We start from the raw sequence: 57,671 nt of genomic DNA, 5'->3' as shown, positions 1-57,671 counted from the left end.
TACTCGACAACTGCAGGCCGGGCTTGCGCACTGTTCGCCGACCGCTCGCAATGAGCGGCGACGACGCCAACGTTTGCGCGGATCAACGGTCATCCACAGAGTGACCAACGGGTCACTCCAGTGACCATTCGTCCCCTACACTGCAGATTCGGCCCGTGTCTTGCTCCGCAATCGAGTGACGAAAATAAGTCGAACTTTCCAAAACACGGGCAGGTCAGCAAGTAAGTAGGCCACGCAACGGGACTTCCTCACGCGTCAGCCGCACACCCCACACTGTCCAGGCGCCTGTCGGCCGGAACGCCGCTCGTGCTGTGCCTGCGCGCACGAATCAGGGGCAAGGACCGCATCACCAGCATGCAGAACGTCAAGGCGAGAACCTACACCGGATAAACACCACGGGTGCCTGCACCCGCCAGTACAAGGGACGGAGAGAAGTATGATCAGTGCCGCTGTCGAGCCTCACGCAGAATCATTCAACCCGGATAACCGCGAGCCCGTGACCCCAGGCTTCGCCACGACAGGCAAGGCACCCGGTACTCAGCGCCGTCACAACCCGCACAAGCGCAAGGTGCTGTTCGTCACCTCGGAAATCGCCGACCTGGTCAAGACCGGCGGCCTGGGCGACGTCTCCTCCGCTCTGCCACGGGCACTTGCCCACCTGCACGATGTGCGGGTGCTGATTCCCGGCTATCCACAGGTGGTCGACAGCGACAATCCGATCCATATCGTCGGCGAACTGGGCGGCCACGCCGCGCTGCCGCCGTGCAAGATCGGACGCATGGACCTGGCCGACGGTCTGGTCATCTATGTGGTGATCTGCCCCGAACTGTACCAGCGCGAGGGCACCCCCTACGGTGCCAACAACGGCCGCGACTGGCCGGACAACCACATCCGCTTCGCCCGCCTGGGCCTGGCTGCCGCAGAGATCGCCGCAGGCGACGCAATGGCGCACTGGCGCCCCGATCTGGTGCACGCCCATGACTGGCCTGCAGGTCTTGCCCCCGCCTACATGCACTGGCGCGGGCTGAACACCCCGACCCTGTTCACCATTCACAACCTGGCCTACCAGGGTGTGTACAGCCGTGGCTGCAGCCCGGAGCTGGCGATTCCCGACCACGCCATGCAGCAGGAAGGCATGGAGTTCTACGGCAAGCTGTCGTTCCTCAAGGCCGGGCTCGCCTATTCCAGCCACATCACCACGGTCAGCGCCACCTACGCCCGGGAAATCACCACCCCCGAGTTCGGCTGCGGCCTGGATGGATTTCTGGCCAGCAAGGCCCAGCTAGGCCTGCTCGGCGGCATCCCCAACGGCATCGACGAAAGCTGGGATTCGGCCACCGACTCGCACCTGCTGCACAATTTCAGCATCAACGACTGGGACGGCAAGGCGCGCAACGCCGAGCAGGTGCGCGAGCTGTTCGGCCTCGAGCCGTCGCACGGCCCGCTGTTCGCCGTGGTGTCGCGACTGGTCTACCAGAAAGGCCTGGACCTGACCCTGGGTGTGGCCGACGACATCGTCCGCCAGGGCGGGCAGATCGCGATCATCGGCCGTGGCGAGCCCGAGGAAGAACAGGCCATGCGTGAGCTGGCGCTGCGCCACCCGGGCCGCATCGGCGTGCGCATCGGGTTCAACGAAACCGACGCCCGGCGCATGTTCGCCGGCAGTGATTTCCTGCTGATGCCGTCGCGCTACGAGCCCTGCGGCCTCAGCCAGATGTACGCCCAGCGCTTCGGCTCGCTGCCGGTGGCGCGCAATACCGGCGGGCTGGCCGACACCATCGAGGATGGCGTCACCGGCTTCCTGTTCGACGAATCGACCGTGGAAAGCTACCGCGAGGCCCTGGCCCGCGCCTTCTACGTGCACGGCAAGAAGGGCCTGCTCAACGCCATGCGCTGCCTGTCCATGACCCAACCGTTCAACTGGTGCCAGGCGGTGGAGCCCTATGCCCGCCTGTACGAGGAACTGGTCTGCCAGGCACACAGCGGTCACTATTGAGCGAGGGCTTCGAAGATGCACAGGCATGGCGCACAGTTACTGGACGCCACGTCGGCGCGCTTCGCCCTCTGGGCGCCGGATGCGCGCAACGTGAGCGTGGAAATCGAGCGGCAGCCGTCCGTCGAGCTGCTGCCCGAAGGAGACGGCTGGTTCATCGGCATCGCCCCCTGCCAGGCGGGCGATCGCTACCATTTCAGGATCGACGACCATCTGCAGGTGGCCGACCCGGCGTCGCGCTACCAGCCTGACGGCGTGCAGGGCCCCAGCCAGATCGTCGATACCCGCAGCCATACCTGGCAGCACCCATGGCAGGGCCGCCCCTGGCACGAAGCCGTGATCCAGGAGGTGCACACAGGCCTGCTCGGCGGCTACCCAGGTGTCGCCCGCGAGCTGCCACGCCTGGCCGAGCTGGGCATCACCGCCATCGAGCTGATGCCGCTCAACCAGTTCCCCGGCGAGCGCAACTGGGGCTACGACGGCGCCCTGCCCTTCGCCCCGCACAACAGCTACGGCAGCCCGGAGCAACTGCGCGAACTGATCGACCAGGCCCATGGCCACCGGCTCATGGTGATGCTCGACGTGGTCTACAACCACTTCGGCCCGGACGGCAACTACCTGCCCCGCTACGCCAGCCGCTTTTTCCGCGAGGACCGCCAGACGCCCTGGGGCGCGGCCATCGATTTCCGCCGCGCCGAGGTGCGCGAGTTCTTCATCCAGAACGCCCTGATGTGGCTGTGCGACTACCGTTTCGACGGCCTGCGCCTGGACGCCGTGCACGCCATCGACCAGCCGGACTTTCTCGTCGAGCTGGCCCGCCGCGTGCGCGCCGCCGTGGAACCTGGCCGCCAGGTGTGGCTGGTGCTGGAGAACGAACACAACCAGGCGACGCTGCTCGAGCAGGGCTTCGACGCCCAGTGGAACGACGATGGCCACAACGCCCTGCACGTGCTGCTGACCGGCGAGACCGAAGGCTATTACCAGGACTACAAGGATCGCCCCATCGCCAAGCTGGCCCGCTGCCTGGGCGAAGGCTTCGTGTTCCAGGGCGAACCGAACCGTCATGGCGAGCCGCGCGGCGAACCCAGCGCGCACCTGCCACCCAGCGCCTTCGTGCTGTTCCTGCAGAACCACGACCAGATCGGCAACCGCGCCCTGGGCGAGCGCCTCAGCCGCCTGTGCCCGCCGCAGGCGCTGCGCGCGGCCACCGGGCTGTTGCTGCTGGCACCGATGATCCCGCTGCTGTTCATGGGCGACGAAGAAGGCAGCTGCCGGCCATTCCTGTTCTTCACCGACTTCCATGACGAACTGGCCGATGCGGTGCGCGAGGGCCGGCGCGGCGAGTTCGCCCACTTCGCCGCCTTCGCCGACCCGCAACAGCGCGCGCTCATTCCCGACCCCAACGCCCCGGACACCTTCGAGGCCTCGCGACCTGCCTGCAAGGAAGTGCTCGCCGGCTGGCACGGCCTGTACCACCAGCTACTCGACATCCGCCACCGCGAGATCGTCCCGCGCCTGCCCGGCAGCCGCGCACTCGGCGCGCAGGTGCTGGGCGACAAGGCGCTCAGTGCGCGCTGGCGAATGGGCGATGGCCGCGAGCTGCGAATCGATCTGAACCTTGGCGCCGTTGCGCAGCCCATAACTCTGCCGGGCGCCGAAACGCGCCTGTTCGACAGCAGCGACAACGCCCACCCGGACTCGACCCTGGCAGCGTTCAGCTGTGTGGTCAGCCTGCTTCCCTCTAGCCTGGAGACGCCATGAGCGAACTGCCCCTGCACCGCCTGGCCGCCCGCGTCGGCCTGGCCCGCGACTGGACGGACGCCAATGACCGGCCCCAGCAGGTGACCGATGATGCCCTGCGCCGGGTCCTGCAAGGGCTTGGCCATGCGGCCGAGGATGACGCGGCCGTCGCCCGCAGCCTTGCCGCCCTCGAAGAGGGCGAAGAGGGCCAGCACCTGCCACCGCTGCTGACTGCCGACCTCGGCCAGCCGCTGCAGCTGTTGCCCTGGTTCGCCCCAGGCAGCACGGTGGCCTGCACCCTGGAAGACGGCAGCCTGCAGCGCCTGACCCTAGACGCCGACGCTCACCTGCCCGGCGAACTGCCGGTCGGCTACCACCGCCTGCACATCGATGATCGCGCGTTCACCGTCGCCGTCGCTCCGCCACGCTGCTACAGCCTTGCCGACATCGCCGACCCGGCGCCTGCGCGCAGCTGGGGCCTGGCGGTGCAGCTGTACAGCCTGCGCCGCCCGGGCGACGGCGGCTACGGCGACTGCCTGGCCCTGGAGCAACTGGCGCGCAACGCCGCCGAGCGGGGTGCCGATGCCCTGGCGATCAGCCCTATCCACGCGCTGTCGATGTACGACCAGCAGCATTTCAGCCCCTACTCGCCGTCCAGCCGCCTGTTGCTCAACACCCTCTATGCCAGCCCGTCCGTGCTGCTGGGTGAGCGCGAAGTGCGCATGGCGGCGGAGGCGGCGGGCCTGACCCAGAGCCTGGAAGACCTCGAGCAGCAGTCGCTGGTCGACTGGCCGCGCGCCGCCGACGTGCGGCACAAGCTGCTCAGGGCGCTGTACGAGGACTTCAGCCAGCGCGAGCATCCGCTGCGCCAGGACTTCGACAGCTTTCGCGATAGCGCCGGAGAAGCCCTGGAGCATCATTGCCGCTTCGAGGTGCTGCAGGCCGAGGCCGTCGAGCAAGGTCTGGGCGCCGACTGGCGCAAATGGCCAGATGCCTGGCGCAGCCCGGACGCCGTGGAAGTGCAGGCCATGGCGGCGGCGTACCCGGCGCGCGTCGAATTCCACGCGTTCTGCCAATGGCTCACCGAGCGCAGCCTGCAACGCGCCCAGGATGCGGCGCGCAGCAATGGCATGGGCATCGGCCTGATCGCTGACCTGGCGGTGGGCGCCGACGGTGCCGGCAGCCAGGCCTGGAGCCGCCAGGACGAACTGCTGGCCGACCTCAAGGTTGGCGCGCCGCCCGACATCCTCAACCGCTCGGGCCAGGACTGGGGCATCTGCGCCTTCTCGCCCGAGGGCCTCAAGCGCAACGGCTACCGCGCCTTCATCGAAATGCTGCGGGCCAACCTGGCCCATGCCGGCGGCCTGCGCATCGACCATATCATGGGCTTGCGCCGCCTGTGGCTGATCCCGCGCGGATCCCGCCCGAGCGAAGGCGCTTACCTGAACTACCCCATCGAAGACTTGCTGCGCCTCTTGGCCCTGGAGTCGGCACGTCATCGTGCGGTGATCCTCGGCGAAGACCTCGGCACCGTGCCGGCCGGGCTGCGCGAGCAGTTGGCCGAAAAAGCCGTGCTGGGCATGCGCGTGCTGCCGTTCGAGCAGACCTCGCCCGGACGTTTCAAGCCGATTCTCGACTGGCCCGACAGCGCTCTGGCCACCACCGGCACCCACGACCTGGCGCCCCTGGCCGGCTGGCTGCGTGCCCGCGACATCGACTGGAACCACCGTCTGCAACTGATCGACGCGGCCACCGAACTGCACTGGCGCCATGAACGCGAACAGGAAATCCATGGCCTGCGCCGCAGCCTGGAAGCCAACTACGGACCCTTGAAGGACAACGACGCCTTGATCGATGCCGCCATCCGCTATGTCGGCCACACCCGCGCTCCGCTGGTGCTGGTGCCGCTGGAAGACCTGCTCGGCCGCGACGAGCAACCCAATCTGCCCGGCACCACCGACGGCCACCCCAACTGGCGACGGCGCTTCGCCCTGCCGGTGCGCGACCTGCTCGACGACGAAGACGCCGCGCGCCGCCTGGAGCTGCTGGCGCAAGCCCGCGAGCAAGCCTGGGAGCGCGACCGATGAAGCCCGTCACCGCCACCCAGCGCCTGCAGTTGCACAGCGACTTCACCCTCGACGATGCCGTGCCGCTGGTGCCCTACTTCGCCCGTCTGGGCATCAGCCACCTGTATGCCTCGCCGATCCTCAAGGCGCGTGCCGGCTCGCGGCACGGCTACGATGTGGTAGACCCGACCCGAATCAACCCCGAACTGGGCGGTGAAGCCGCCCTCGAACGGCTGGTGGCCGCCCTGCGCCAGCATGGCATGGGGCTGATCCTCGACACCGTGTCCAACCACATGGCCGTCGGCGGCGCCGACAACCCCTGGTGGCAGAACCTGCTGGCCTGGGGGCGACGCAGCCCCTATGCCGAATTCTTCGACATCCAGTGGCACTCCAGCGACCCGCTGCTGGCCGGCCAGCTGCTGCTGCCGTTCCTGGGCAACGACTACGGCATCGCCCTGCGCGACGGCGAGATCCCGCTGACCTTCGATGCCGACCAGGGGCTGCTGCAGATCGAGCACTACGAGCACCGCTTCCCGATCTGCCCGCTGGATTACGCACGGGTGCTCGGGCAGAGCGACGAGCCTTCGCTGCAAGCGCTGGGCACGCGCTTCAGTGCACTGGGCGAGGCGGCCGACCCGCTGGCCGAGAGCCTGGTGCTGCAGGCCGAACTGGCGCGCCTGGTACGTGGCGGCGCGCGTCTGGAACAGGCGCTGGCGGCCTTCGACAGCCGCAGCGAGGCTGGCTTCAAGCGCCTGCACCTGCTGCTCGAACGCCAGACCTACCGCCTGGCCAGCTGGCGCACCGCCGCCGATGACATCAACTGGCGACGCTTCTTCGACATCAACGAACTGGGCGGCCTGCGCGTGGAGCGCGCCACGGTATTCGAGGCGACCCACGCCAAGCTGTTCGAGCTGATCGGCCGCGGCCTGGTCGACGGCCTGCGCATCGACCACATCGACGGCCTGGCCGACCCGCGCCGCTACTGCCGCAACCTGCGCCGCCGGGTCGATCACCTGTTGGCGCAGCGCCCGTTGGAGGCAGCACTGGAGCACTTCCCGATCTACGTGGAAAAGATCCTCGGCAGCGGCGAGCACCTGCACCAGGACTGGCTGACCGATGGCACCACCGGCTACGAATTCATGAACCAGGTTTCGCTGCTGCAGCACGATCCGGCTGGCGAGGCGCCGTTGACCGAGCTCTGGCACAGCGTCAGCGAGCGGCCCGACTTCGACGAGGAAGTGCGCAGCGCGCGGCATCTGGTACTCAACGCCAGCCTGGCCGGCGATTGCGAATCGGTGGCCCAGGCGCTGCTGCAGGTCGCCCGCGACGACCTGATGACCCGCGACCTGACCCTCGGCGCCATCCGTCGTGCGCTGCAGGCGCTGGTCGCGCATTACCCGGTGTACCGCACCTACATCAATGCCTGTGGCCGCCCGCAGCAGGACGAGGCGTTCTTCCAGCAGGCGCTGGAAGGCGCCCGGCAGTCCCTTGGCGAGGCCGACTGGCCGCTGCTCGAGCACTTCGAGCGCTGGCTCGGTGGCCAGGCCCTGCGCGAGCTGCCCGTGGGCCGCGCGCGCAAGCGCCTGCGCCATGCCTGCGTGCGCTTCCAGCAGCTGACCGCACCCAGCGCTGCCAAGGCCGTCGAGGATACCGCCTTCTACCGCAGTGCGCGCCTGCTCTCGCGCAACGATGTGGGGTTCGAGGCCGAGCGCTTCAGCGCCTCGCCCGCCGAGTTCCACAACGAAGCCCAGCGCCGCCTGCGCGACTTCCCCGACAACCTGCTGGCCACCGCCACCCACGACCACAAGCGCGGCGAAGACTGCCGCGCACGCCTGGCGGTGCTCAGCGAACACGGGCCGTGGCTGGCCAGCCGTGTCGAACACTGGCGCGAACTGGCCCAGCCGCTGCTCGACGGGCTCGAAGACGGCCCGGCACCCAGCCCTGGCGATGAACTGCTGCTGTTCCAGACCCTGCTCGCCAGCTGGCCGCTGGAGCTGCAGCGCGACGACAGCCACGGCCTGAAAGCCTTTGCCGAACGCGTTGCCCAGTGGCAGCGCAAGGCGCTGCGCGAAGCCAAGCTGCGCAGCAGCTGGGCCGCGCCGAACGAAGGCTACGAACAGGCCTGTGCGCGCTACCTGGACGGCGTGCTGCTCGACCCGCAGAACCAGCAACTGCGCCACTCGCTGGCCGATGCCGCCGAGCGTATCGCCTGCCCTGGCGCGCTCAACGGCCTGGTCCAGTGCCTGCTGCGCATGACCACTCCGGGCGTACCCGACCTGTACCAGGGCAACGAATACTGGGACCTGAGCCTGGTCGATCCGGACAATCGCCGCCCGGTCGACTACCCCGCCCGCCGGGCCAGCCTCGACGACAGCCTGGGCGCCGCCGAGCTGCTCGAACACTGGCGCGACGGACGCATCAAGCAGGCCCTGATCGCCCGGGTGCTGGACCTGCGCCAGGCACACCCGCAGCTGTTCCTGCGCGGCGCCTACCTGCCGCTCAACGTCCAGGGCCGCCATGCCGACAAGGTGCTGGCATTCGCCCGTCTGGGCGAGGGTGAGCGCGCCATCGTCGTGGTGCCGCGCCTGGCCAGCACCCTGCTGGGCGCCTCCTCCATACCCCTGATCCCGGCGCAGAACTGGGACGATACCCGGCTGGTCCTGCCGTTTGCCTTGTCGCCTGCCACTTGCTCGGGACTTTTCCCACACAACGCTGTCAGCCCTTCTAGGGAGCTGATGCTGAGCGATGTGCTGTCGGAATTTCCGCTCAACCTGTTGCTTGAACCTGCATGAAACTTCAGGAGCGTCGAAATGAGTGTCGATGAAAAGCGTATCCGCGAATTCGCGTACCAGATCTGGGAGTCCGAAGGTAAACCGGTAGGCGAGGAAGAGCGCCACTGGGAGATGGCCCGCAAGCTTGCCGAAGCCGAGGCCCTGGCGCCCAAGGCCGCCCCGCGCAAGAAGGCTGTGGCCAAACCGAAGGCGCCCGCCGAGCCCAAGGCTGCGGCACTGCCGGCCGGCAAGCCGGTGGCCGAGAAAAAGCCCCGGGCGCCGCGCAAGCCTGCCGCCGGCTGATCACCACCTGCCGCGCAACCCATGACCTGTAGGAGCGGGCTTGCCCCGCGGCGAAGGCACCTCGGCGCATGGCACGGGCCTGGCCCGTGATCGCCAGGCAAGCCCGCTCCGACAGCGCACTGCTGAACCCAATCCACCTGGCCAGACGAGAACTGCCATGACCCCACGCACCCCGAAGAAAACCCGTTCCGTCGCGCCAACCCGGATTCGCGAGGGCCTGCCCTTCCCGCTCGGCGCCACCTGGGACGGCCTCGGCGTCAACTTCGCGCTGTTTTCCGCCAACGCCACCAAGGTCGAACTGTGCATCTTCGACGCCAGCGGCGAGCAGGAACTCGAGCGCATCGAGCTGCCCGAATACACCGACGAGATCTACCACGGCTACCTGCCCGATGCGCACCCGGGGCTGGTCTATGGCTACCGCGTGCACGGACCGTACGAACCGCAGAACGGTCACCGCTTCAATGCCAACAAGCTGCTGATCGACCCCTACGCCAAGCAGCTGGTGGGCGAGCTGAAATGGTCCGAAGCGCTGTTCGGCTACACCCTCGGCCACCCCGACGACGACCTGTCGTTCGATGAGCGCGACAGCGCGCCCTTCGTACCCAAATGCAAGGTGGTCGATCCGGCCTTCACCTGGGGCCGCGACCAGCGCGTGCAGATCCCCTGGGAGCAGACCGTGATCTACGAAGCCCACGCCCGCGGCATCAGCATGCGCCACCCGGCGGTGCCCGAGCACCTGCGCGGGACATTCGCCGGCCTTGCCAACGACGAGCTGCTGGGGCACATCAAGGACCTGGGCGTATCGAGCATCGAGCTGCTGCCGATCCATGCGTTCGTCAACGACCAGCACCTGCTCGACAAGGGCCTGAACAATTACTGGGGCTACAACACCCTGGCCTTCTTCGCCCCGCACCCCAAGTACCTGGCCAGCGGCAAGATCGCCGAGTTCAAGGAGATGGTCGCGCACGTTCACGAGAAGGGCCTGGAAGTGATCCTCGACGTGGTCTACAACCACACCGCCGAAGGCAACGAGCGCGGCCCGACCCTGTCGATGCGGGGCATCGACAACGCCTCGTACTACCGCCTGATGCCCGACGACAAGCGTTACTACATCAACGATTCCGGCACCGGCAACACCCTCGACCTGAGCCACCCCTGCGTCCTGCAACTGGTCACCGACTCGCTGCGCTACTGGGCCGGCGAGATGCACGTCGATGGCTTCCGTTTCGACCTGGCCACCATCCTGGGGCGCTATCACGACGGCTACAGCGAGCGCCACAGCTTCCTCGTCGCCTGCCGCCAGGATCCGCTGCTGCGCAGCGTCAAGCTGATCGCCGAGCCCTGGGACTGCGGCCCCGGCGGCTACCAGGTGGGCAACTTCGCCCCCGGCTGGGCGGAATGGAACGACCGCTTCCGCGATACCGCGCGGGCGTTCTGGAAAGGCGACGAGGGGCAACTGGCCGACTTCGCCGCGCGCCTGACCGCCTCCGGCGACATGTTCAACAACCGTGGTCGACGTCCCTACGCCTCGGTCAACTTCATCACTGCGCACGACGGCTTCACCCTGCGCGACCTGGTGTCGTACAACGACAAGCACAATGAGGACAACGACGAGAACAACCAGGACGGCACCAGCAACAACCTGTCGTGGAACTGCGGCGCCGAAGGCCCGACCGACGACCCTGAAATCAAGGCCCTGCGCCTGCGCCAGATGCGCAATTTCTTCGCCACCCTGCTGCTGTCGCAGGGTACGCCGATGATCGTCGCCGGTGACGAGTTCAGCCGCACCCAGCATGGCAACAACAATGCCTACTGCCAGGACAGCGAGATCGGCTGGGTCAACTGGGACCTGGACTATGAAGGCCAGGCACTGCTGAAGTTCGTCAAGCGCCTGACCCGACTCAGGCTGCAATACCCGGTGCTGCGCCGCTCCAGCTTCCTGGTCGGCGACTACAACGAAGCGATCGGGGTCAAGGACGTCACCTGGCTAGCCCCTGACGGCAACGAAATGAGCGTCGAGCAGTGGGAAGACCCACACGGGCGTTGCCTGGGCATGCTGATCGACGGCCGCGCGCAGGTCAGCGGCATTGCCCGGCCAGGGGCGGAGGCGACCGTGTTGCTGATCGTCAACGCGCACCATGACGTGGTGCCGTTCAAGCTGCCGAGCGTCCCGGAAGGCGAGCACTGGAGCTGCCTGGTCGACACCGACCGGCCGGAACTGCGCAAGGCCCAGCACCTTGCGTTCGACAGCACCTTCGACGTGGCCGGCAGGTCACTGCTGCTGATGGTGTTGCAGCGCGAAGAAGACTGATTGCCTGGCGAGGGCGCCGCTAGCAATGTTTCGGCATAGCGGCGCCCGGCGAAAGAACCAGACTGGCTATGGCCGGACACATGCTCCGAAAATTCAATGAATTAGCGCCACCAATGACGCTTTCACACCGCGCTCACCTTTTCTTGACGCAACTGCCGACCTCTCCTTAGCTGAACATATCGCCCACTGCGAAAACTTCGCGCCGAGCTCTCTGGCCCGCGCCCTTGTGCGTGCCGGCAAGCTTCGCGTGCTGGTTTGTGTCGCCCCCTGTTTCGTGTCGTACAGCTCGTGACAACAGGCCAGGTCCTTGGCTGTTACCCACACAACAGGAGATCCGCCATGAAACGAGCATCGAACCCCCGGCGCCTCGACCGGCTGTTCTGCGCGGTTTCCACCTCGCTGCTGCTGGCAACCCCGGTGGAAAGCTTCGCCTTCGGGATCAACGACGAAGAGCCCTTCGCCCAGCTGCTGCAGCAGCCGATGATGCCGCAGCTGTCGCTGGACCCGATCAGCGCCAGCGGCCTGGGCATGGGTACCCTGCAAGCCTTCTCGCAGCAGATGAATGCGCGCCACGGGCAGCTGTCGGCGGACATGGCCGCCAGCCCGTGGGCGCAGTTCTTCCCCGGCGCTGGCCGACCGATCGGCGAAGCACCGGCGCGCCTGGAGGCACCCAGCCAGCAATTGCTGATCGGCCCGGACCTGTTCGTACGCGAGACCGCAGACGGCAACGTCCACCGCGCCGGGGTGTTCGTCGGCCACAACAACCTGCAGAGCAGCTTCAACGGCATGCGCCCGCTGCTCGGCGACAAGCAGCGCAACGCGGTCAACCTCAGCGGCGAGAGCCTGGGCGTTTACTGGAGCATGACTCACGACCAGGGCTGGCACGTGGACGCGGTGGCCATGGGCACGCGCATCGAGGTCAACGGCCGCAGCCAGAGTGGCCAGCGTCTGGATGACAGCGGCCACGCGATGACCTTCTCGGTCGAGGGCGGCTTCCCCATCGGCCTGGGCAAGAACTGGGTGATCGAACCGCAGGCGCAGTTGATCAACCAGCAGTTCTTCCCCGGCAACCAGGCCCAGGCCGACACCTTGCAGGCATTCGACAGCCAGCCCAGCTGGAGCGGCCGGGTCGGTGCAAGATTGTCGGGGCGCTACGAAGTGCGCGGCATGCCGATCGAGCCCTATGTACGCACCAACGTCTGGTACGACTTCAGCAACAGCGATGCAGTACGGCTCGATCAGGTCGACAAGATCTCCAGCTCACGCAGCGCCGCAACCGTGGAGCTGGGCCTGGGGCTGGTGGCGCGGGTAACGCCCACCGTCGCGCTGTTCGTCAGCGCCGACTACAGCAGCGATGTGGACGACAACGACCTGAACGGACTGATCGGCAGCCTTGGGGTACGGATGCGCTGGTGATGCGCCGCGACATCAGGCGGGTTTCATGACCAGAACTCCCAACGGCGGCAGGTTCAAGGCCAGCGACATCGGCTGCCCATGGCTGGCCACCGCTTCCCCGGCGACCGCCCCAAGGTTGCCGACGTTGCTCCCGGCATACAGCTCGGCATCGCTGTTGAGCAGTTCGACCCAACGTTCGCCGAACGGCACGCCGATGCGGTAGCCCTCGCGCGGCACCGGGGTGAAGTTGGCCACCACCAGCAGGGGTTCGCCGGCGCTGCTCCAGCGCAGCCAGGCATACACGCTGTTGGCGGCATCGTCGCCGATCAGCCATTGGAAGCCCTGGGGCTGGCAGTCCTGCTGGTGCAGTGCCGGCAGCTCGCGGTACAGCCGGTTGAGATCGCCCACCAGCTTCTGCACGCCCTGGTGCTCGGAATACTGCAGCAGGTACCAGTCCAGCTGCTGGTCGTGGTTCCATTCACGCCACTGGCCGAACTCGCAGCCCATGAACAGCAGCTTCTTGCCCGGGTGCATCCACATGAAGGCCAGGTAGGCGCGCAGGTTGGCGAACTTCTGCCAGCGATCGCCGGGCATCTTGTCGATCAGCGAGTGCTTGCCATGCACCACCTCGTCATGGGAGATGGGCAGGATGAAGTGCTCGGAATAGGCGTAGATCAGCCCGAAGCTCATCTCGTTGTGGTGGTGGGCGCGGTGCACCGGGTCGTTCTGGATGTAATGCAGGGTGTCGTGCATCCAGCCCATGTTCCACTTGTAGGCAAAGCCCAAGCCGCCTTGCTGGGTGGGTTGGCTGACCCCGGGCCAGGCGGTGGATTCCTCGGCGATGATCAGGGCGCCGGGCGCTTCGTGCAGGGCGATGTCGTTGAGCTGGCGAATGAAGTCGATGGCCTCGAGGTTCTCGCGCCCGCCATGGCGGTTGGGCACCCACTCGCCGGCCTTGCGCGAATAGTCGCGGTACAGCATCGAGGCCACGGCATCGACGCGCAGGCCGTCGATATGGAAGTGCTTGAGCCAGTGCAGCGCCGAGGCCAGCATGAACCCGCGCACTTCATTGCGCCCGAGGTTGTAGATCAGCGTGTTCCAGTCCTGGTGGAAGCCTTCGAGCGGGTTGTCGTACTCGTACAGGGCAGTGCCATCGAAGCGCGCCAGGCCGTGTTCGTCGGTGGGAAAGTGCGCCGGCACCCAGTCGAGGATCACGCCGATGCCCCCCTGGTGGCAGGCATCGATGAAGGCGGCGAAATCTTCGGCGCTGCCATAGCGCGAAGTCGGTGCGAACAGCGACAGCGGCTGGTAGCCCCAGGAACCGCCGAACGGGTGCTCCATGATCGGCAGCAGTTCGATGTGGGTGAAGCCCAGTTCCTGCACATAGGGCACCAGGCGTTCGGCCAGCTCGCGCCAGTTGTAGTAGCGCGCCACCTCACCGGCCTCGTCCAGCTCGCAGCGCCAGGAGCCGGCGTGCAGCTCGTAGATCGACAGCGGCGCGCTGTAGGCATGGCGCTGGGCCCGCTGCTCCATCCACGGCTGGTCGCGCCAGTCGTGGCTCAGGGCACCCGCCACCTTCGAAGCGGTGCTCGGCGGCAACTCGGTGGCGCGGGCCAGGGGGTCGGCCTTGAGCGGCAGCACACCGTCCTGGGCGAGCACCTCGAACTTGTAGGTCTCACCGACCGCCAGGCGCGGAATGAACAGCTCCCACACCCCGGCGTTATGGCGCAGGCGCATGGGGTGGCGACGCCCGTCCCAGTTGTTGAAGTCGCCGACCACCGACACCCGGCGAGCGTTGGGCGCCCAGACCGAGAAGCACACTCCGTCGATGCCGTCGACCTGGATCGGCTGTGCACCGAAGCGCCCGGACAGGTCGCGGTGATTGCCTTCGGCGAACAGGTACAGGTCCATCTCGCCCAACTGCGGACCGAAGCTGTAGGGATCCTCGGTGACCTGTTCACCACCGGCCCAGCCGATCTGCAGGCGGTACGGCTGCCGCTCGCCCAGATGAGCGGTGAACAGGCCCGGCAGGCTGCCCTGCTCCATCTCGGCCAGCAGGCGCCCGTCCTGTCGCGCCAGCACCCGCACGTTCAGGGCTCCGGGCAGGAAGGCACGGATGACCTCGCCGCCAGCGCCGTCGGCGTGCGGGCCGAGCACCGCGAACGGGTCGGCGTGCTCGGCACTGGCCAGGGCGTCAAGGTCACGCTGGCGGAGGCCGCCGTTACTGCGCGTGGTTACATTCATCTCACTGCCCCTTTCCATATATTTGTCAAAGTGACGCAGTGCCTGGCACGGGCTGCGCCGGTGCCAGGCAACGCTGGCGCCGCTACTGGGTTCATGATTCGCCCCAGGTACTGATCAGCCCATGCAGGCCATGCAAGGGCACGGCCAGCCAGCTCGGGCGGTTCTCGGCTTCGTAGATGATCTCGTAGGCGGCCTTCTCCAGGCAGAACAGCTCCAGCGCGGCGCGCTCGCCCTCGGCCCGTGCCCAGGCATGGGGCATGGCGGCGGTGGCCAGGCCGTAGGCTTCGACGAAGGCGTGACGCGACTGGTGCAGGTAATGCCTGGCGACCCGTTGACGGGCCTGGCGCGCGGCATCGGACAGGTCGACCGCCGAGGCACTGCGCAGGATCATCGCTGCAGCATAGTCGAAGGACCGCAGCACACCGCTGACGTCCTTGTAGGGGCTGTGCTTGGCCCGGCGCTCGTCCAGCGCACGGGCTGGCTCACCTTCGAAGTCGATGAGGTAGGCATCGCCCTGCACCACCAGTACCTGGCCCAGGTGCAGGTCGCCGTGCACGCGCATCAGCAGGCCGCCCTGGGCCTGCCGGGCGAGGGTCTCGATGTGCTGCGCCAGGCCGTCGCGCTGTTGTTGCAGGTCGTCGACCAGTGCCTGGCTGTCGCTGTCCAGCTGCTGGCGATGCTGGGCCAGCAGGTCGAGCGCGCGACTCAGTTCGGCCTGGATCTGCCGGCTCCAGCGCTGGCTGTCCCGGGCATCGCTGGGGCGTGGGGCAAAGGCCTGGTCAGCGGTCGGTGCGGCCAGCAGCAGGTGCATTTCACCCAGGCGCTGGCCGAGCAAGGTGGCAAAACCTGCCAGTTCTGCCAGAGCATCGGTGTGCGCCTCGGTACTGGCCTGGGCAGGTTCCATCTCGTCACGGATGGCTCGCTCCAGGGTGTTCTGGGTCCAGGACCAGGCATCGCCCTGATTGCTCAGGTAGCCCTGGGCGATCATCAGCAGATGGTCCTGCCGTTGCTCATCCACCCGGCTGACCCAGGCCAGCAGCGGCGAGATATTGGCAAAGCCGACGGCAGTCAGATAGGCGCTCATTTCCAGTTCCGGGTGAATGCCCGGGTTGACCCGGCGAATCAGCTTGAGCACCACCCGCTCGCCGATCACCACCGAGCTGTTGGACTGCTCGGCACTGAGGTAACGCACCTCGCTGTCGTCGCCCAGCTCGAGCCCGGCCAGTTGTGCGGTGCACTGGAAGCGCAACTCGCCAGCGTCGGTCGCCAGGTGCGTGCCATCGGCGCAGGCCTGCATGACCGCGCGCACGAACGACTCCTGGACGAAGGCATCGGTGATCAGCCCGACCTGGCGCCCCCGGCGCACTCGCGACAGCGCCAGTTGCTGGGGCAAGGCCGTGTTGATCTGCTCTTCCGGCAGCAGGCCGAACGGCAACTGGTAATGGCTGGTCACGCCGTCGCTGAGCACCTCCAGCTCGCTGAGCAGCACTGGCGAACCGGCGGTGCCCAAGCGCACACCATAGCGGATGCGCACTGCGTCGATCGGCCCTTCCTTGCCGGCGAACCAGCGGCGCTTGGGCAAGTATTGCGGCAGGATCGCCCCCTGCAGGGTGTCCACCGAGGGCGCTTCGAGCAACTCCTCCAGACGCTTGCGCAGCACCAGCGTGGTCAGTTCCGGCAAGCCTTCGGTGGCCTGCACGTGCCAGCTCGGCATACGGTCGTGGGAGGCCAGCAGGAACCAGTAGAAGGCATACGGCGGCAGGGTCAGCAGGAACGGCAGCTGGCCGATGGGCGGGAAGGCACTGCCGCCGAGCATCTCCACCGGCACCCGCTCGGCATACTGCGACAGGTCCAGTTCGGCGGCCTGTGCGGCGCGCGAGACGTTGGCCACGCAGAGGATGGTCTCGCTGTTGCCGTCGGCGTCGGTGTATTCGCGCACGTAGGCGAGGATCCGCCGGTTGCTGGGGGTGAGCATCTTCAAAGTACCGCGACCGAAGGCCTTCTGCTGCTTGCGCACCGCCAGCAGGCGCCGGTTCCAGTTGAGCAGCGAGTGCGGATCGTGGCTCTGGGCCTCGACGTTGACCGTCTGGTAGCCATACAGCGGATCCATGACCGGCGGCAGCACCAGGCGCTGGGGGTCGGCCTTGGAGAACCCGCCATTGCGGTCGGGCGACCACTGCATCGGCGTGCGCACGCCGTCGCGGTCGCCCAGGTAGATATTGTCGCCCATGCCCAGCTCATCGCCGTAGTACAGGGTCGGGGTGCCAGGCATCGACAGCAGCAGGCTGGTCAGCAGCTCGATGCGACGACGGTCGCGCTGCAGCAACGGGGCCAGGCGCCGACGAATGCCGAGGTTGATGCGCGCACGGCGGTCTTCGGCGTAGTGGTTCCACAGGTAGTCGCGCTCGCGGTCGGTGACCATCTCCAGGGTCAGCTCGTCGTGGTTGCGCAGGAAGATCGCCCACTGGCAGTTGGCGGGAATCTCCGGGGTCTGGCGCAGGATATCGGTGATCGGGAAGCGGTCTTCCATGGCCAGGGCCATGTACATGCGCGGCATCAAGGGAAAGTGGAAGGCCATGTGGCATTCGTCGCCATCGCCTTCGCCGAAGTACGGGCGGGTGTCTTCCGGCCACTGGTTGGCCTCGGCCAGGAGCATGCGATCAGGGTAGTTGGCGTCGATCTCGGCGCGGATCGCCTTGAGCACGGCGTGGGTCTCGGGCAGGTTCTCGTTGTTGGTGCCGTCGCGCTCGATCAGGTACGGAATGGCATCCAGGCGCAGGCCGTCGACGCCGATATCGAGCCAGAAGCGCATGACCCCGATCACCGCCTTCATCACCTGCGGGTTGTCGAAGTTGAGGTCTGGCTGGTGTGAATAGAAGCGGTGCCAGAAGTACTGGCCGGCGACCGGGTCCCAGGTCCAGTTGGACTTCTCGGTGTCGAGGAAGATGATCCGCGTACCGTCGTACTTCTGGTCGTCGTCCGACCACACGTAGAAGTTGCGCGCCTGGCTGCCGCGCTTGGCATGACGGGCGCGCTGGAACCAGGGGTGCTGGTCGCTGGTGTGGTTGATGACCAGCTCGGTGATGACCCGCAGCCCGCGCTTGTGCGCTTCGCCGATGAAACGCCTGGCGTCGGCCATGCTGCCGTAGTCGGGGTGCACGGCCTTGTACTCGCCGATGTCGTAGCCATCGTCGCGCCGCGGCGAGGGGTAGAACGGCAGCAGCCAGAGGGTGTTGACCCCCAGTTCGGCAATGTAGTCGAGCTTGCTGATCAGGCCCGCGAAGTCGCCGATCCCATCGTTGTTGGCATCGAAGAACGACTTGATGTGCAACTGGTAGATCACCGCATCCTTGTACCACAGCGGATCGTCGATGAAGGCTGCCGGGCGCGAACGCTTGGCCATGTGCGACTCCTTTCAGTTCCTGGTTTGTGGGGGAGCGGATCGGCTCCGGCACAACGATCAGTGAAGCTTGCTGATGCGCCAGATCCCGAACGGCTGGTGCCAGGGTTCGATACGCATCCACTGGGTCTTGCCATGCCAGGTCCAGCGGTGCCCGGTCATCAGGTCCTCGCCTTGTGTATCGGCGTTGTCGTCGAGCCCCAGCTCCCACAGCGGCAGTTCGAAATGCGCTTCCTGGGCGTTGTGCGGATCGAGGCTGATGGCAACCAGGATGAAGTTGTCGCGCTCGGGCGTGCGCTTGGCGAAATACAGGATCTGCTCGTTCCAGCAATTGAAGAAGGCCACGCCCAGGTGGGTCTGCAGCGCTCGGTTCTGGCGGCGGATGCGGTTGAGCTGGGCGATCTCGGCAACGATGTTGCCGGGTGCGGTGAAGTCGCGCGGGCGGATCTGGTACTTCTCCGAATCCAGGTACTCCTCCTTGCCCGGCAACGGCGTGCCTTCGCACAGCTCGAAGCCCGAGTACATGCCCCACAGCCCCGAACCCATGGTCGCCAGCGCCGCACGGATGAGGAAGCCCGGGCGGCCGCTAGCCTGCAGAAAATAGGGGTTGATGTCGGGAGTGTTGACGAAGAAGTTCGGCCGGTAGCACAGGCTCCACGGCGGCTGGTTGAGCTGCTCGAAATATTCGCGCAACTCCTGCTTGGTATTGCGCCAGGTGAAATAGGTGTAGCTCTGCGCGTAGCCGACCTTGCCCAGGCGCGCCATCATTGCCGGGCGGGTGAACGCCTCGGCGAGGAACAGCACATCGGGGTACTGGCTGCGTACATTGGCGATCAGCCATTGCCAGAACGGCAAGGGCTTGGTGTGCGGATTGTCGACACGGAAAGTGCGCACGCCCTCCTCGACCCAGCCGATCACCACATCGCGCAGCGCCAGCCACAGCGAGGGCACGGCGTCAGGTGCGTAGAAATCGACGTTGACGATGTCCTGGTACTTTTTCGGCGGGTTCTCGGCGTAGCGGATGGTGCCGTCCGGGCGCCAACTGAACCAGCCTGGGTGCTCGCTAAGCCAGGGGTGATCCTGGGAGCACTGGATGGCGAAGTCGAGGGCGATTTCCAGGCCATGCTCGGCGGCGGCGGCGACCAGCCGACGGAAGTCTTCGCGGCTGCCCAGTTGCGGGTGAATGGCATCGTGGCCGCCCTCGGGGCTGCCGATCGCGTAAGGGCTGCCCGGATCGTCAGGGGCGGCTTGCAGAGCGTTGTTGCGGCCCTTGCGGTGCTGCTTGCCGATGGGGTGGATCGGCGGGAAATACAGCACGTCGAAACCCATGTCGCGGATCATCGGCAGGCGCTGGTGCACATCGTCGAAGGTGCCATGGCGTTCGGGGTCGTCGGTGATCGAGCGTGGGAACAGCTCGTACCAGCTGGCGAACAGCGCCCGCTCGCGATCCACGTCCAGCGGTAGTTCGGGGCTGCGGGTCAGGTAGCTGCGGTGTTCGGCCTGGCTCATCAGGCTGGCGCTTTCAGGGCTCAGCAGCAGCGCCACCTGATCGTCCGCCGTCAGCGTCGGCAGGCGCTGCTGCAGCGCTTCGAGCTGCGCACGCAAGGGACCGTCGCTGCGCTCGATGCCCTTGCCCAGCAGCAACCTGCCCTCCTCCAGCTCCAGCGTGACCTCGACACCGGCGTGGTACTTCTTCTCGAGGTCGTGGCAATACGTGGCGTAGGGATCGATCCAGGCTTCGATGCCGAACAGGTGCAGGCCCGGCTCCACTGGCGTGAACTCGGCAAGCCACAGGTCGTTGCCTGCCGAAGTCATCGGCACACCATGCGAGTGCCGGCTATGGGCCTGGCGCCAGTGCAGCGTCACGGCCAGACGGTCATGGCCGTCGCTGTAGACCTTGCTGGTCACCTGCACCGCCTGCCCGCTCACCGCCTTGGCGGCAAAGGCACCGGCATCGAGCACGGGAGTGGTGTCCTCGATGACGATGCGCGGCGCCAACAGCGCCTGGGACAGGCTGATGGCCTGGTCCGGGTGATCGTTGGCCTTGGGCACTTGCTCGAAAGGCACGCTTGCGAAGGGCTCATTACCAGACATCGGACCTTGCTCCCCTGAGCTGGTGGGCGGTAAGGGTTCAGAGCCATGCCTGCACGGTGGGTTCAAAAAAATTGAGCGAATGGCGGCTGCAGTCGGTCGAAGCCTGCAGAACCTCTTCATCCACCCCGCGAGGTCAGGCCATGAACATTCCCATTCCACCGGAGACGCCCGATCCGAACATCGACGACCCGGCACTGCCGCCGCCGGTACCCGAGGAAGATCCGGACGAACTGCCGATCAAGCCGACGATGCCGCCGACAGTGGGCGACCCGCCGAGCCAGGAGCCGCCGGTGAAAGCTTGAGGATAGCTGCAGGTGGCGAGTTGCAAGCGGCAAGTTGCGCCGGCCGCTTGAGCCTCACAGCTGCAGTTCTTCGACGCTGATCTCGCGCATCCGAAACTTCTGCACCTTGCCGGTGACCGTCATCGGGAACTCGTCGACCAGGCGCAGGTGCCGGGGCACCTTAAAATGCGCGATACGCGCCTTGCACCAGGCCTGCAGTTCCTCGACCGTGACGCTGTGGCCCGGGTGCAGTTTGATCCAGGCGACGATCTCTTCACCGTAGCGGCTGCAGGGAATGCCGATCACCTGCGCGTCGGCCACTGCGGGGTGGGTGTAGAAGAACTCCTCCAGCTCGCGCGGATAGATGTTCTCGCCGCCGCGAATGATCATGTCCTTGTTGCGCCCGACAATGCGCACATAGCCCTGCTCGTCCATCACCGCCAGGTCACCCGTGCGCATCCAGCGCGCCGGGTCGATGGCCTGGTGAGTGGCTTCGGCGTTATCCCAGTACCCCAGCATCACGCTGTAGCCGCGGGTACACAGCTCGCCGATCTCGCCGCGCGCGACGATCGCCCCGTGCTCGTCCACCAGCTTGGTCTCCAACTGCGGCTGGGTGCGCCCGACCGTGGTCACCCGCAACTCCAGCGCATCGTCCGGACCGGTCTGCAGCGACACCGGGCTGGTCTCGGTCATGCCGTAGGCAATCTGCACCTCGGCCATGTGCATCTGCTCGATCACCCGGCGCATCACCTCGATCGGGCAGGTAGCACCGGCCATGATGCCGCTGCGCAGGGTCGAGAGGTCGAGGGTGCTGCGTGACGGATGGTCGAGCATGGTGATGAACATGGTCGGCACGCCATAGAGAATGCTGGCGCGCTCGTCGGCCACCGCCTGCAGCGTCAACTCGGGATCGAAGGCATCGTTGGGGTAGATCATGGTGCTGCCATGCGTGATGCAGCCCAGGTTGCCCATGACCATGCCGAAGCAGTGGTACAGCGGCACCGGAATCACCATGCGGTCGTGCTCGCTCAGGCCCAGGCTTTCGCCGACCATGAAGCCGTTGTTGAGGATGTTGTAGTGGCTGAGCGTGGCGCCTTTCGGCGCGCCAGTGGTGCCGGAGGTGTACTGGATGTTCACCGCCTGGTCGAACTGCAAACCCTGCTGCCTCGCCTGCAGCGTCTGGGCATCGACCTGCCCTGCCCGTTCGGCCAGCGCCTCCCACGCCAGCATGCCGCTCGGCGGAGTGGACGACAGGCTGATGACGCCACGCAGGTCCGGCAGGCGTTCACTCACCAGCGGCTGCGCACCGAGTTCGGGCACCAGTTCTTGCACCATCGCGTGGTAGTCGGACGACTTGAAGGCATCGGCGCACACCAGCCAGCTGCAACCGGACTGACGCAACACGTACTCCAACTCACCCACCCGGTACGCCGGGTTGATGTTGACCAGGATCGCGCCGACCTTCGCCGTGGCGATCTGCAGGATGCACCACTGGGCGCAGTTCGGCGCCCAGATACCGACTCGATCGCCGCTGGCGATCCCCAGCGCAATCAGGGCCCGGGCATGCACCTCGACCTGGTCGGCCAGCTCGCGCCAGGTGTAGCGCAGGCCCTGGTGACGCACCACCAGTGCTTCGCGCTCGGGCCAGCGGGCGACCGTGGCGTCGAAGGCCTGGCCGATGGTCAGGGTCAGCAGCGGTTGCTCCTGACGGCCGCGGGTATAGCTTGGTTGAGGCATGGTGGTCCCTTCTTGTGGTTGTTCTGGGCATGACTGAAGCAGGCGGCGATTACTCTGGCGCAGATTTACGTTTACGTAAAGGTGATGATCCAATTGACAGTCCCGAAAGGCAGGTTTACGTTAACGTCAACCACGAGCACCGATCCTGTGGGAGCGGGCTTGCCCGCGATGAGGCCGGACCAGACAACATCGCTGGCCGTTCTGACGGGCATCGCGGGCAAGCCCGCTCCCACAGGGTCGGTGCAGTACCTCGAATTTCAAGAACAACAAGGTGCCCCCATGCATTACCCCAGCCTGAACTTCGCCCTGGGCGAGACCATCGACATGCTCCGCGACCAGGTGCGCACCTTCGCTGCCGCCGAACTCGCCCCACGTGCCGCCCAGATCGACCACGACAACCTGTTCCCCGCCGACATGTGGCGCAAGTTCGGCGACATGGGCCTGCTGGGCATCACCGTGCCGGAAGAATACGGCGGTGCCGGCCTGGGCTACCTGGCCCACGTGGTGTCGATGGAAGAGATCAGCCGCGCCTCGGCCTCGGTCGCGCTGTCCTACGGCGCCCACTCCAACCTGTGCGTCAACCAGATCAACCGCAATGGCACCCATGAGCAGAAGCTCAAGTACCTGCCCAAGCTGATCAGCGGCGAGCACATCGGCGCCCTGGCCATGAGCGAACCCAACGCCGGCTCAGACGTGGTGTCGATGAAACTGCGCGCCGAGAAACGCGGCGACCGCTATGTACTCAACGGCAGCAAGACCTGGATCACCAACGGCCCCGACGCCAACACCTACGTGATCTACGCCAAGACCGACCTGGACAAGGGCCCCCACGGCATCACCGCGTTCATCGTCGAGCGTGACTGGAAGGGCTTCTCGCGCAGCAACAAGTTCGACAAGTTGGGCATGCGCGGCTCCAACACCTGCGAGCTGTTCTTCGATGGCGTCGAAGTGCCGGAAGAAAACATCCTCGGCCAGCTCAACGGCGGCGTGCGCGTGCTGATGAGCGGCCTGGACTACGAGCGCGTGGTGCTCTCGGGCGGCCCGACCGGCATCATGCAGAGCTGCATGGACCTGGTGGTGCCGTACATTCACGACCGCAAGCAGTTCGGCCAGAGCATCGGCGAGTTCCAGCTGATCCAGGGCAAGATCGCCGACATGTACACCCAGCTCAATGCCAGCCGCGCCTACCTGTATGCCGTGGCCCAGGCCTGCGATCGCGGCGAGACCACGCGCAAGGATGCCGCCGGGGTGATCCTCTACACCGCCGAACGCGCCACGCAGATGGCCCTGGAAACCATCCAGATTCTCGGCGGCAACGGCTACATCAACGAATTCCCGGCTGGCCGCCTGCTGCGCGACGCCAAACTCTACGAGATCGGTGCCGGCACCAGCGAAATCCGCCGGATGCTGATCGGTCGCGAACTGTTCAACGAAACCCGCTGAGCACAAGGAGCTGGCGTTCATGGCTACCCTGCACACCCAGATCAACCCGCGCTCGGCGGAGTTCGCCGACAACAGCGCGGCCATGCTCGAACAGGTCGAGGCCCTGCGCACCCTGCTGGCCCAGGTCAGCCAGGGCGGCGGCGCCAAGGCCCAGCAGCGCCACACCTCGCGCGGCAAGCTGCTGCCGCGTGAGCGCATCGACCGCCTGCTCGACCCGGGCTCGGCGTTTCTCGAGATCGGCCAACTCGCCGCCCATGAGGTGTATGGCGAAGACGTGCCGGCAGCAGGTGTGATCGCCGGCATTGGCCGCGTCGAAGGCGTCGAGTGCATGATCGTGGCCAATGACGCCACGGTCAAAGGCGGCTCCTACTACCCGCTGACCGTGAAGAAACACCTGCGCGCGCAGACCATCGCCCTGCAGAACCGCCTGCCGTGCATCTACCTGGTCGACTCCGGCGGCGCCAACCTGCCGCGCCAGGACGAGGTGTTCCCTGACCGCGAGCACTTCGGGCGAATCTTCTTCAACCAGGCCAACATGAGCGCACTGGGCATCCCGCAGATCGCCGTGGTGATGGGTTCGTGCACCGCCGGTGGCGCCTACGTGCCGGCCATGGCCGACGAGGCGATCATGGTGCGCCAGCAGGCGACCATCTTCCTCGCCGGCCCACCCCTGGTGAAAGCTGCGACCGGCGAGGTGGTCAGCGCCGAGGACCTCGGCGGCGCCGACGTGCACTGCCGCACCAGCGGCGTGGCCGACCACTATGCCGACAATGACGAGCACGCCCTGGCCATCGCCCGGCGCAGTGTCGCCAACCTCAACTGGCACAAGCAGGGCAAGCTGCAGTGCCAGGCACCGATTGCCCCGCTGTATGACGCACAAGAGCTGTATGGCGTGGTCCCGGCCGATGCCAAGCAACCGTTCGATGTGCGCGAGATCATCGCGCGCCTGGTCGACGGCTCGGTGTTCGATGAGTTCAAGGCCCTGTTCGGCACCACCCTGGTGTGCGGCTTCGCCCACCTGCATGGCTATCCGGTGGCGATCCTGGCCAACAACGGCATCCTCTTCGCCGAGGCCGCGCAAAAAGGCGCGCACTTCATCGAACTGGCCTGCCAACGCGGCATCCCGCTGTTGTTCCTGCAGAACATCACAGGGTTCATGGTCGGCAAGAAATACGAGGAAGGCGGCATCGCCAAGCACGGCGCCAAGCTGGTGACCGCAGTGGCCTGCGCCCAGGTGCCGAAGTTCACGGTGATCATCGGCGGCAGCTTCGGTGCTGGCAACTACGGCATGTGCGGGCGCGCCTACGATCCGCGTTTCCTGTGGATGTGGCCCAACGCGCGAATCGGCGTGATGGGTGCCGAACAGGCCGCCGGCGTGCTGGCCCAGGTCAAGCGCGAGCAGAGCGAGCGCAGTGGCGAAGTGTTCAGCGCCGAGGACGAAAAACAGCTCAAGCAGCCGATTCTCGACCAGTACGAACGCCAGGGCCACCCCTACTACTCCAGTGCACGGCTGTGGGATGACGGCGTCATCGACCCGGCGCAAACCCGTGAAGTGCTGGGCCTTGCCTTGTCCGCCGCGCTGAACGCCCCGATCGAACAGAGCCGCTTCGGCATTTTCCGGATGTGACCCATGAGCGATTTCGCCACCCTTGAAGTGATCAAGGACCCTCGCGGCTTCGCCACCCTGTGGCTGAACCGTGAAGACAAGAACAACGCCTTCAACGCGCAGATGATTCGCGAGCTGATCGTGGCCATCGACCAACTGGGCGAGGACACCAGCCTGCGCTTCGTGCTGTTGCGCGGCCGTGGCCGGCACTTCAGCGCCGGCGCCGACCTGGCCTGGATGCAGCAGTCGGCGCAACTGGACTTCAATACCAACCTGGACGATGCCCGTGAACTGGGCGAGCTGATGTACAGCCTGCACCGCCTGAAGGCGCCGACCCTGGCCGTGGTCCAGGGCGCAGCCTTTGGCGGCGCGCTGGGCCTGATCAGTTGCTGCGACATGGCCGTTGGCGCCGAGGATGCCCAGCTGTGCCTGTCGGAAGTGCGCATCGGTCTGGCCCCGGCGGTGATCAGCCCGTTCGTGGTCAAGGCCATCGGCGAGCGCGCCGCACGCCGCTATGCCCTGACCGCCGAGCGGTTCAGCGGCGTGCGCGCCCGTGAACTGGGCCTGCTGGCCGAGGTGTATCCGGCCGGCGAGCTGGAAACCCAGGTCCAGGCCTGGATCGACAACCTGCTGCACAACAGCCCCCAGGCCCTGCGCGCCACCAAGGACTTGCTGCGCGAAGTGGACGACGGTGAACTCAGCCCGGCCCTGCGCCGCTATTGCGAGAACGCCATCGCGCGTATCCGCGTCAGCCCCGAAGGCCAGGAAGGGCTGCGCGCGTTCCTGGAAAAACGCCGCCCCGCCTGGCAACCCGACGACAAGGAACCTCGCCCATGAGCCAACCCACGCTGACCACCCTGCTGGTCGCCAACCGCGGCGAGATCGCCTGCCGGGTGATGCGCACCGCCAAGGCCATGGGCCTGACCACGGTGGCGGTGCACAGCGCCACCGACCGTGACGCCCGGCACAGCCGCGAGGCCGATATCCGCGTCGACCTGGGCGGCACCAAGGCCGCCGACAGCTACCTGGTGATCGACAAGCTGATCGCTGCGGCCAAGGCCAGTGGTGCCCAGGCGATCCATCCCGGCTACGGGTTCCTGTCCGAGAACGCAGGCTTTGCCCGCGCCATCGAGCAGGCCGGGCTGATCTTCCTCGGCCCACCGGCCAGCGCCATCGACGCCATGGGCAGCAAGTCGGCGGCCAAGGCGCTGATGGAAGCGGCCGGTGTACCGCTGGTGCCCGGTTACCACGGCGAGGCCCAGGACCTGGAAACCTTCCGCGCCGCAGCGGCGCGCATCGGTTATCCGGTACTGCTCAAGGCCAGCGCCGGCGGCGGCGGCAAGGGCATGAAGGTGGTCGAGCAGGAGAGCGAGCTGGCCGACGCCCTGGCCTCGGCCCAGCGCGAGGCGCAGTCGTCGTTCGGCGATGCGCGGATGCTGGTGGAAAAGTACGTGCTCAAGCCGCGCCACGTGGAGATCCAGGTGTTTGCCGACCAGCACGGCCACTGCCTGTACCTCAACGAGCGCGACTGCTCGATCCAGCGCCGTCACCAGAAGGTTGTCGAAGAGGCGCCAGCGCCGGGCCTGTCGGCGCAACTACGCCAGGCCATGGGCGAGGCCGCAGTGCGTGCAGCCCAGGCCATCGGCTATGTCGGCGCGGGCACGGTGGAATTCCTGCTCGATGCCCGTGGCGAGTTCTTCTTCATGGAGATGAATACCCGCCTGCAGGTCGAGCACCCGGTCACCGAGGCCATCACCGGTCTGGACCTGGTGGCCTGGCAGATCCGCGTGGCCTGCGGCGAAGCCTTGCCGATCACTCAGGCGCAAGTGCCGCTGGTGGGCCATGCCATCGAGGTCCGGCTGTACGCCGAAGACCCTGGCAATGACTTCCTGCCGGCCACCGGCGCCCTGGCCCTGTACCGCGAATCGGCACCGGGCGAAGGCCGTCGCGTCGACAGCGGGGTCAGCGAGGGCGACGTGATCTCACCCTTCTACGACCCTATGCTGGGCAAGCTGATCGCCTGGGGGCAGAACCGCGAACAGGCGCGCCTGCGCCTGCTGGCCATGCTCGACGAATTCGCCATCGGCGGCCTGAAGACCAACATCGCCTTCCTGCGGCGCATCCTTGCCCATCCGGCCTTCGCCGCCGCCGAACTGGACACCGGCTTTATCGGCCGCCACCAGGCGGTGCTGCTGCCCGCCGCCAGCGAGCGGCCGGCGGCGTTCTGGCAGGCGGCTGCCGAAGCCTGGCTGCAGGGCGACGCGCCACTGCGGCGCGCGGACGACCTCGACTCCCCCTGGTCCGAGCGCAGCGGCCTGCGCCTGGGCCTGCCGCCACGCAGCAGCCTGCACCTGACCTGCGACGGCCAGGACCAGGCCGTGGCGCTGCAGAACAGTGCTCCCTCCACATACCAGTTGCAGGGCGAGCAACTGGTGCACGACCAGGATGGCCTGCGTCGCCGCCACTTGGCCGTTCGCCGGCAAGGCGTGCTGTACCTGCAGTGGGAGGGCGAACTGCACAGTGTCACTGCGTTCGACCCGATCGCAGCCGCCCAGCACGCCCATGCGCATCAGGGCGGTATGGGCGCGCCCATGAACGGCAGCATCGTGCGCGTGCTGGTCGAGCCCGGCCAGGCGGTGGAAGCCGGAACGGCGCTGGTGGTACTGGAGGCGATGAAGATGGAGCACAGCATCCGCGCGGCGCAGGCCGGGACGGTGAAGGCACTGTTCTGCCAGGAAGGGGACATGGTCAGCGAAGGGACGGTGCTGGTGGAGCTGGAAGAGGACTGAGGGCCGCGACGCGACTCGACACCAATCCTCCCCCCTGAGGCCGCGCCCTCAGGGGGAGGCAGTGGTGTCTGAGCGCTGGCTCAATGCCGTCCGTGCGACCGCACCACCACGCCCAGCACCTCGAAATCTTCACCGCACAACAGCTTCGGGTAGGTCGGGTTCAGTGGCTTGAGATAACGCTGCCCGCCATCCTCGACCAGTTGCCGGAACATCGCCGAAGTGCCCTTCTGCCGGGCGATCACCAGTTTGCCCGGTGCCGCCGGCACCCCCGGATCGACCAGTACCAGCATCTGCTCAGGCACGCTGGGGCCACTCGGCGCGCTCATCAGGTCGCCTTCGACCGGTAGCCAGAACGCCTTGCCCAGCGCCGGATAGTCGGTCTGCTCATAGACGATGCAATCCTCCGGCAGCGGCCCGTCCAGCTCGGCCCAGGCCAGCACCGGGTAGCGGAAGCACATGATGTACTGCTGCAGGTCGTGGTCGTCGTCTTCTTCATCCACGGCGTAGCTGCCGTTACGCTCGGCCAGCTGGTCGATGCGCACCATGCGCAGCGACACATGCAGGTGCGCCATGCCCAGGGCCTGCAGCACCTGGTTCATCATGCCCACCTTCGGCTGACGTGTGCCGCGCAGCCAATGACCGACGCCGCCCTGGGTCACCCCAACGCGTTCGGCGAGTTGTTCCTGCGAAAGACCCAGCTCTCGCATCCTTTGCTTGACCAACGCGATCCATTTTTCCATCGCCCGCACGATACGGACTGCCCATCAGCGCTCAATACACATATTGTATTATTAATCTGATCGTAAAAAGTACTTTTCGTATTAGTATGCACGTGTATTGATTTCCCCACTCCCCTCGACTGGTAACAGGATGAAACCAATGACATATCCAGAAAAGGATTTGGACAGCGAAGCCGCCCGTCGCGCGCTCGACTACTACCTCAATCCCAACCCGCCCCACGCCAGCATCGACAGCGTGCCCTGGACCCTGCGCAAGGACGTCTCGCCCGAACAGGCCAACGCCCACGCCATGGCCCTGTTGCGCTGCGCGGCAGCCACCGCGCAGGAAACCGGCAGCCACCAGCAGGGGACGACCCGTGAGCTGCTGTTCGCATTGATGCATATGGTGAACATGGCGCGCGCACTGCTGGAGCAGCGATCTGCACCACAGGGGCTATGAAAGGCGGGAGCTCGTGATTGCCGGGTAGCGGCAGTGCCCCGGTTGCCGGGACAGGAAGCGCACAGTGAAATTATTTTTCGTAAAAGACGAGAAATCATTTGACTGGCAAATGATAACGATTATTATTGCACTCAGCAGGTCGCGAGACTTGCTGGATAACCTGGAGCCCTCAGGTCGGACTCTCAGATTATCTCCTCATCAGGCTAATCACGGTTTTTGACCCGGCTTTTTGCCGGGTCATTTTTTTTTGGCTCTTCAGGCTAATGAAGAAGGGTTACCGCTTTGAATGGCCGCGATGATAGCAAAGGTGTGTCAATTCGTGAATCTGTGTTGCAGCGTTTTGCGCAAACAGCACTTGAGAATCAATCTCGTTACGATTAAGCTGGCCGCGCATCAGGGAGGATGCCCCCTCTCACCTCTTCTCGCGCAAGGAGCCGTCCATGACCCGTCTGCTATTGCCCCTCGAGCATGGCCCGCAAGCCGCCCAGAGCCCTTCCGACAACGCACTCCTGCATGGCCTCAAGCGTTTGCCACGCCGGGTTCAGCAAGTGTTCCTGCTCAACCGCCTGGACCAGCTGGGCATCGCCGACATCGCCGCACGCCTCGACCTGCCCGTAGCAACCATCGAACGCCACCTGCTGCAGGCACTGCAGAGCGCCCGCCCGCGCCGCGACCTGCTGGCCAGCATCGCCGAGCAGTGGTACGTGCGTCTGCAGAGCCCGCAAGCCACCAGTTGCGAACGCATCGACTTTCGCCGCTGGCTGGATGCGGCACCCGAGCACCTGCAGGCCTTCCGCCAGACCGAGCTGAGCTGGCGCAGCCTGCAGGCCCCGGCGCGACAACTCGGGCAGGACGGCTGGTACCGCAATGGCCGGGCGGCGCTGTCTCTGGGCGGCTGTTCGATTGCGGTCGGGCTTGGCGTTGCAGCGCTGGTAGCCTTTGGCCTGTTCGTCTGAGGCGCCGGCACACGCCTGACCTGCGGCAGGGCCAGCAAAGACACCCCAGCACTCGTTGAGCTACAGTAGCGTCACAACAAAGCCACAGGAGCCTGGCAATGACCGTGACGCTGTCCCCGCTGCAGATCGACTGCGATTTCGATTCCGGCAACATCCAGGTGCTGGATGCCAGCGACCCGCGCCAGGTGCGCCTGGCCATTCGCCCCGACACCCATAGCGGCCACTTTCAGTGGTTCCACTTCAGGGCAAGCGGCCTGACGCCCGGGCAGACCCATCGCTTCAGCCTCGACAACGCCCACCAGTCGTCCTACCGGAATGCCTGGACCGGCTACCACGCCGTGGCTTCCTACGACCAGCAGACCTGGTTCCGCGTGCCCAGCAGCTTCGACGGCAAGGCCCTGTCGTTCGACTTCGACGCCGAGCAGCCGGTGGCCTGGTTCGCCTACTTCGAGCCCTACCCGCGCGCACGGCACAACCAGTTGATCGAACGTGCCCTGAAGATCCCCGGCGTCGAACTACTGGCCAGCGGACGCAGCGTCCAGGGCCGCGACATTCCCCTGCTGCGTGCCAGCAAAGGGGTTGGCGACACGCGCAAGCTGTGGCTGATCGCCCAGCAGCATCCCGGCGAACACATGGCCGAGTGGTTCATGGAAGGCGTGATCGACCGCCTGGAAGCCAACGATGCAACGCTCCAGCGCCTGCTGGCCGAAGCCGACCTGTACCTGATCCCCAACATGAACCCGGATGGTGCCTTCCACGGCCACCTGCGCACCAACTTCAAGGGCAAGGACCTCAACCGCGCCTGGCAGGATGCCAGTGTCGAACTGAGCCCGGAGGTGTTCTTCGCCCAGAGCCAGATGAAGCAGCACGGCGTCGATGCCTTCATCGACGTGCACGGCGACGAGGAAATCCCCCACGTGTTCACCGCCGCCTGCGAGGGCAACCCGGGCTACACGCCGCGCATCGAAAAGCTGGAGACGCAGTTCCGCAGCACCCTGTGCAGCGTGACCAGGGACTTCCAGACCGTGCACGGCTACACCCGCGACCTGCCTGGCCAGGCCAACATGACCCTGGCCTGCAATGCCGTGGGCCAGGCCTATGACTGCCTGTCGCTGACCCTGGAAATGCCGTTCAAGGACCACGACGACAACCCCGATGCCCGCAGCGGCTGGTCCGGGGCACGTTCCAAGGCGCTGGCCGGGGCGGTGCTGGAAACCCTGGAGAAGATGGTCAAGGACCTGCGCTGAGTTCCAGCCTGTGGGGGCGGATCAGCACCGGTGCACCGCCCCCTGTTCAGAACTGCACGTCGAGGATCACCGAGTCGGTGTAGCTCGCCGCCGGCGGTGTGGCCTGGTCGGTATAGACCTTGGCGTTGTAGTTGAACACCTGGCTGCCGGTGCCGGTCCCCGCCCCCGGATTGACGTCGGCATCGCTGCTGGCACGGCGCGCGCTGGTCAGCGAGCCCCAGCGCACGCTACCGGCGCTCTTGAAGATGTCGTAGGCCAGGTAGTTGTTGGCCGCAGACTTCATCCGCCGCCGCCCTGCCGAAACGTTCTGCCCGTCGTCCAGCCCGACCGTGTAGTTGCTGCCCTTGGTGCAGGCAATGTTGATGCTCTGGTTCACCGTGCTGAAGCCGGCGACCACCGGGGCGCTGCCGAAACTGATGTTGGGCGTGGTGATCTGGCAGTCGTTGCTGACCGTCAGGGTCACGGTCAGGTTCTGCGTGCCCGAGCCGATGTCGCGGCCCAGGCAGATGTTGCCCAGGCCGATGCCGGAGCAATAGTTCCACTCCCACAGGATCGACAGGGTCTCGGTGTAGACCCCGGCAGCGACGTTCGCCCCGACCACGGTACGCAGGTACAGCGGCACCGATTTGGGCGAGGTGCCGTTGAGCAGGCCGAGGGCATCGATGATGCCGTTGGGGGCGAAGTCGAAACGGGTGCCGCGGCTGACCGGAAAGCTGGTGGTGTTGTTGGCGTAGATCGTATAGGGAATGACATCGCCGGTCGGCCCGACCAGCCCCGTGCGGGTCGAGGTGATGGTGGCGTAGAAGTGGTCGTTGCTGGTCAGCAGCGACAGCAGCGAACCGGTACAGGACAGCCCGGCATTGGTGGTCGAGGCTGGCTGCACGGTGGTACGCACCAGGGTCGAGTTGATGCTGCCGAACGAAGCCGGCGCCGTGGCACTGACCGCGCAGGCGGCCCAGGCCGGCGCGACGCCGCTGCAGAGCGCGGCCAGCAGCAGGCGCTCGACGGCGTTCATCGGCACACCAGCGGGCCGATCAGCGGAATCGGCCCCTCCCCTTCGGGCAGGTCGAATTCGACCTGGCACTGGCCGCCATCGACAAGCTCCACCTGCAGGCGATTGTGCGCCGACAGGTTTTCCAGATACACCAGCCCGTCCCAGCCCACCACCGCCTCGCTGCCGCTCGCGGTATCGCGCACCCGGCTGCCCAGCTTGAGCGTCTGCTGCGAGGTGTCGACCAGCACGATGCTTGCCGCCAGCACACGCTTGAGCGCGAACTCCAGCAAGTAGCCGCTGCCGCGCCGCACCGCGACCCGCTGCTCGACCGAGGGCGCCATGACGTCGGCCGGCAGGTCCATGGGGTCGATCTCGTACTTGCCGCGGTAGTAACCGCTGCTGTACGGCACCAGCAGGTGGCCGTTGCGGTCGGTGCGACCGACCACCTGGTTCTCGTAGCGCACCGGCACGTCGGCATAGCCGCTGGTGCTGACGACGACGAAGGCATCGTCGACACGGTTGGCGGCGAACATTCCCGAGTCCATCAGCACCAGCGACCCTGTAGCGTCGGCCCAACGGGTCATCTCGCCACTGCTGCCATAGACCCCGGCCTGCAACTGCACCGACTGCAGGCGCCAGGTCACGTCGGCCTGGCGATAGGCATCGCGGTCGCCGCCGGTGGCGTAGCCGAGGTTGTAGCCCACGCCGCCGCCCACCGGCACTGCGCGGCTGTAGTTGACGCGCTGCAGGTCCTGGCCGTCCTTGCTGCGCTCGGCGCTGAAAGCCAGGGTGCCGTGGGTGTCGAACGGCAGCACAAGTTGCGCCTGCACCGCCCACTGGCTGTCGCCGACATCGCGGTTGGCCGACAGGTACAGGCTGCTGTTGCGCCACAGCGGCTTGCTCCAGCTCAGGTTGATCAGGCGAGTACGCGAGCCGTCGCCGGCGCGCACGTCGAAGTAACCGGCGCCGACGCTGCCGTAGCGGTCCAGGTTGAGGCTCACCGTGGCCTGCTCGCTGCGCGTGCTCAGGCGGGTGTAGGGGTTGTCGACCAGGGTCAGGTCGGCGTAGTCGCCATGACGTTCGATACGCTGGTAGTTGAAGCCGATTCGCCGGCTGTTGTACTGGTAACCCAGCGCCACCTGCTGGCCGCTGTCACCTTCGAAGCGGCTCTGCGCGACGGCGGCATTGAGCACGCCGAAGGTGCCCAGGCGCAGGTTGCCGCCCACACCGCCGAGCATCATCGATTCGGCGGTCTCCAGATGGCTTTCGACGGTGAAGGAGTCGCTCAGGCCATGGCGCAGGCTTGCCGTGGCCACGCCGGGTCCGTAGCCGAAGTCGCGCACGGCGTAGTCGCGGCGCAGGCTGCCGGCGGCCACGGAGAAGTCCGACAGGCCCTTGGCCAGCAGGCTGCTGGTCACATAGAACGGCAAGGTGGTCGAAACCTGGCGCCCGAGGGCGTCGGTGGTGACCACCACGGCTTCACCGGCACCATTGATGAACGGCACGTTGGTCAGGGTGTAGGGGCCGGGCTGCAGGTCGGTGGTGCTGGTCTTGTAGCCGTTGATGAACAGGTCCAGCGACGTGGGCACCGCCGCCTCCCCGGCGAAGGCTGGCAAGGGATAGGTGACCAGGTCCGGGCGGGCGGCGAAGTCGCGCGAGATCTGCAGGCCGCCGACCCGCACCGAACTGCTCCAGGGCAAGGCGCTGGTCACCAGGTCGCCTGCCTCGTAGGTCAACAGGCGTTGCTCGTCGGTGAAGCGCCAGGTGGTGTCGTAGCGCAGGAAGCCCTCGCGGTTCTGGTTGCCGGGCGCCGCGTTGAACGACTCGCGCCACTGCCCGGTGGTGGAGAAGGTGCCCCAGCTGTCGAACACCCGCAGCTCGTTCCAGGCCGCCAGGTAGGTGCCGGCGTCATCGGTGTCGTTGAGGTACAGGTCGTAGTTGAGCAAGGCGCCGAAGCTGCTGCGGGCGTCGCTCGCCGGGTACAGGTTGCGCCCGCCGAACTGCTGGTCGGGCAGCCAGGCCGGCGGCACTTGCAGCAGCAGGCGCTGGTTCGCGCTGTCGTAGTCCGCATGCAGGCCGGCGATGCTCTCCAGGGCCACCTCGCCCTGGGGATCGCCCGGCACCTGGACGCCCGCCGCGCGCAGTGCATCGCTGGCCACGTACAGGCGACCGGCGCGCTGTTGCACCGGCACCAGCTCAGCCTTGGGCACCTGGTTCACCAGCAGGTCCAGGTACAGCGTGGCGTCGGCCACCGCCTCGCTCTCGGCCGGTGGCGGCGGAAGTTCGTCGGCCACGCCAAGCACGGGACCCAGCAGCGCAAGGCCCAGCCAGCACTGGCGCGTTGCCCGCCGCCAGCCACTCACACACGGTTTCCAACCATCGGTGGGTCCTCCCTGGCCCCTCCACTACAAGCGTTTGCGAATCACTGCCCCTGGCTGATGGCCTGAGCCACGTCCTGGCCGTTGACCCGTCCCTTGAGCACCGTCCCCGCCCCCGGCGTTGCCGGTGCCGGCCAGCGCATGCTGGCGCCCGGCAGCACATAGCCGAGCAGCCCCTCGACCAGCGGCTTGTGCTGGCTCCCTTGCTGCAGTACCACGTCGGTCAGCCGCGCATGCACCGGGCCGGTATTGCGCAACTCGACATACGGCTTGCCCTGAACCGTCACCGCACGCCAACTCAGCTGGGGCTTGCCGACACCTTCGGCACTGCGCTTGCCTTCCGGGTCGGGCTTGCCCCACAGGCCGTCGCCATAGACGAACAAGGGCACCGAATAGCGCATCTGCAGGCGGATCGCCGCCTTGGGCCCCTCGGCCGCGGCATCGGCCGGTATCGCCGAGGGAATCTCGTCGATGATGATCCGGTAGGCTTGCTCCTGGCCGACCGGGGAACTGCCGGTGCGGGTCAGGCGGATCAGCTGCTTCTGGCCTGGCGCGATATTGGCCACCGGCGGGCTGCCGATGATCTCGCGCTGGGCCTGGAACTGCTCCTGGTAGTCGCCCTGGCGCCAGGCGAATACCCGCACCTGCAGGCTGGCCGGCGCGCTACCGCGGTTCTCCAGCCATAGCGCGCCGGCCTTCTGGTCGGCCTCGAGCACCGGATCGATCGGCCAGATCAGCACCGACGTCGCTGCTGCCACCGGCAGGCTGGCCAGCAGCAATGCCCCGATGATGATGCCCCGCGCCGTGTTCGCGCCTGCCCCCATGCCGCTCTCCTCTGTCTGGTCGATCACTGCGCCGGGACGTGTCTTTAGCCGTCACCAGGTCACTGTCACTTGCACTACGTCGGTGTAGGTCCCCGCCGGCACGTTGCCGGGCAACTGGGTACGGCCATACACCGGCAACTTGATTGCCGCCGGATCGCTGTAGCTCACCGGCACACTGGCGCCGATGGCCAGGGCCTGGCTCAGTGCAGCGTCGCGGAACAACTGGTAGGCCACCAGTTGCGTGCCGCCACTGCGTTTGAGGTTTCGCGTGCCGCTGGCGCTGTTCTGCCCGCCGTCCAGGCTCATGCTCAGGGCCACGCCAGGCGTGCACTGGAAGGTCACCGTGGTGCCACCCAGCGCGGTGCTCAGGGTGGCGGTCGACAGCGCCGACTGGGTGCCGAAATCAAGCACGCCATAGGCGCTCACCCCGCCCGCCACCAGGCAGCCTGCAGTGATCTGCGCGCTGACCAGGAAGGTGCTGGTGGTCGCGGCCGACGATGGCAGCGCCCACATCAGCCCCAGGCCCGTCAGCAGCGCGCGGGGCCAGGCGCCCATGGCTCAGAAGGTCAGCTCGACCGCGACCGTGTCGGTATACACCCCGGCCGGCAGACCCGCCTTGCCGCGTGCCTGGCCGTACAGGTTGACGGTCTGGGCCACACCGGTGCTGGTTGGCAGGGTGATGGTGCCGTCGATGGCCAGCAGTTGGGTACGCCCGGTATCGGTGTAGAAGTCGTAGGGCACGAAGTTGCCGGCGCCATCGGCCAGCGCCCGGGTCCCGCCGGCCGACGCGCCGTCGTGGGCACCCGCCCGCACCCGGATCGCCGGCACCGTGCCGGCCGAGCAGAGGATGCTCATGGCGCCGCCGCCACCGCCGAGCACCTGGCCGTTGGCGGTGGTGAACAGGGCGTCCTGGGTGCCGAAGTTCAAGCTACCGAAGTTGAGCCCGGAGGTGCCGCCACTGCCATTGACCTGGCAGGCCGAGATCAGGGTCAGGGTCGAATTGATCGTCCCCGTCACGGTGGCCGCCTGGGCCTGGGCCGCCAGGGCAAGACCCAGGGCGGTGAGGATGCAGCGGATCGATGTGCTTGCCATGGGAATCTCCTTGCGTGTTACCAGTCCAGGGTTACTCGAAGGGTGTCGCGGTACAGCCCGGCCGGCAGCGCGCGCGGCTGCGCGACCACCACGCCGTAGATCGGCACCGGCACCTGCTCGGTGCCTTGGATGGTGAAGGTGCGCGCCTGGCCGATGCCGTAGCGGTTGTTGCCGCCGGGATCGACGGCCAGTTGGTAGGGAATCAGCACGCGCCCGTTGCTCAACTGCCGCACGCCGTTGCCGCCATTCTGGCCCTCGTCGATCCGCACGCTGAAGGCGCGGACCTGGGGCGTGCAGCTGATCTGCAGGCTGCCCTGCCCGCCGGCTTCGTCGACGCGGGTGCGCAGCGGCCCGTCCCAGGTCGGCCCCTGCGCCCCGAAGTCCATCAGGCCGGGATTGCCCAGGGTGGCGGGTTGCTGGTCGCTGCTGATCTGGCAGGCGGCGCTGATCACCAGTCGGGCCTGGATGAACCCTGTGGTGCTGCCATGCGCTGCGGTGCCGGGCAACAGCAGCGGGCCAAGGGTCAACAGCAGCAATGAGGTACGGTTCATGTCGGCGCGTCCTTGTGCATGTGGGTTCGCTCCCTACCAGGTGACCGTGACTTTGAGCAGGTCGGTGTACAGCCCGGCTCGGGGCACCCAGGCCAGGCGGTCGATACGCGCGTACAGCGGCAGCTCCACCGAACCGCTGTCCGGAACCCGCGCCGATTGTGCGACGTCCACGGCCAAGGGCTCACGCCAGGCAGCATCGCGATAGAGGCGGTAGGGGATGGGGCGCGCCTGCCGGTCGGGCGCGCCGAGATAGCGCACCTCGCCCACCCCGCCGTGCTGGCCGCCATGACCCTCACCTGGTATGGCGTGTCGGGGTTGCATTCAAGGCGCGGCGGCCGCTGGGCCAGCAGCACGCCGCTGAGCGGCGCGCCCGGACCGTCCAGGCGCGGCGCACTGCCCAGGTCGATCCGACCCAGGGCCTGCGCGCCTGCGTCACGCGGCTGGTTCACCAGCATGCAGCCGCGCTGCACCTGGACCCGCACTTCGACGAGAAAATCCGCCGCTACGGCACCACCACTCAACAGCAGGCCCAACAGCGAGGCCATCAAGCGCTCCGTCACCGAATCTCCCTTCCAGTGTTTGCTGTGCTGTTCTGAGCGTAGCAGTAGGATTGGATCCTGCTAGAACGTAGGACGATTCTTGATCAAGGAGCCGTCGTGTAACCATTGCCGCAGAGCGTACGCCGGGAAACTTGTACAAATTTCACTTTCCCGTAGAACCTCCCCGGCCCATAGCCCTCAAATAGCCATGACCCCGGCGAAAACGCTGACTTTCTGATACCGTGCACGGTACACATTCTGTGCCAGGCGCCTATGGCCGCCGCTTGCGACCACGACGGGAGCGCTTTCTTGACCACCACCCGCAACTCTATCGACGAAGCCGTCGAACGCTGTGCCCAGGAACCGATCCAGATTCCGGGGAGCATTCGGCCACACGGTTTTCTGCTGGTGCTCGATGAAAAGGACTTGCGCATTCTTCAGGTGAGCGAAAACGCCGAACGCTGGCTGGGGGTCGCAGCCAGCGAACTGCTCGGCTGCGCCTTGCCGGAACTGATGGCCAGCGGCTTCGATGCCCACCGCCAGTTCGCCCGCCTGCCGGACGATGAAATCTTTCCCTTCCATGTCGGCGATGTGAAATTGCGCGAAGGCGCACCCTGCTCCGACAGCCTGCGCCTGCTGGCCCACCGTCACGACCAGGTGCTGATCGCCGAGTTCGAACCGTGCCGATCCGCGGGCGCCCTGAGCGACCACGATGACTACTACCCGCTGGTACGTGCCTTCGTCAGCAGCCTGCACCAGGCCAGCAGCATCGAGGAACTGCTCCAGCAATCGGTGCTGCAGATCAAGCGCATCACCGGCTTCGGCCGGGTCAAGGCCTACCGTTTCGATGCCGAGGGCAATGGCCAGGTCCTGGCCGAGGATGCCGACCCTGGCTACCCGCGCTACCTGGGCCTGTGCTTCCCGGCCTCGGACATCCCGCGCCAGGCCCGCGAACTGTACCGGATCAACCGCATCCGCCTGATCGAGGACGCCAACTACCAGGCCTCGCCCCTGCTGCCCAGCCACAACCCGCGCACCGGCAAGCCGCTGGACATGAGCTTCGCGGCGCTGCGCAGCGTTTCGCCGGTGCACCTGCAGTACATGCGCAACATGGGTACGCTGGCGTCGATGTCGCTGTCGATCATGGTCGATGGCCAGCTCTGGGGCCTGGTGTCGTGCCATCACGACCAACCGTTCCCTCTGGACTTCCGTACCCGCGCCGCCTGCGAGCTGCTGGGCAGCGTTCTGTCGCTGCAGATCGAGGCGCATGAAGCGCACAGTGCCACCCGCACCCTGCTCGACCTGCGCCAGCGCATCGTCCACATGCTCTCGGCCATGGCCGACTACGACAGCGTCAGCGACGGGCTGCTCAGCCTGCCGGACGTATTGCTGGACTTCGCCGGTGCCGGCGGCGCAGCGATCATCAGTGCCGACCGCTGCGAGCTGATCGGCGGCACACCTCCCGAAGAACAGGTCGCTGAACTGGTACAATGGTTGTCGCGCCGCGGCGATGAGGGCGTGTTCAGCAGCGACAACCTGGGCCGCGACATCCCCGAGCTGCCGGCGCTGGCCGAACACGCCGGCGGCCTGCTGGCCGTGGCCATTTCGCAGATCCACTCGCACTACCTGTTGTGGTTCCGCCCCGAGCAGGTACGCACGGTCAACTGGGCCGGCCAGCCGCTCAAGGAGGTCAGCGCCCAGGGCAGCCTCAGCCCGCGGCACAGCTTCGACAGCTGGCAGGAAGACGTCAGTGGCTTCTGCGCCCCCTGGGATCCGCTGGTGATCGACGGCGTGGCCGAGTTGCGCACTGCAGTGCTGGGCATCGTCCTGCGCAAGGCCGAGGAACTGGCGCAACTGAGCGGCGAGCTGCAACGTTCGAACAAGGAGCTCGAAGCGTTCTCCTACAGCGTGTCCCACGACTTGCGTGCGCCCCTGCGGCACATCGCCGGCTACTCCGAACTGCTCAGCGAAGTGGAAGGCCAGGGCCTGTCCGAACGCGGCCAGCGCTTTCTCAAGCACATCGGTGAAGCCGCGCACTTCGCCGGCACGCTGGTGGACAACCTGCTCAACTTCTCGCAGATGGGCCGCTCGGCCCTGCGCCTGTCGGATGTCGACCTCAATGCGCTGGTGGAGAACATCCGCCAGGAGTTCGCCCCGGACTACGCCGGGCGCGACATCGTCTGGGAAGTTGCGCGCCTGCCCAAGGTGATCGCCGACCCGGCCTTCATCAACCTGGTATTGCAGAACCTGATCGCCAACGCGATCAAGTACACCCGCGGGCGCGATCCCGCACGCATCGAGATCGGTGCACACCAGCACGCCGACCGTATCGAGGTCTTCGTGCGTGACAACGGCGTGGGTTTCGACATGACCTACGCCAGCAAGCTTTTCGGGGTCTTCCAGCGTCTGCACCGCATGGAAGACTTCGAAGGCACCGGCATCGGCCTTGCCAGCGTGCGCCGCATCATCGAGCGCCACGACGGCGAGGTCTGGGCCGAGGGGGAAGTCGACAAGGGCGCCACTTTCCATTTCGCCCTGCCTGTCATCCGCTGAACACCTGAGGTAACCGTACCCATCATGCTCAAACCGATCCTGCTGGTCGAAGACAATCCCCGTGACCTGGAGCTGACGCTCCTGGCCCTGGAACGCAGCCAGTTGGCCAATGAAGTCATCGTCCTGCGCGACGGCGCCGACGCCCTCGACTACCTGCTGCGGCGCAAAGGCTATGCCGAGCGCGACGACGGCAATCCGGCAGTCCTGCTGCTCGACCTCAAGCTGCCCAAGGTCGATGGCCTGGAGGTGCTCAAGGAGGTGCGCGCCACGCCGGAGCTGCGCAGCATTCCGACGGTCATGCTGACCTCGTCGCGCGAGGAGCCGGACCTGTTGCGCGCCTATGAACTGGGGGTCAACGCCTACGTGGTCAAACCGGTGGAGTTCAAGGAGTTCGTCGCTGCCATCTCCGACCTCGGGGTGTTCTGGGCAGTACTCAACGAACCGCCACCCGGCTCGCTGCGCCTGAATCGGCGCGGCAGCAACTGAAGGCGCCGACGATGCAGCACACGCCGCTGAAACTGCTGATGGTCGAAGACAGCTCGATGGACGCCGAGCTGAGCCTGCTGCGCCTTGAGCGCAGCGGTTTCCAGGTCCAGTCGCAACTGGTGTTCGATCATGCCGGCGTGGAGCATGCGCTGCTCGAGGGCCGCTACGACCTGATCCTCTGCGACTGCGTGCTGCCCGGTTCCTCCGGCACCGAAGTGCTGGCCATCGCCCAGCGCCTGGCGCCGGATGTGCCGTTCATCTTCCTGTCGGGCATCTACGGCGAAGAGCACGCGGTGGAGATGATCCGCCTGGGCGCCACCGACTATGTATTGAAGAAGAACCTGCCGCTGCTGCCCAAGGCCGTGCGCCGGGCGCTGACCGAAGTGCAGGAGCGCCAGCGCAGGCGCCGCGCCGAAGAAGCGCTGGCCGATGTCGAGGCACGCGCGCGCATCGCCATCGACGCGGCCGGCATGGGCACCTGGGACTATCGCCCGCAGGAAGACCTGCTGCTGTGGGACGACCGCTGCAAGACCCTGTTCGGCCTGCCGGTCGACACCGAGATGACGCTGGAGGTGTTCTACGCCGGCATCCATCCCGAAGACCTGCCGCACGTCAGCCAGGCCGTGGAGCAGGCAATGCGCCCGGACAGCGACGGGCACTACCGGGCGGAGTTTCGTATCACCCCTTCGGGCAACCTGGAGCCGCACTGGCTGCTGTCCACCGGCCAGACCCAGTTCGTCGAGGGTCGCTGCGTGCGGTTTTCCGGGGTCCTGCAGGATATCCACCAGCAGCGCCAGGCCACCCAGGCGCTCAAGCAGCTCAACGAAATGCTCGGCGAACGGGTCGAGCGCCGCACCCGCGAGCGTGACCGGGCCTGGGAACTGTCCCAGGACCTGCTCGCCGTGCTGAACAAGGATTTGACACCGGTGGCGCTGAACCCGGCCTGGGAAGCGGTGCTGGGCATCAGCCGCGAGCGCCTCAGCCAGACGTCACTGCTGCACCTGCTGCCCGAAGCCGAGCAGGAAGCGTTCCTCGAAGAACTGGCCGCCCTCGCCCATGGGCGCACCAGCGCCCGCTTCGTCGGCCGCATCCAGAATGCCGGTGGCCAGCAGCGCTGGCTGTCGTGGGTCGTGGTGCCCGAAGACACCCTGCTCTATGTGGTGGCCCGCGACATCAGCAGCGAACGCGAATCTGCCCTGGGCCTGGCCGAAGCCAACAACCGCTTGCGCGAACAGATCGACGAGCGCGAGCGCATCGAGGCAGCGCTGCAGCAGATGCAACGCCTCGAAGCGGTCGGCCAGCTCACCGCCGGCGTGGCCCACGACTTCAACAACCTGCTGACGGTGATCCTCACAGGCGCCAGTTTCGTCGAGCGCGACCTGGCCAAGGGCGACCTGGACAAGGCGCGCAGCCGCCTCAAGCATGTGCGCGAAGCCGGTGAACGCGGCGCCAAGCTGACCTCGCAACTGCTGGCGTTCTCGCGTCGTCAGCGCCTGGAACCGGTACCACTGAACCTCAACCGCACCCTCGACGGCCTGGAAGAGCTCCTGCGCCGCAGCCTCGGCGGCAACATTTCGGTGCGCCTCGACCTGGACAACAGCCTCTGGCAGGCGCTGACCGACCCGACCCAGACCGAGATGATCATCCTCAACCTGGCGATCAATGCCCGCGATGCCATGCCTGCCGGTGGCCAACTGACCCTGTCGACCCGCAACACCCGCATCGACATCCCCGCCCAGCGCCCGGAAGACCCGGAGCCAGGGGACTATGTGGTGCTGTCGATCCGCGACACCGGCTGTGGCATGAGCGAAGACGTGCTGGCCAGGGTGTTCGAGCCGTTCTTCACCACCAAGGACATCGGCAAGGGCTCGGGCCTGGGCCTGGCCCAGGTGTTCGGCTTCGCCAAGCAGTCCAGCGGCGGTGTGCGCATCGAAACCGCGCCCGGGCTGGGCACGCGGGTCAGTGTCTATCTACCGGCAGTCAAGCAGGTCGATGCCGTCGAGCCAGCGGGGCTGGCGCAGGCCCAGGCCAGTTCACTCGAGGGTCACGACCGCGTGGTGCTGCTGGTGGACGACGATCACCTGGTGCGCGACATGATCGGCGATGTGCTGCGCCTGTATGGCTATCAGGTGCGGCAGGCGCACAGCGGTGAACAGGCACTGGCCCTGCTCGATGAGCGCATCGACCTGCTGCTCACCGACTTCGCCATGCCCGAGTTCAACGGCGCACAACTCGCGCACGCGGCCCGGGACCGCTACCCGGACCTGCCCGTGGTGTTTCTCACCGGTTACGCAGAACTCGAAGGGCTGGAGCTGCCAGGCAGCCTGGTGATGCAGAAGCCGGTGCAGGCCGAGGACCTGACCCGCGCGCTGAACGAACTGCTGGCCAGCAAGGGCTGATACGGAACGACGCGCCTTGCGCGTCATTTCCAAAAAGCGAAAACGCGAAAAATCCAGACTGGCAACCAGGCTGGACAATAGGAAGACTTGAGAAAATGGCAGGGGCGGCTGGATTCGAACCAACGCATGGCAGGATCAAAACCTGCTGCCTTACCGCTTGGCGACGCCCCTGTGAAGCGCTCACTGACAGCTGCATGTGCTGCTGTGCTGGAATGGGCCGAACTTTACCAACATTTTTTTCTGCTGGGAACCCCCTGACGTAAAAAAATGGCAGGAAAACAGCAAGTTAGTCACTTCCTGCGCATGCATCCTCAGCTTGACTACCACCCGTCGCTTTTTTTCCGTCTCGCTTCAACACAATGGCATTTGCCCATTCCAAGCTATTAACCATTGCCTGGGCATTACAAGGAGGGCGCCATGCCAGTTTCACACGACCTTTATCAAGACCTGCACTACCCCCGTGAAATCGTCCAGCAGCGTCGCCAGCAGGACAAGACACTGGATCGCCTGCTGGATGACTACATGGACATCGACAACCAGGTGCTCGCCGCCGAGTCCATTTCGGCCGGCAATTTCGCGGATGAAGACCTGCGCCACCTCAAGGAAAAACGCCTGGCGGTCAAGTTCATGATCGAGCGCCAACTGGAGCGCAAGGCCTGACGCAACGACGCATCGCCCCCGTCGATAGCTGTGTCGCACATTTGCGACTGGTCAAATGCCCAAGGCTCGCGCAAGCTGCGCCCTGCCCTAGTCATTCGGAGCTGTCGTCTTGCCCGCCTGGATTCCCAAACCCCTGCGCCAACTCGGCCAGCAGTTGCGCACACCGACCTCTGCCGAGGAGGCGCTGCTGGCACATTTCCAGAGCAAGGCCGATGCGCGCGGCTATAGCCTCAGCGACGGCCAGCAGCAGGTCATCGAAGCCATGGCAGCACAACTGGCCGCCTTCGAGCAGGGCAAGCACCGCAGCCTGTACCTGCATGGCGCAGTGGGACGCGGCAAGAGCTGGCTGCTCGACGGTTTCTTCCAGGCCGTGCCGATGCAGAGCAAGCGACGCCTGCACTTCCATGACTTCTTCGCCCGCCTGCACCAGGGCATGCACCGCCATCGCGCCCTGGACGACGCGCTCGGCGCAACCCTCGACGAACTGCTCGGCGACTGCCAGGTCCTGTGCTTCGATGAATTCCACGTGCACGACATCGGCGATGCGATGCTGCTCACCCGCCTGTTCGACGCCCTGTTCTCCCGGGGCATCTTCCTGCTGGTGACCTCCAACTACGCGCCTGAGGGGCTGCTGCCCAACCCGCTGTACCACGAGCGTTTCCTGCCGGTGATCCGCCTGATCAACGGCCGCATGCAGGTGCTGGAAGTGGGTGGTGACACCGATTTTCGCAGCCTGCCAGCCAATCGCGAGCAGCAACGCTTTACCCAGGGGCACTATGTCTGGCCAGGGAATGAGGTTCAGCGCAGCGCGCTGAACGTGCCCGAGGAAAAGCCGGTGATGCTGGAAGTGAACAAGCGACCATTGCGCGCCCTGGCCATCGAGGGGCGGCGTATCGCCCTGGCATTCGCTGACCTGTGCGAGAAGGCCACGGCCGTGATCGACTACCTGGTGCTGGCCGGGCAGTACGACGAGTGGATCATCGATGGGCTGGATGACTTGGCCGAGTGTTCGCTGGCGGCGCAACAGCGCTTCGCCAACCTGGTGGATGTGCTGTATGACCAGGACCGACAGGTGACGGTAATTGGCAAGCGACCGCTGGAACAGAGCCTGGGTGGGCCGTTGGCCGATTTGATGCGGACCCGCAGCCGGTTGGGGCAATTGCATCAGATCGGGCCAACCTGATTGCAAGCTCATGCTGTTCTTGACTGTCAACTGCTATATCTACCAGCAGACAGCCTCGTAGCGGACGTTTCTAATGGACGCTCAAGAGCACGGAGGCGTCATGATGAAACTCAACCCAGACAGCTGGACCAAGATCGATCTTGCATTGCTTGATGGTGCGACAGCTGAGCACCCGCCTTTTCTGGTGGACGGTTTTTTCTATAGCTCCAGGGCTGCCTTGAATGACAATGGCAACTACTCGATAGTGTTGACCAAACTCACCCTTGATGGCAAAGCGGTCATTGGGTTTGGGGAGCAAGGCACCGCTCGGATCACGATGCCAGGGGAAATGGGCAGCTGGCTGTGTTTCGTTACCGACAACGATTATCTGGTGTGCGGCGTAGCACTTGGAGGCAGCGAGCACTTTGCCAGTTTCCGCCTGCACAAGAACACAGGCGAAATGGACATGGACTTTGGAGACAAGGGATTCAAGCTGACGCCCTACCCGAAGGACGTGACTGCAGCCTCAGACATGACGGTCATCGAGGGGACCGAAGGCTATTCCGGAAGAGTACCCCAATTTCAGGACGGCAAGCTCCGTCAGGACGTGAACTCCGGCCTCGCCCAGTTCGACCTGGAAGGAAACCTGGATACATCGTTCAATGAAGTGGGCATGCGCAGATTCTTCAGCCGCAATCGCCGCAACCTCTTCACTATGGCAGTGACTGCTCGTTTTGAAGCCGCTGAACACGTCGGCTTTTATTATAGTGGCATGCACCGAGTGCTGGGTGACGATGTGCAGGCATGGGTGGGCGCATGCGACAAGAATGGCGCCGTGGTCTCCGGCTTTGCCGACCAAGGTGTCTGGATGGTCGAGCGCCTGCCAGGCTATCCAGCCCTCGCCCATTTGGCCGTCTACTCGACAGTACAGGCACACAACCGCATTTACCTGGTAGGTGGCGCTGGTGATAAGGGTTTTGTGTTCTGCCTGAAACTGAACGGCAGCCCTGACCAGAGTTTCAACAAGGGCAATGCCGTCGTTTTTGCTCGAGACGAGTTCGACCGCACCAAAGCAATTGCCGTCACCCCCCACGGCGAAGGCATCCTGGTGAGCTTTGTCCAAAGCTTTCAATTAAGTGAGCGACTGCCTGTCGCGATTCTACGCCTTGACCACAATGGCGAGGTTGATCGCACATTTGGCAACCAAGGTTGGTTGCTGACGCCAGATTATCCACGCAGCGCTACCTTGCTGACACTGGAGTACGAAGGCCAGCACGTTATCGAAGTGAGAGGTCAGACATTCGTTGCCCGCTACCCACTTGGCTGAATCATCACCAGGTGTGCAGCCCGCCTCTCAAGAGCGGGCTGCCTTGCGAGCAAACCGGCAAAGTCACCCCATCAACCAGCCCGCGGCAGGTCTGCCAGCACCACCTCGATCTCCCCCAGCACCGCCGGATCGTCCAGCGTCGACGGCGGCAGGTAATCCTGGCCATCGGCAATCTTGCGCAGCACCGCGCGCAGGATCTTGCCGGAGCGGGTCTTGGGCAGGCGCTTGACCAGCCGCACCCGGTTGAAACACGCAAGCGCGCCGATCTGCTCGCGTACCCGGGCGACCAGCTCCGTCTGCACCTGCTGCTCGGAGATGCCCTGTCCATCCTTGAGCACCACCAGCGCCAACGGCACCTGGCCCTTGATCTCGTCGTGCACACCGATCACCGCGCACTCCGCCACCGCCGGATGCTGCGCCACCAGGTCCTCCATCTCGCCGGTGGACAGGCGATGGCCTGAGACGTTGATCACATCGTCGGTGCGGCCCATGATGTAGACGAAGCCATCATCGTCCAGGTAGCCGCCATCACCGGTGTGATAGTAGCCGGGGTAGCTCTGCAGGTAGGCCTGCAGGTAACGTGGATGATCGCCCCACAAGGTCTGGCTGCAGCCAGGCGGCAAGGGCAGCGCGATGACGATGGCGCCCTGCTGGTTCGGCCCGAGCGGCCGCCCGTCATCGTCCAGCACCTGCACGTGATAACCCGGCACCGCGCGATTGCTCGAGCCAGGCCGTGTACCGCAGCCCTCCAGGCCCACGCAGGGTGCGGTGACCGGCCAGCCGGTCTCGGTCTGCCACCAGTGGTCGTGTACCGGTTTGCCGCTGACCTGCTCCAGCCACTGATGAGTGCTGGAATCGAGCTTCTCGCCAGCCAGGAACACCTGGCGCAACGACGCCAGGTCGTGGCGGCGAATCAGTTCGCCGTGCGGATCTTCCTTGCGGATCGCGCGCATGGCGGTGGGTGCGCAGAACAGGGCATTGACCTTGTACTGTTCGACGACCCGCCAGTACGCCGAGGCATCTGGTGTGCGGATCGGCTTGCCCTCGTACAGTACCGTGGTGCAGCCACTCATCAACGGGCCATAGACGATCAGCGAATGGCCGACGACCCAGCCCACATCGGAAATGCCCCACCACACATCGCCCGCCTGCATGCCGTAGACATGCCGCATGGCGTAGCACAGTGCGACCGCATTGCCGCCGTTCTCGCGCACGATGCCCTTGGGTTTGCCGGTGGTGCCGGAGGTGTACATGATGTACAGCGGGTCGCCCGCATCCAGCTCGACCGGTGGTACCGGCGCCGCGCCGGCCAGCGCCGACTGCCAGTCCAGGTCGCGCGCCGGCTGCAGTTCGGCACTGGCCTGTGGACGCTGCAGCACCAGCACATGCCGGGGTTGGTGCCGGGCCAGTTGCAGGGCACGGTCGACCAACGGCTTGTATTCGATCACCCGGTCGAACTCCAGGCCGCAGGAAGCTGTGAGCAACAGCGCCGGACGGGCGTCGTCGATGCGCAGGGCCAGCTCGTTGGCGGCAAAGCCGCCGAACACCACCGAATGCACCGCGCCAATGCGCGCGCAGGCGAGCATGGCCATGGCCGCCTGCGGCACCATCGGCATGTAGATGATCACGCCGTCGCCCCGGCCCACGCCCAGGCTACGCAGCAGGCCGGCCAGGCGCGCGACCTCGTCGCGTAGTTGCCGATAGGTGAAAGTCTGCGCGACACCGGTCACCGGTGAGTCGTAGATCAGCGCCAGTTGCTCACCGCGCCCTTGTTCGATCTGGTGATCCAGGGCCAGGTGGCAGCTGTTCAGGCGTCCATCGGTGAACCAACGGTGGGTGCCGTCGGGGTTGTGCTGGAGGGTCAAAGAAGGTTTGCGATGCCAGGCGAGCTGTTCGGCCTGGGTTTGCCAGAAGCCGGCGGGGTCGGAAATGGAATGGGCGTAGCTGTGCTGGTAGGTCATTGGTTCGCAACCCGGTACTTGTTGTTATTGAAGGGCGAGCATTGAGTATGGATCGCCTCGGCGCGTCCGCCATCGGACTTAAGTCTCAACCCTTGTGCAGATTTGCAATGGCCGGGCACGGCTCTAGAATGTCGCCCTCGCGAACCACAGGTGCACGCCATGCATACCCTCGAAGACCTCAAGGCCGGCCGGCTTCACGGCATCACCCGTCTGGACCTGTGCGCAGGCCTGACGCAGTTTCCAGCCGAGATCTTCACCCTCGCAGACACCCTCGAGGTGCTCAACCTGACCGGCAATGCCCTCAGCGAGCTGCCCGATGACCTGCACCGGCTGACGCGGCTGAAAGTGCTGTTCTGCTCGGAAAACCGTTTCACCCACCTGCCCCATGGCATTGGCCGCTGCGCGCGCCTGGAAACGGTGGGCTTCAAGAGCAACCGCATCGCTCGGGTCGACCCGCAGGCATTGCCACCCGGCCTGCGCTCGCTGGTGCTGACCGACAACCAACTGCAAACCCTGCCGCAACAGATCGGCGACTGCCCCCATCTGCAAAAGCTGATGCTTGCGGGCAACCGCCTGACCGAACTGCCCGACAGCCTTGCCCGCTGCGAACGCCTGGAGTTGCTGCGCATCGCCAGCAACTGCATCAGCGCCCTGCCCGACTGGCTATTGCGCATGCCGCGCCTGGCCTGGCTGGCATACGCCGACAATCCATTGCCGCAGGGACTGCGTGCGCCTGCAACGGAGATCGCCTGCACGCGTATCGACTGGGCGGACGTGACCCTGGGTGATGAACTGGGCCGTGGCGCTTCGGGCCTGATCCACCTCGCGCACTGGCAAGGGCAACAGGCGCCGGTGGCGGTCAAGCTGTACAAGGGCGAGATCACCAGTGACGGCTCGCCCCTGGCCGAGATGGGCGCCTGCCTGGCCGCAGGTGACCATCCACAGTTGGTACGCCTGGTCGGACGCATCGACGATCACCCGCTGCAGCGGCCCGCACTGGTGATGCAACTGATCGACCCGAGCTGGTTCAACCTCGCCGGCCCACCCAGCCTGGACAGTTGCACCCGCGACCGCTATCTGCCCGGGCGCCGCTTTCAACCAAGGGCCGTGCAGCATCTGCTGGCCGGCATCGCCTCGGTGGCCACGCACCTGCATGCCCGCGGGGTCAACCATGGCGACCTGTACGCGCACAACATCCTCTGCGCCGAAGACGGCGAATGCCTGCTGGGTGACTTTGGCGCGGCGTCGTTCCATGCGCCGCAACCGGATTTGGCCGGGCGGGCCATCGAACGCCTTGAGGTGCGCGCCTTCGGGATCCTCGTCGACGAGTTGCTGGACTGCTGCGTTGAAGACGATGCCGGGCTGCGAGACCTTGCCACGCGCTGCCGACAGCCGGATGTGCTGCTGCGCCCGGCATTTGCGCAGCTAGCGCAGGCCCTGCAGCAACCTTGAAGGCCCTGGGCCTGCGAGCAATTACCCGCCCCAATCCGGTGCAAAGCCCCTAGAATGGCTCACCCTCCTGGCAACCCGAGCAGTCAATGGATATCGAACAGGCCCGTACCTTTCTGGAAATCGTGCGCTGCGGCAGCCTGGTCGCTGCTGCCGACCGCCTGTTCGTATCACAGACGGCGATTTCCGCGCGGGTACAGCGCCTGGAGCAGCAACTGGGCTGCCAGCTGTTCGTGCGCAGCCGCAGCGGCGCCACGCTGACCAGCGATGGCGAGGCGTTCGTCACCTATGCCAACCAGCTGGTGCAGACCTGGGAAGCGGCGCGTCGTGACCTGCCACTGCCACAGGGCTGCCAGAAGGTGCTGCACCTGGGCGGTGAGTTCAGCCTCGGCAACCCGCTGATGCTCGACTGGGTCAGCGCCCTGCACCTGGCCCTGCCCGACCAGGCGATCCGCAGCGAGCTCAGCGACGGCGAGGCGCTGTTGCGCAAGGTCGAGATGGGGCTGCTGGATGCCGCGCTGGTCTATCAACCGACCTACGGACCGGGGCTGCAGGTCGAGCAGTTGATGGAGGAAAAGCTGATCTGCATCCGCCGCATCGACCTGCCCGAGCCGTACATCTACATCGACTGGGGCGAGGCGTTCCGCCGCCAGCACGATGCCGCCCTGCCCGATTGCGCACGCGCGGCGCTGAGTTTCAACCTCGGGCCGCTGGCGCTGCAGTTCATCCTCGACCGCGGTGGCAGTGGCTACTTCCGCACGCGGGTAGTCCAGGCCTATCTGGACAGCGGTGTACTGGAGCGGGTGCCGCAGGCGCCGGAGTTCACCTATCCGACCTTCCTGGTGTACGCCCGTGAACGCGACAGCGAAGCGCTGCAGCAGGCACTTGCGCTGCTGCGTCGCCAGGTGGCCGACGGCGTCAGCGACTGGTCACAGCGCTGGGATCCGCTGGTCTGAGCGCGCAGTCGCGGCATTGAGCAGGTGACGCTTGAGGCCGGCGATGAGGTCGGTCTGGGTGATGACCCCGACCAGCCGCTCGTTTTCCAGCACCGGCAGGCAATGCAGGCCCTGTTCGCTGAGCAGCGGCAGCAGGCGCTCCAGAGGATGCTCGCTGCCGACGCTGACCACCCGACGACTCATCACCTGGTCCATGCGCACCACCTTGCGCGCAAACAGGCCACGCCAGCTCAAGCGCCCGCGCGCCATCGCCGGGCCGACCAGGTCGCTGAGGCTGACGATACCGACCAGGCGCCCCTGTTCCAGCACCGGCAGGGTCTGCAGGTGATGGCCGGCGAGCATTTCCCAGGCCTGCTCCAGGGTGGTCCGCGGCGTTGCGAACTGCACGTCGCGCGACATCACCGCCGCTGCGGTGATCCCGCCCAGGCTGCGCTGCAGCGCGTGCTGCTCGGTGGCGAGGATGATGCGTTCGAGCTCGTCGCGGGTGACGTCGACGAACTCGCCCAGTTCTTCCAGTGCCAGGTCCAGGTCTTCGCCGCTGATGCCAACGCGCGCGCCAGGCAGCGGGTCGTGGGTGTGATGCAGGTCTTTGCGCGCCACGGCGCCCTTGGGGTAGCGCACGCCGGTCAGGCGGTTGTACAGCACGGCCACCGTCACCAGGATCAGGGCATTGAGCAGCACCGGCTCGAGCAGATGGTCGCCCAGCGAAACCAGCCCCGGGTCGGCCAGTACCGCACTGACCGCTACCCCGCCACCGGGCGGGTGCAGACAGCGCAGCAGGCACATCAGCAGCAACGAAGCCCCTAGCGCCGCCGCCGCGACCCAGAGTTCCGCGCCCAGTCCCTGGCGCATGGCCAGGCCCAGAAGCGTGGCCACGGCATAGCTGCCCAGCACCGACCAGGGCTGCGCCAGCGGGCCCGAGTGCACGGCGAACACCAGCACTGCCGAGGCGGCGAGCGGGCCGAGCAGGTGCAGGGCGATGGACGGCCCGTAGGCCATGCTGCACAGCCAGCCAGCAAGGAACAGGCCCAGCAGCGCACCGACACCGGCGCGCAGCCATTCCCGCGCAGGGATGTTCAAAGGTGCCGGCAGCAGGCGCTGCAGACGGCTTTCAGGACGCGAGGCAGACATCGAAATAAGTGTGATCGTGGCTCTGGTGGCAAAAAGAAAGCCCAGCCGCTTGGGTCTGGGCCCTGCATTGTCGAAGCAATGACAATTGGCTCCGTCCGTGGAGAGATGGAAACCGGAGGTTTCGTGGCAGGGATTGTGACGGACGCACCGTTTTGGGGCCAACTCAAAAAAGTGCACCTGAACTGCATTTTTTTTGCTGGATCAACGCCCCTTGCGCGGCAACTCGATACTCACCCGCAGCCCGCCCAGGGGGCTCTCCAGCAGAGCGATGCGCCCGCCCCAGGCCTCGACGATGTCGCGCACGATGCCCAGCCCGAGACCATGGCCGTCCACCTGTTCGTCAAGGCGCGAACCGCGCTCGAGCACCTGCTCGCGCGCCTCGTCCGGAATCCCCGGACCATCGTCGTCGACCCACAGCCGATAGCCCTGGTCGGTGGCGGCGATGTTCAACCGTACTTCGCCGTCAGCCCATTTGCAGGCGTTGTCCAGCAGGTTGCCCAGCAGCTCCAGCAGGTCCTCGCGGTCCCAAGGCAGCAGCAGGCCGGGCGGCACATCGTGTTCGAGCAGCAGCCCCTGGCCATGGATCATTCCCAGCGTCGAAAGCAGCCCGGGGAGCTCCGCGTCGCAGTCGAACTGGGCACCCGGCAAGGCATCGCCTGCCAGGCGTGCGCGGTTCAGCTCACGGGCCAGGCGCTGCTGAATCTGCTCCAGTTGCTCGCGCATCTGCGCCTGCACTTCAGGCAGCGGACGCAAACGCTCGCTGGCGGCCAGGCTCAGGAGCACCGCCAAGGGTGTCTTCAGCGCATGCCCCAGGTTGCCCAGTGCATTGCGCGAACGACGCAGGCTGTCTTCGGTGTGGGCCAGCAGGTGGTTGACCTGATCGACCAATGGCTGCAGCTCGCTGGGCACTTCGGCGTCCAGTTGCGAGCGCTGGCCCTGTTGCAGCTGGGCGATCTGCCGACGGGCCCGCTCCAGCGGGCGCAACGAGCGGGTCACGGTGATGCGCTGCAGGACCAGGATCAGCACCAGCGCCAGCACACCCATGCCCACGCCGATCTGCTGCAGGCGCCGAAAGCCCTGGCGCACCGGTGAGTAGTCCTGGGCGACGCTGATCGAGATGTCCCGGCCCAGGCGACGATAGTCGCCGCGATAGGCCAGCAGTTGCTGACCCTCCGGGCCCAGTTCATGACCGTCGTCCAGGCCCGGGCGCTCAGGCTTGGGCATGTCCAGGTCCCACAGCGAGCGGGAGCGCCAGGTGCCCTGGTCGAAGTCGATGCGAAAGTAATACCCCGAGAACGGCCGCTGATAGGCAGCCGACACGCGCCGCTCGTCCAGCTGCAGGCCGTTGGGGCCGCGCACCAGCGCCACCAGCAGGTTCTCGCTCTCCTTGCGCAGGCCGGCTTCCAGGTAACGCTGCAGCCCGGCTTCGAACAGCCACAGGGTCACCTGCGCCACCACCACGCCGACCACCACCAGCACGGCCACCAGGCCAAGGCTCAGGCGCGCCTGGATCGACTTCACCCGTTGCTGCTCCCGGCATAGACGTAACCCTGGCCGCGGCGGGTCTCGATCACGCTGCGCCCCAGCTTGCGCCGCAGGTGATTGACATGGACTTCGAGCACGTTGGAGTCACGCTCGGTTTCACCGTCGTAGAGGTGCTCGGCCAGGTGGCTCTTGGACAGGACCTGCTGTGGATGCAACATGAAGTAGCGCAGCAGGCGAAACTCGGCAGCGGTCAGCTGCACGTCTGCGCCATCGCGGGTGACGCATTGGCGGCCTTCGTCCAGGTGCAGCCCGGCGGCCTCCAGGCGCGGCAGGTTGGCCAGGCCACGGGCACGGCGCAGCAGGGCCTGGATGCGCAGCTGCAGTTCTTCGGGGTGGAAGGGTTTGGTCAGGTAGTCGTCGGCACCGGCCTTCAGGCCTTCGATCCGCTCGGCCCACGACCCGCGCGCGGTGAGGATGAGCACCGGGATCGCCAGTGCGGCGGCGCGCCACTGCGCGAGCACCTCCAGCCCCGGCACACCGGGCAGGCCGAGGTCGAGGATGATCAGGTCATAAGGCTCGCTCTGCCCTTGATACACCGCATCACGGCCGTCGGCCAGCCAGTCCACGGCATAGCCCTGGCGTTGCAAGCTGGCGATCAACTCGTCGGCCAGGGGCACGTTGTCCTCGACAAGCAGCAGGCGCATTCAGTCGTCTTCCTCATCCTTGATCAACGCACCGGTGCGGGCGTCGTACTTGATTTCGCGCACCACCCCGGCCGGGGTCAGCAACTCGACCTCGTACTCGTAGCGGTCGTGTTTCTCCTCGAGTTCGGCCTCGAGCAGGCGCGCCCCGGGGTATCGCCCCAGGGCAGCGTCCAGCAGTTGCTCGAGCGGGAGGATGATGCCCTTCTGACGCAGTTCCAGGGCTTCGTCCTGGTCCAGGTCACGGGCGGTCGCCGGCGAGCAGGCGACCCACAGTGCCAGTGCCAGGTAGGGCACCGCTCGCGGCAGGGTGTTCATCAGTTGTCTCGTTCGTCCTTCAGCACTTCACCGGTCTTGGCGTCCAGGGCCACGTCCCACTCGACGTTCTGGGCGTCACGCAGCTCGACCTTGTACACATAACGGCCGTATTCGTCCTCGAGTTCCGAGTCGGTCACGGTCGAGCCCGGATGTTTGGCCACGGCAGCGGCCTTGAGTTCATCGAGCGACTTGATGGTCTTGGCATTGACCAGCTTGACCACTTCATCGGGCTGCACGTCCTTGGCGAAGGCGGCATTGGCGCCGAAGGTCAGGGCGGCGGCGGTGAACAGGGCAGTCAAAGTTTTCATCGGCTTTCTCCATCGGGATGCGTATGTTGTCTACGGGGTTAAGATTAACCACGCGTCCTTAACTCAACCTGAAAACAGCTGGCGACATGATAGCGCCGTTCACAGGCCCTGCGCGCCTGCCGAATTCGCCATGCCTGCACGCCAGCCCGCCAAGAGACTGCCATGAGCGCCATCCACATCAAGTACCCCGCCCTGACCTTCAAGGCCGGCCGACGCGCCCTGGCGCAGATCCGTGAACGAGGTCTGCGGGCCATCGATGTCGGGGTGCTGCCCGGCGCGGCCGGAGGGCCCAAGCCCCTGGGGATCCAGGGGCTGGACCTGGCGCTGTTCGGCGAGTTGCTGCCCTCGGCGCCGCGTCAGCGCGCGCTGATCGGCGCCTCGATCGGCTCCTGGCGCTTCGCCAGCGCCTGCCTCGACGACCCGGTGGCCGGCCTGCGCCGCCTGGGCGAGCTGTACACCGAACAGGATTTCGCCAAGGGCGTCACCCCCGCGCAGATCAGCCAGAGTTGCCAGCGCATGCTCGACGACCTGCTGCAAGGCCGCGACCGGCAGATCCTCGGCAATGCGCACTATCGGCTGAACATCCTGGTCGTCAAGAGCCATGGCCAGCTCGCCCACGACCACCGCGGGCGACTGGGCATGGGCCTGTCGTCGGTGATTGCCAGCAACCTGCTGGGGCGACCGCGCCTGGCCCGTCACTTCGAGCGCATCATCCTGCACGATGGCCGCAGTGCGCCACCGCTGGACGCACTGACCGACTTTCCCTCGCGCTGCCTGCCACTGGACCTGGACAACCTGCGCCAGGCCCTGCTCGCCTCCGGTTCCATCCCCATGGTGATGGAGGGCGTGCGCGACATCCCCGGTGTCGGCAGCGGCACCTACCGTGACGGCGGGCTGCTGGACTACCACCTCGACCTGCCCTACCAGGGTGACGACCTGGTGCTCTACCCGCACTTCACCGACAAGGTGGTGCCCGGCTGGTTCGACAAGGCCCTGCCCTGGCGCCGCGGCGATGCCACGCGCCTGCAGAACGTGTTGCTGATGACGCCCTCGCCGCATTACCTGGCCGCCCTGCCCTATGGCAAGCTACCCGATCGCGGTGATTTCAAGCGGTTCATGGGCGATGCTGCGACGCGCAAGCGCTACTGGTACAAGGCAATCGCCGAAAGCCAGCGCCTGGGCGACGAGCTGCTCGAACTGGTCGCCACCGGGCGGCTGCATGAACGCCTGCAAGCCTTGTAGCAAGCATGCTGGTAGACTGCGCGCATTATCGATTCATACAGAGTTCTGCCAGCGTGGAAATTTTCAAAGAGTTCACCTTCGAGTCCGCCCACCGCCTGCCACACGTCCCCGAGGGCCACAAATGCGGGCGTCTGCACGGCCATTCGTTCAAGGTCGGCCTGCACCTGACCGGCCCGCTGGATCCGCACACTGGCTGGATCCGCGACTTCGCCGAGGTCAAGGCGATCTTCAAGCCGATCTACGATCGCCTCGACCACAACTACCTGAACGACATCCCCGGCCTGGAAAACCCTACCAGCGAAGTCATCGCCAAGTGGATCTGGGAGCAGGTCAAGCCGCTGCTGCCGGAGCTATCGAAAGTGCGCATCCACGAAACCTGCACCAGCGGCTGCGAATACACCGGCGACTGAACCGCCGGCCGTCAGACCTGTGGCTTGCGATGAGGCGGCACGCCCGGCTGGCTGACCACCAGCGTGAAGCCGCCGCGCTGGCCGATCCAGTCATTGAGATAAGCGACATTCTCCACCTGCCGCCTGACCTGGCGTCCCTTCGGGCTGTAGAGCGTCAGGTTCGGCCATACATCGTTCTCACGCAATGCGGTGGGGTTCAGGCCCGGAATATGCCACAGGGGCGTTCGCTGGGCAGACGTAAGGGTGTATAGCGGAGTGCTCAACTGGATCGGTGGGTCGATGGGCGGCACGAACGAAGTCCCGGCAGGGTCATTGATCTGCACCCTGGCCGGCTCGTTCACGTTCACGCCCGCTGGCGAGCTGGCGCTGTAGAACCCCAGGTAGCCGTTGCGACTGACGTCGAGCCAGTAGTCGAGCTTGGGCCAGGCATGCTCGTTGCGCCCTTCGTAGGCAGGACGGATCTCGTACACATAGCCGTCGGCATGGCGGTAGACTCCAAACCAGAAGCAGTCACTCACATAGCGTTTGTGTGCGTCGTTGCCGAACCAGCCTTCGAGCAGAAACGACTGGATCATCTCCTCGCCGTAGTCCCAACTGGTGATCAGCCAGCCGTCGTCTCCATTCCAGTCATCGAACTCGACCCAGAACGGCCGGAACATGTCACTGTCCTCTTTCCATTGGCCGGCGGTGATGGGGCGGTCATGAAGCTGCCATTGGCAACGCGCGTTGAAACTCAGCAGGGGTTGAAACTCGAGACTGGCCATGCGGCGCTCCTTGAAGTGAGGGAGCGTCAACGCTAGGCAGGCTGGGCGCGGTGCGGCAGCCTGAAGCCTTACCCCAGCGTCTGCTGCAGGAAGGCAGGCGCGATGTAGCGCTGGTAGTGGGCCTCGGAAAGCAGGAAGAACTCGCGGTCGATGGCATCACGCAACTGTGGCAGTTCCCACTCGCGAAACTCCGGCAGCAAGGCCATGCCGTAGGCGTCCAGATCGCGGATCATGCGGGCGCCGCGGGCGATCAACTGATAGGCCCAGCAGTACTCGGACTGGTGCGGCACGAAGCGGATCGAGCGCTGCTCCAGTTGCTGGCGCAGCAGGTCTTTGTCGAACACTTCCAGCTTGGCCATCATCACCTGCACCAGCAACTGCTCCAGGCGCAGCCAGACCGCCCGCTTCTGTTCGTCGTCATAGCCG

The 57,671-nt window shown here is 66.0% G+C and carries 44 protein-coding genes, 1 tRNA gene and 1 pseudogene (1 of these 46 running past the window's edge); 25 read left to right on the top strand and 21 right to left on the bottom strand.

Features of this window, described 5'->3' with window-relative positions:
* Positions 1-436 precede the first annotated feature (436 nt).
* From glgA to AC1TXO_RS09980, 7 genes are all read left to right on the top strand, one after another.
* The gene (gene glgA, locus AC1TXO_RS10010) at positions 437-1,996 is read left to right on the top strand and encodes a glycogen synthase GlgA (RefSeq protein WP_486406154.1); all 1,560 of its coding nucleotides are present in this window, start codon (positions 437-439) and stop codon (positions 1,994-1,996) included.
* Between the two features lie 15 nt (positions 1,997-2,011).
* Positions 2,012-3,754 carry a malto-oligosyltrehalose trehalohydrolase gene (gene treZ, locus AC1TXO_RS10005; RefSeq protein WP_486406153.1) on the top strand — a complete coding sequence of 581 codons (1,743 nt, stop codon included), beginning with the start codon at positions 2,012-2,014 and terminating at the stop codon, positions 3,752-3,754.
* Positions 3,751-5,820 (top strand): 4-alpha-glucanotransferase, encoded by a 2,070-nt coding sequence (gene malQ / locus AC1TXO_RS10000; RefSeq protein ID WP_486406152.1) that lies wholly within the window; start codon positions 3,751-3,753, stop codon positions 5,818-5,820. The genes treZ and malQ overlap by 4 nt, the downstream gene beginning before the upstream one ends.
* Positions 5,817-8,591 carry a malto-oligosyltrehalose synthase gene (locus AC1TXO_RS09995; protein ID WP_486406151.1) on the top strand — a complete coding sequence of 925 codons (2,775 nt, stop codon included), beginning with the start codon at positions 5,817-5,819 and terminating at the stop codon, positions 8,589-8,591. The genes malQ and AC1TXO_RS09995 overlap by 4 nt, the downstream gene beginning before the upstream one ends.
* Before the next feature lie 18 nt (positions 8,592-8,609).
* Entirely contained in the window at positions 8,610-8,873 is a 264-nt protein-coding gene (locus AC1TXO_RS09990; RefSeq protein ID WP_486406150.1) for a DUF2934 domain-containing protein, read from the top strand.
* A gap of 157 nt (positions 8,874-9,030) precedes the next feature.
* On the top strand, positions 9,031-11,184 hold the full coding sequence (gene glgX, locus AC1TXO_RS09985) for a glycogen debranching protein GlgX (protein ID WP_486406149.1): 2,154 nt from the start codon (positions 9,031-9,033) through the stop codon (positions 11,182-11,184).
* A 339-nt stretch (positions 11,185-11,523) separates the two neighbouring features.
* Positions 11,524-12,600, top strand: coding sequence for an autotransporter domain-containing protein (locus tag AC1TXO_RS09980; protein WP_486406148.1), 1,077 nt, complete (start codon positions 11,524-11,526; stop codon positions 12,598-12,600).
* 12 nt (positions 12,601-12,612) lie between these two features.
* On the opposite strand, the gene glgB is transcribed toward AC1TXO_RS09980, so the two are convergent.
* From glgB to AC1TXO_RS09965, 3 genes are all read right to left on the bottom strand, one after another.
* Positions 12,613-14,823: a 1,4-alpha-glucan branching protein GlgB gene (glgB, locus tag AC1TXO_RS09975; RefSeq protein ID WP_486406147.1), complete on the bottom strand. Its 2,211-nt coding sequence runs from the start codon at positions 14,821-14,823 to the stop codon at positions 12,613-12,615.
* A gap of 91 nt (positions 14,824-14,914) precedes the next feature.
* A complete protein-coding gene (treS, locus tag AC1TXO_RS09970; protein ID WP_486406146.1) occupies positions 14,915-18,226 on the bottom strand; it encodes a maltose alpha-D-glucosyltransferase in 3,312 nt (1,103 codons plus the stop codon).
* Positions 18,227-18,283: 57 nt separating this feature from the next.
* Entirely contained in the window at positions 18,284-20,317 is a 2,034-nt protein-coding gene (locus tag AC1TXO_RS09965) for an alpha-1,4-glucan--maltose-1-phosphate maltosyltransferase (protein ID WP_486406145.1), read from the bottom strand.
* A 140-nt stretch (positions 20,318-20,457) separates the two neighbouring features.
* On the opposite strand from AC1TXO_RS09965, the gene AC1TXO_RS09960 reads away from it, so the two are divergent.
* Positions 20,458-20,619, top strand: a complete 162-nt coding sequence (locus AC1TXO_RS09960) for a hypothetical protein (RefSeq protein WP_486406144.1) — start codon at positions 20,458-20,460, stop codon at positions 20,617-20,619.
* Between the two features lie 54 nt (positions 20,620-20,673).
* Here AC1TXO_RS09960 and AC1TXO_RS09955 read toward each other — a convergent pair whose 3' ends face one another.
* On the bottom strand, positions 20,674-22,335 hold the full coding sequence (locus tag AC1TXO_RS09955; RefSeq protein WP_486406143.1) for an AMP-binding protein: 1,662 nt from the start codon (positions 22,333-22,335) through the stop codon (positions 20,674-20,676).
* A gap of 279 nt (positions 22,336-22,614) precedes the next feature.
* Here AC1TXO_RS09955 and AC1TXO_RS09950 point away from each other — a divergent pair, with 279 nt between their 5' ends.
* From AC1TXO_RS09950 to AC1TXO_RS09935, 4 genes are read left to right on the top strand one after another with little or no spacing between them, the layout of a single operon-like run.
* Complete coding sequence (locus AC1TXO_RS09950) at positions 22,615-23,778, top strand: isovaleryl-CoA dehydrogenase (RefSeq protein WP_486406142.1); 1,164 nt, start codon at positions 22,615-22,617, stop codon at positions 23,776-23,778.
* Positions 23,779-23,797: 19 nt separating this feature from the next.
* Positions 23,798-25,405 carry a carboxyl transferase domain-containing protein gene (locus AC1TXO_RS09945; RefSeq protein ID WP_486406141.1) on the top strand — a complete coding sequence of 536 codons (1,608 nt, stop codon included), beginning with the start codon at positions 23,798-23,800 and terminating at the stop codon, positions 25,403-25,405.
* Positions 25,406-25,408: 3 nt separating this feature from the next.
* Positions 25,409-26,221 carry a gamma-carboxygeranoyl-CoA hydratase gene (locus AC1TXO_RS09940; RefSeq protein WP_486406140.1) on the top strand — a complete coding sequence of 271 codons (813 nt, stop codon included), beginning with the start codon at positions 25,409-25,411 and terminating at the stop codon, positions 26,219-26,221.
* Positions 26,218-28,173, top strand: coding sequence for an acetyl/propionyl/methylcrotonyl-CoA carboxylase subunit alpha (locus AC1TXO_RS09935; RefSeq protein WP_486406139.1), 1,956 nt, complete (start codon positions 26,218-26,220; stop codon positions 28,171-28,173). The genes AC1TXO_RS09940 and AC1TXO_RS09935 overlap by 4 nt, the downstream gene beginning before the upstream one ends.
* An 80-nt stretch (positions 28,174-28,253) precedes the next feature.
* Here AC1TXO_RS09935 and AC1TXO_RS09930 read toward each other — a convergent pair whose 3' ends face one another.
* Positions 28,254-28,913 (bottom strand): LexA family protein, encoded by a 660-nt coding sequence (locus AC1TXO_RS09930; RefSeq protein ID WP_486406138.1) that lies wholly within the window; start codon positions 28,911-28,913, stop codon positions 28,254-28,256.
* 130 nt (positions 28,914-29,043) lie between these two features.
* On the opposite strand from AC1TXO_RS09930, the gene AC1TXO_RS09925 reads away from it, so the two are divergent.
* From AC1TXO_RS09925 to AC1TXO_RS09915, 3 genes are all read left to right on the top strand, one after another.
* On the top strand, positions 29,044-29,352 hold the full coding sequence (locus AC1TXO_RS09925; RefSeq protein WP_486406137.1) for a DUF6124 family protein: 309 nt from the start codon (positions 29,044-29,046) through the stop codon (positions 29,350-29,352).
* Between the two features lie 440 nt (positions 29,353-29,792).
* The gene (locus AC1TXO_RS09920; protein ID WP_486406136.1) at positions 29,793-30,308 is read left to right on the top strand and encodes a DUF4880 domain-containing protein; all 516 of its coding nucleotides are present in this window, start codon (positions 29,793-29,795) and stop codon (positions 30,306-30,308) included.
* A 98-nt stretch (positions 30,309-30,406) separates the two neighbouring features.
* A complete protein-coding gene (locus tag AC1TXO_RS09915; RefSeq protein WP_486406135.1) occupies positions 30,407-31,555 on the top strand; it encodes a M14 family metallopeptidase in 1,149 nt (382 codons plus the stop codon).
* A 46-nt stretch (positions 31,556-31,601) separates the two neighbouring features.
* On the opposite strand, the gene AC1TXO_RS09910 is transcribed toward AC1TXO_RS09915, so the two are convergent.
* From AC1TXO_RS09910 to AC1TXO_RS09880, 7 genes and pseudogenes are all read right to left on the bottom strand, one after another.
* Positions 31,602-32,570 carry a Csu type fimbrial protein gene (locus AC1TXO_RS09910; RefSeq protein WP_486406134.1) on the bottom strand — a complete coding sequence of 323 codons (969 nt, stop codon included), beginning with the start codon at positions 32,568-32,570 and terminating at the stop codon, positions 31,602-31,604.
* Positions 32,567-34,876, bottom strand: a complete 2,310-nt coding sequence (locus tag AC1TXO_RS09905; protein WP_486406823.1) for a fimbria/pilus outer membrane usher protein — start codon at positions 34,874-34,876, stop codon at positions 32,567-32,569. Before AC1TXO_RS09905 ends, AC1TXO_RS09910 begins: the two co-directional genes overlap by 4 nt.
* A 95-nt stretch (positions 34,877-34,971) precedes the next feature.
* Positions 34,972-35,751, bottom strand: a complete 780-nt coding sequence (locus AC1TXO_RS09900; RefSeq protein WP_486406133.1) for a fimbrial biogenesis chaperone — start codon at positions 35,749-35,751, stop codon at positions 34,972-34,974.
* Between the two features lie 51 nt (positions 35,752-35,802).
* Complete coding sequence (locus tag AC1TXO_RS09895) at positions 35,803-36,306, bottom strand: Csu type fimbrial protein (protein WP_486406132.1); 504 nt, start codon at positions 36,304-36,306, stop codon at positions 35,803-35,805.
* 3 nt (positions 36,307-36,309) lie between these two features.
* Entirely contained in the window at positions 36,310-36,843 is a 534-nt protein-coding gene (locus AC1TXO_RS09890) for a Csu type fimbrial protein (protein WP_486406131.1), read from the bottom strand.
* 17 nt (positions 36,844-36,860) lie between these two features.
* The gene (locus AC1TXO_RS09885; protein WP_486406130.1) at positions 36,861-37,394 is read right to left on the bottom strand and encodes a Csu type fimbrial protein; all 534 of its coding nucleotides are present in this window, start codon (positions 37,392-37,394) and stop codon (positions 36,861-36,863) included.
* A gap of 33 nt (positions 37,395-37,427) precedes the next feature.
* Positions 37,428-37,954 (bottom strand): annotated as a pseudogene (locus tag AC1TXO_RS09880) (Csu type fimbrial protein).
* Positions 37,955-38,206: 252 nt separating this feature from the next.
* Here AC1TXO_RS09880 and AC1TXO_RS09875 point away from each other — a divergent pair.
* From AC1TXO_RS09875 to AC1TXO_RS09865, 3 genes are read left to right on the top strand one after another with little or no spacing between them, the layout of a single operon-like run.
* On the top strand, positions 38,207-40,486 hold the full coding sequence (locus tag AC1TXO_RS09875; protein ID WP_486406129.1) for an ATP-binding protein: 2,280 nt from the start codon (positions 38,207-38,209) through the stop codon (positions 40,484-40,486).
* Positions 40,487-40,510: 24 nt separating this feature from the next.
* Positions 40,511-40,972: a response regulator gene (locus tag AC1TXO_RS09870; protein ID WP_486406128.1), complete on the top strand. Its 462-nt coding sequence runs from the start codon at positions 40,511-40,513 to the stop codon at positions 40,970-40,972.
* An 11-nt stretch (positions 40,973-40,983) separates the two neighbouring features.
* Positions 40,984-43,371, top strand: coding sequence for a hybrid sensor histidine kinase/response regulator (locus AC1TXO_RS09865; protein ID WP_486406127.1), 2,388 nt, complete (start codon positions 40,984-40,986; stop codon positions 43,369-43,371).
* Positions 43,372-43,467: 96 nt separating this feature from the next.
* Here AC1TXO_RS09865 and AC1TXO_RS09860 read toward each other — a convergent pair.
* Positions 43,468-43,542: transfer RNA gene (locus AC1TXO_RS09860), tRNA-Gln, on the bottom strand.
* A 246-nt stretch (positions 43,543-43,788) separates the two neighbouring features.
* On the opposite strand from AC1TXO_RS09860, the gene AC1TXO_RS09855 reads away from it, so the two are divergent.
* From AC1TXO_RS09855 to AC1TXO_RS09845, 3 genes are all read left to right on the top strand, one after another.
* Positions 43,789-44,031 carry a hypothetical protein gene (locus AC1TXO_RS09855; RefSeq protein WP_486406126.1) on the top strand — a complete coding sequence of 81 codons (243 nt, stop codon included), beginning with the start codon at positions 43,789-43,791 and terminating at the stop codon, positions 44,029-44,031.
* A 109-nt stretch (positions 44,032-44,140) separates the two neighbouring features.
* Positions 44,141-45,214, top strand: coding sequence for a cell division protein ZapE (gene zapE, locus AC1TXO_RS09850; protein ID WP_486406125.1), 1,074 nt, complete (start codon positions 44,141-44,143; stop codon positions 45,212-45,214).
* 100 nt (positions 45,215-45,314) lie between these two features.
* The gene (locus AC1TXO_RS09845; protein ID WP_486406124.1) at positions 45,315-46,520 is read left to right on the top strand and encodes a hypothetical protein; all 1,206 of its coding nucleotides are present in this window, start codon (positions 45,315-45,317) and stop codon (positions 46,518-46,520) included.
* 71 nt (positions 46,521-46,591) lie between these two features.
* Here the strand turns inward: AC1TXO_RS09845 and AC1TXO_RS09840 are convergent, their stop codons facing one another.
* The gene (locus AC1TXO_RS09840) at positions 46,592-48,481 is read right to left on the bottom strand and encodes a propionyl-CoA synthetase (protein WP_486406123.1); all 1,890 of its coding nucleotides are present in this window, start codon (positions 48,479-48,481) and stop codon (positions 46,592-46,594) included.
* Positions 48,482-48,640: 159 nt separating this feature from the next.
* On the opposite strand from AC1TXO_RS09840, the gene AC1TXO_RS09835 reads away from it, so the two are divergent.
* Positions 48,641-49,933 carry a leucine-rich repeat domain-containing protein gene (locus AC1TXO_RS09835; protein ID WP_486406122.1) on the top strand — a complete coding sequence of 431 codons (1,293 nt, stop codon included), beginning with the start codon at positions 48,641-48,643 and terminating at the stop codon, positions 49,931-49,933.
* Between the two features lie 86 nt (positions 49,934-50,019).
* Positions 50,020-50,886: a LysR family transcriptional regulator gene (locus AC1TXO_RS09830; RefSeq protein ID WP_486406121.1), complete on the top strand. Its 867-nt coding sequence runs from the start codon at positions 50,020-50,022 to the stop codon at positions 50,884-50,886.
* Here AC1TXO_RS09830 and AC1TXO_RS09825 read toward each other — a convergent pair.
* From AC1TXO_RS09825 to AC1TXO_RS09805, 5 genes are all read right to left on the bottom strand, one after another.
* The gene (locus AC1TXO_RS09825; protein WP_486406120.1) at positions 50,860-52,017 is read right to left on the bottom strand and encodes an HPP family protein; all 1,158 of its coding nucleotides are present in this window, start codon (positions 52,015-52,017) and stop codon (positions 50,860-50,862) included. The two genes, AC1TXO_RS09830 and AC1TXO_RS09825, sit on opposite strands and share 27 nt — an antisense overlap.
* Positions 52,018-52,218: 201 nt before the next feature.
* Complete coding sequence (locus tag AC1TXO_RS09820) at positions 52,219-53,538, bottom strand: ATP-binding protein (RefSeq protein WP_486406119.1); 1,320 nt, start codon at positions 53,536-53,538, stop codon at positions 52,219-52,221.
* Positions 53,535-54,206: a response regulator transcription factor gene (locus AC1TXO_RS09815; protein WP_486406118.1), complete on the bottom strand. Its 672-nt coding sequence runs from the start codon at positions 54,204-54,206 to the stop codon at positions 53,535-53,537. Before AC1TXO_RS09815 ends, AC1TXO_RS09820 begins: the two co-directional genes overlap by 4 nt.
* A complete protein-coding gene (locus AC1TXO_RS09810; protein WP_486406117.1) occupies positions 54,207-54,521 on the bottom strand; it encodes a PepSY domain-containing protein in 315 nt (104 codons plus the stop codon).
* Positions 54,521-54,829, bottom strand: a complete 309-nt coding sequence (locus tag AC1TXO_RS09805; protein ID WP_486406116.1) for a PepSY domain-containing protein — start codon at positions 54,827-54,829, stop codon at positions 54,521-54,523. The genes AC1TXO_RS09810 and AC1TXO_RS09805 overlap by 1 nt, the downstream gene beginning before the upstream one ends.
* A gap of 162 nt (positions 54,830-54,991) precedes the next feature.
* Between AC1TXO_RS09805 and AC1TXO_RS09800 the strand changes: the two genes are divergently transcribed.
* Both AC1TXO_RS09800 and queD read left to right on the top strand, forming a co-directional pair.
* Complete coding sequence (locus tag AC1TXO_RS09800; protein WP_486406115.1) at positions 54,992-56,071, top strand: patatin-like phospholipase domain-containing protein; 1,080 nt, start codon at positions 54,992-54,994, stop codon at positions 56,069-56,071.
* A 53-nt stretch (positions 56,072-56,124) separates the two neighbouring features.
* A complete protein-coding gene (gene queD / locus AC1TXO_RS09795) occupies positions 56,125-56,481 on the top strand; it encodes a 6-carboxytetrahydropterin synthase QueD (RefSeq protein ID WP_201210524.1) in 357 nt (118 codons plus the stop codon).
* Positions 56,482-56,492: 11 nt separating this feature from the next.
* Here queD and AC1TXO_RS09790 read toward each other — a convergent pair whose 3' ends face one another.
* The gene (locus AC1TXO_RS09790; RefSeq protein ID WP_486406114.1) at positions 56,493-57,245 is read right to left on the bottom strand and encodes a hypothetical protein; all 753 of its coding nucleotides are present in this window, start codon (positions 57,243-57,245) and stop codon (positions 56,493-56,495) included.
* Between the two features lie 68 nt (positions 57,246-57,313).
* Positions 57,314-57,671 carry the 3' portion of a DUF1289 domain-containing protein gene (locus AC1TXO_RS09785; RefSeq protein ID WP_486406113.1) on the bottom strand. It continues 110 nt past the right edge of the window, so the window shows 358 of its 468 coding nt (coding positions 111-468); its start codon lies beyond the right edge, outside the window; its stop codon occupies positions 57,314-57,316.

Source organism: Pseudomonas sp. FA117 (assembly GCF_057370475.1).
This window is presented reverse-complemented; position numbering and strand designations above follow the sequence as displayed.

Coding starts and splice junctions, on each gene's coding strand:
- AC1TXO_RS09825 (WP_486406120.1), bottom strand. CDS start 52,017: ATGTCTGCCTCGCGTCCTGAAAGCCGTCTGCAGCGCCTGCTGCCGGCA.
- AC1TXO_RS09900 (WP_486406133.1), bottom strand. CDS start 35,751: ATGGGGGCAGGCGCGAACACGGCGCGGGGCATCATCATCGGGGCATTG.
- AC1TXO_RS09915 (WP_486406135.1), top strand. CDS start 30,407: ATGACCGTGACGCTGTCCCCGCTGCAGATCGACTGCGATTTCGATTCC.
- malQ (WP_486406152.1), top strand. CDS start 3,751: ATGAGCGAACTGCCCCTGCACCGCCTGGCCGCCCGCGTCGGCCTGGCC.
- AC1TXO_RS09980 (WP_486406148.1), top strand. CDS start 11,524: ATGAAACGAGCATCGAACCCCCGGCGCCTCGACCGGCTGTTCTGCGCG.
- AC1TXO_RS09990 (WP_486406150.1), top strand. CDS start 8,610: ATGAGTGTCGATGAAAAGCGTATCCGCGAATTCGCGTACCAGATCTGG.
- AC1TXO_RS09945 (WP_486406141.1), top strand. CDS start 23,798: ATGGCTACCCTGCACACCCAGATCAACCCGCGCTCGGCGGAGTTCGCC.
- AC1TXO_RS09965 (WP_486406145.1), bottom strand. CDS start 20,317: ATGTCTGGTAATGAGCCCTTCGCAAGCGTGCCTTTCGAGCAAGTGCCC.
- glgA (WP_486406154.1), top strand. CDS start 437: ATGATCAGTGCCGCTGTCGAGCCTCACGCAGAATCATTCAACCCGGAT.
- AC1TXO_RS09930 (WP_486406138.1), bottom strand. CDS start 28,913: ATGGAAAAATGGATCGCGTTGGTCAAGCAAAGGATGCGAGAGCTGGGT.
- AC1TXO_RS09910 (WP_486406134.1), bottom strand. CDS start 32,570: ATGAACGCCGTCGAGCGCCTGCTGCTGGCCGCGCTCTGCAGCGGCGTC.
- AC1TXO_RS09835 (WP_486406122.1), top strand. CDS start 48,641: ATGCATACCCTCGAAGACCTCAAGGCCGGCCGGCTTCACGGCATCACC.
- AC1TXO_RS09920 (WP_486406136.1), top strand. CDS start 29,793: ATGACCCGTCTGCTATTGCCCCTCGAGCATGGCCCGCAAGCCGCCCAG.
- AC1TXO_RS09955 (WP_486406143.1), bottom strand. CDS start 22,335: ATGCCTCAACCAAGCTATACCCGCGGCCGTCAGGAGCAACCGCTGCTG.
- AC1TXO_RS09895 (WP_486406132.1), bottom strand. CDS start 36,306: ATGGGCGCCTGGCCCCGCGCGCTGCTGACGGGCCTGGGGCTGATGTGG.
- AC1TXO_RS09815 (WP_486406118.1), bottom strand. CDS start 54,206: ATGCGCCTGCTGCTTGTCGAGGACAACGTGCCCCTGGCCGACGAGTTG.
- AC1TXO_RS09960 (WP_486406144.1), top strand. CDS start 20,458: ATGAACATTCCCATTCCACCGGAGACGCCCGATCCGAACATCGACGAC.
- treS (WP_486406146.1), bottom strand. CDS start 18,226: ATGGCCAAGCGTTCGCGCCCGGCAGCCTTCATCGACGATCCGCTGTGG.
- AC1TXO_RS09830 (WP_486406121.1), top strand. CDS start 50,020: ATGGATATCGAACAGGCCCGTACCTTTCTGGAAATCGTGCGCTGCGGC.
- AC1TXO_RS09925 (WP_486406137.1), top strand. CDS start 29,044: ATGAAACCAATGACATATCCAGAAAAGGATTTGGACAGCGAAGCCGCC.
- AC1TXO_RS09790 (WP_486406114.1), bottom strand. CDS start 57,245: ATGGCCAGTCTCGAGTTTCAACCCCTGCTGAGTTTCAACGCGCGTTGC.
- AC1TXO_RS09845 (WP_486406124.1), top strand. CDS start 45,315: ATGATGAAACTCAACCCAGACAGCTGGACCAAGATCGATCTTGCATTG.
- glgB (WP_486406147.1), bottom strand. CDS start 14,823: ATGAATGTAACCACGCGCAGTAACGGCGGCCTCCGCCAGCGTGACCTT.
- AC1TXO_RS09875 (WP_486406129.1), top strand. CDS start 38,207: ATGGCCGCCGCTTGCGACCACGACGGGAGCGCTTTCTTGACCACCACC.
- AC1TXO_RS09950 (WP_486406142.1), top strand. CDS start 22,615: ATGCATTACCCCAGCCTGAACTTCGCCCTGGGCGAGACCATCGACATG.
- AC1TXO_RS09855 (WP_486406126.1), top strand. CDS start 43,789: ATGCCAGTTTCACACGACCTTTATCAAGACCTGCACTACCCCCGTGAA.
- AC1TXO_RS09810 (WP_486406117.1), bottom strand. CDS start 54,521: ATGAACACCCTGCCGCGAGCGGTGCCCTACCTGGCACTGGCACTGTGG.
- AC1TXO_RS09805 (WP_486406116.1), bottom strand. CDS start 54,829: ATGAAAACTTTGACTGCCCTGTTCACCGCCGCCGCCCTGACCTTCGGC.
- treZ (WP_486406153.1), top strand. CDS start 2,012: ATGCACAGGCATGGCGCACAGTTACTGGACGCCACGTCGGCGCGCTTC.
- glgX (WP_486406149.1), top strand. CDS start 9,031: ATGACCCCACGCACCCCGAAGAAAACCCGTTCCGTCGCGCCAACCCGG.
- AC1TXO_RS09840 (WP_486406123.1), bottom strand. CDS start 48,481: ATGACCTACCAGCACAGCTACGCCCATTCCATTTCCGACCCCGCCGGC.
- AC1TXO_RS09865 (WP_486406127.1), top strand. CDS start 40,984: ATGCAGCACACGCCGCTGAAACTGCTGATGGTCGAAGACAGCTCGATG.
- AC1TXO_RS09995 (WP_486406151.1), top strand. CDS start 5,817: ATGAAGCCCGTCACCGCCACCCAGCGCCTGCAGTTGCACAGCGACTTC.
- AC1TXO_RS09940 (WP_486406140.1), top strand. CDS start 25,409: ATGAGCGATTTCGCCACCCTTGAAGTGATCAAGGACCCTCGCGGCTTC.
- AC1TXO_RS09885 (WP_486406130.1), bottom strand. CDS start 37,394: ATGAACCGTACCTCATTGCTGCTGTTGACCCTTGGCCCGCTGCTGTTG.
- AC1TXO_RS09800 (WP_486406115.1), top strand. CDS start 54,992: ATGAGCGCCATCCACATCAAGTACCCCGCCCTGACCTTCAAGGCCGGC.
- AC1TXO_RS09890 (WP_486406131.1), bottom strand. CDS start 36,843: ATGGCAAGCACATCGATCCGCTGCATCCTCACCGCCCTGGGTCTTGCC.
- AC1TXO_RS09935 (WP_486406139.1), top strand. CDS start 26,218: ATGAGCCAACCCACGCTGACCACCCTGCTGGTCGCCAACCGCGGCGAG.
- AC1TXO_RS09870 (WP_486406128.1), top strand. CDS start 40,511: ATGCTCAAACCGATCCTGCTGGTCGAAGACAATCCCCGTGACCTGGAG.